Below are 55,537 nucleotides of genomic sequence, written 5' to 3'. Positions count from 1 at the left end.
AGATAGACGAACTCTATTCCTTGAGCCTCTAACTCCGGAATCATCTCGCGGATCGCCCTGGCCGTGTTCGCCCCGGTCGTCCCCACGTGCCCGATAGCCACGGCACTGCCACGCTTTTGCGCAAGCCGCGCCGCCTCCCGGAGCTGCTCCTTAATGTAGCCGATATTGTTTACGTTGTCGAGAAAGTAATCCCGTTTCCCACAAGGGACGCCCAGCTCCGCCGCCACGTCACAAGCCACCGACCGGTCAGTAGTCCTGCTATCCAGGAAAAACATCCCGTGCGCCTTCACCGCGCGCAGTACTGCCCGCATCACCCGCGCGTCGGACGTGGCCCGGGAACCCATATGGTTGTTAATCCCTACCGCCCCCGGAACACTGGCAATCGCCCGGTGCACTCGCTGCTCAATCTCCGCGTCGCTCAAGTGAACGTAGATGGTTCCCGGACCGAGGTGGCTCGCCTTCCCCCTAAATGGCTCCATCGGCAGGTGGACCAGCACCTGATAGCCCTGCCGGACAGCCCGCTGGGCTATAGACGCGGAATCGGGGAAATTGGGCATCACCGCAAAGGTCAGCGGCTTGCCCAGCGCAAAAAAGGCCCGCGTCCCGTTCTTCGTCGCGCCGGCAAAATCGTCGATCACTATCGCCAGTTGCGCCTTGTGCCGTGGCCGAAGGCCCCCGTTGGCGAGCGCGGGCGCCGCCTCCGCCTGGAAGTAGCGGGATATACCCAAAAAAATGGCCCGCGCGAGACGCTCCTGGTAAGCAGTATCGAGCAGGCGGGCCGCTTCACTGGCGCAAGTAAGGTAACCGAGTTCCACCAACACCGCCGGCATTGCGGTCTGGTTGAGAACGTAGTAGGAAGCGGCGCGGCAAGTGCAGCCCTCCCCTCCCGCGATACCGGCCAGCTGCTCCCGGATGGCCGCCGCCAGCAACGCGCCTTTTGCCGAGCCGGGATGGTAAAAGACCTCCGCCCCCCTGCGGCGGGGGTTGGGAAAGCAGTTCGTGTGGATGCTGATGAAGGCGTCCGCTGCGGCGGCATTGGCCAGTGCCGCCCGGCGGCGGAGGCTAAAATAGGGCAGCTTCAAACCGCCGGCGCTGAGCTCCGCCGTTTCCGTGTCGTTATGAGTCAGGAGCGCCATCGCGCCGGCATCCATAAGCATGCGCTGCAGCCGCCTGGCGACGGCAAGGTTAACGTATTTTTCGTGGAGGCCCAGTTCGGGATTAACGCCCCCGGGGTCGTTCCCGCCGTGACCCGGGTCGATAACCACAACCCGCCCGCTCAACGCCGCAGCAGCAGCCCCGGCCGGCAAAGCAAAAATTGGTAGCGCGAGCAGAAGAAGAGCTGCAAGAAGGTTTACCTTACCCCGCAGAAACACAGGACCCACTCCCCTCTGCTCTTTATTGTGGGAGAGCGGGTCCAACCCTAAACAATGTAAAATTTAGTTCCCTCTATCGCCGGCGCCACCAGAAGAAGAGAATTACCCCGCAGATGAGCGCGATCAAGATGGCGAGGTCGAAGCGGTGGAACCACTCCCGGAGGAGCCCCCGGTGTTCGCCCAACTTCACCCCGAGATAGGTAAGGAAAAGACTCCAGGGCAACGATCCCAAAAATGTGTAAAGGACGAAACGCGTGAAGTTCATCCGGGCCACGCCCGCCGGAAAAGAGATGAAGGTCCGCACTACCGGCATCAAGCGGGTAAAAAAGACGGTTGCCTCGCCCCAGCGCGCAAACCAGCGGTCGGCCAGCGCGAGTTCCCGCTCCGAAATCCAGAAGTAGCGCCCGTAGCGCTCGAGAAAAGGACGCCCGCCTTTAAGGCCAATGTAGTAAGAGAGAACGGAACCAGCCGTCCCCCCGATATTCCCGGCGAGGACGGCCAGGAAGAAATTGAGCTTCCCCAAGGAAACCAGGTACCCACCGAAAGGAAGGATTACCTCGCTGGGGAGGGGGATATTGCAACTCTCGATAGCCATGCCGAGGGCGATTCCCCAGTACCCGAGAGAAGCAATATGTTCCGCAAGTTGCGCGGCAAAGGCAATGATCTTTTCGAACATCCCTTAAGAAAGGCCGAGCAGACGGCGCAGGTGGCGGTAATTAGTGGAAAGGGCCGAAACGGAAACGCCGTACTCCGCTGCCAGGCGCTGCTGGCTCAAACGCCGTCCCTCCGTCCTGGCGACCGCATAGACCACCGCCGCGGCCCAAGCCGGCGCCTTCCGCACCACCGGTTCTTCAAGGAGGCAAAACCGGTACCACAATTCGAGAGCCCGGGAAACGGTGTCGCTCCGGCCGCGCTTCTTTAAATCTTTGGCCACCAGGTGCGCCACCTCGGCATATTCCGGGCGCGCCCAGGTGAAGCCTTCGGCTCCTGCCGCCTTCCCGCCGCCCTCGCCAAGCGCAACATCGGGTTCGTTAACGCCGCTCAGAATCCGGCGCAGAAACCCTTTCCAGCCTTCGCGTCTGATCTTGTTGTTTATGAGCTCACGGAGAAGATATTCCTCAAGCAGCATGAGCAGGGCGTCGAACCGGTCACCCCAGACCCCTTCACCCTCGGCGAGGGGGTCACTCTCCCGGCTCGCGCCGAAGGCAGCCGCCCAGGCCATGATCCGGTGCGCCCGCTGCCGCAGGTAGAGCGGCCAGCCCACTTTCTTCCGCCTGCTCATCCGCCTAAAAACCGCAAAATCCTTCTTTAGCCACGAGAGGAGCGGCCCTTTCGCGTGTCCCGGCAAAGAGAGCCCCGCGGTCGAGAACTCAAACTCCTCCCCGACCCGGAGCACGCGGAGGTAAAGGATGTTCCCCACCGCCATATCCGCAGGATTCTGAAAACCACGCACGCAGAAAGTATCGCCCGTTAGAATCTCCTCGACAAGAACAACCTGCTGTCCCAGGGCCTTCACCTCGTAAAAAGTGGTGGGCGTCCTGCACCACCAGTTAAGGAGGGCCCGTTCCCGCTCGTTGAGCTGTTCGGCGGCCACCTGCCCGAAGAGTTCGAGGATCGTTTCCTCCCCGGTCACCGGAAAATCGAAGATGAACCATTCGAAGCAGCGCTCTCCCACAAACTCCTCGTCGAGCGCAAAAAGGCTCCCGCCGATCGCGCTCAGGTAGAGGTGCTGGGCCCAAATCGCCGCTTCGGTAAAAACCGGCTGCTGCGCGAAAGCCCCGAGCTTGCGCTTGAGTTCCCGCGCCGCCGCTCGCCACCGCAACTGGTCGAAGGAGACAACCTTCTGCGCGCAACACTCTTCAAAGTTGCGCCCGCTGCCACAGGGGCACTCGCGGAAAAAAGAATCCTTTATCTGGAAGACCTCCCTGCTACCCTTCGGTTTCGATTTTATAGTATATTCCCTGCCGCACTTATTTTTCCTGCACCGTCACCCATTTTTCTTCAACGTACCCCGAAGGTATTTTGTTTGGAACGCTGAAATAATAGTAGTGGCCATGAAGAACAAAAACGTAGCCCGGCGGTGGAAGGTTGCAGCGGGTAGTCTTGCTTGACGGAAACAGCTTGGCCCACAGAGCTTTTCACGCCATCCCGGCGCTCAGCACCAGAGAAGGTTTGCCCACCAACGCGGCCTACGGCTTCACCGGGATGCTTTTGAAGCTGCTTAAAGAAATCGCGCCCGACAGTGTGGTGGCGGCCTTCGACAAGGGAAGGCTCACTTTCCGTCACGCGGTCGCCGCGTCCTACAAGGCCCACCGGCCCGCAACACCGGAAGACCTCCGCCCCCAATTTCCGCTGATCAAGGAAGTCCTCCAGGCCTTCAGGATTCCGGTCCTCGAAACCGAGGGCTTCGAAGCGGACGACATCATTGGTACTCTCGTCACCCAGGCTGAAAAGGCGGGGTACTCCTGCTTCATCGTCACCGGTGATCTGGATACGCTGCAACTCGTTTCGCCGCAGACCACCGTGCTGGCCACACGCAAAGGGATCAGCGAAATCGTCCCCTACGACGAAAAGGCGGTGGTAGAACGGTACGGCGTCACCCCGCGGCAGCTTCCCGACCTGAAAGGATTAACCGGAGACGCTTCGGATAACATCCCCGGCGTGCCGGGTATCGGTCCGAAAACGGCCGCCGCGCTGCTGCGAAAGTACGGCAGCCTCGAGGAAATCTTCAACCACCTCCCGGAGCTGCCGGCGAACATCCGGAGCAAGTTGCTACCCTACAAAGACCAGGCGCTCCTTTCCAAACAACTGGCAACGATCCAGCGGGTAGTACCGCTCGACACCGACATCACCGCCTTTGCCTGGCCCGGACCAGACATGGACGAGGTTTACCGGGTTTTTCAGCGCCTTGAGTTTCGCTCCCTCCTTAAAAAGCTCCCGGAAATCAGGGGGCAGCGCACCCAAAAGGAAACGCCCGGCGCGGCGCTGCCGGCGGCCACGGAAATCGCCTTCGATCCCGCAGCGCCAGAAGCCCTCCTTGAAAAGTTGGCAGAACGTTCGGTCGCCGCCCTCGCCCTGCGGGGAAACACGCAGGGGCCGCTGGCCTGCGCCCTCTGTTTGGATCCGGAAACCGTTTTCACCGCCGCAGGCAACGCGTCTGTCGCCGCGCTCCTCAAAGTCCTCTTGGCGTTTCCGGAACTGCAGCTCACCGTTCACGACGCCAAGCAGGCCCTGCATCTTCTGCAGCCGTTGGGGCTTGGCCCGGAAAAGGTTTCCTTCGACACCATGATCGCCGCCTACCTGCTCAATCCCGCCGTTCCTAACACCTTAGACGCGGTAGCCTTCGAGCACCTAGGCACAGTCCTGCCCGCACAGAGCGGGCCACCGGAGCAGGCCCTGGCCGTTTTTCTGCTCACGCCCACCCTCGCGGCCAAGCTCCGGCTGGAGGGACAGGACTACCTTTTCCGGGAAGTCGAGCTTCCCCTGGCGGCAGTCCTGCAGGCGATGGAGGCAGCCGGGATAGCTGTCGACCGGCAGGAACTCGAAAAGATCGCGGCGGAGCTGGCCGACCAGATCAGAGAGGTCACCGGGGAGATATTCAAGCTCGCGGGCGAAGAGTTTAACCTCAACTCGCCGAAGCAGTTAGGCCGGATCCTTTTTGAAAAGTTGGGGTTGAAGCCCGTGCGGAAGACCAAAACCGGCTACGCGACGGACGCCGCGGTTCTGGAAAAGCTGTCCGGGCACAAGATCGTGGCCCGGATCCTGCAGTACCGGCAGCTCGCCAAATTCAAGAACACTTACGCCGACGCCCTGCTCCAGCTCATCAACCCGCAGACCGGGCGCCTGCATACCACCTTTTACCAGACCGTCACCGCCACCGGCCGCCTCGCTTCCGCCGAACCCAACCTGCAGAACATACCGGTGCGCGACCCTCTCGGGCGGAGGATCCGCCGCGCCTTCGTAGCCGGCCTGCCGGGGAGCCTCCTCTTAAGCGCCGACTATTCGCAGATCGAACTGAGGATTTTAGCCCACCTTGCCGGCGATGAACTCCTCACCGCTGCCTTCAAGCAGGGTGAGGATATCCACACCAGAACGGCCGCCGAGGTTTTCGGACTTGCCCCGGAAGCCGTAACCCCGGAGCTGCGCGCCCGCGCTAAGGTGGTAAATTTCGGCATCATTTACGGGATGAGCGACTACGGTCTGGCTCAGGAGCTCAAGATCGAACCAAGCGAAGCGCACCGGTACATCGAGCGCTACTTTGCCCGTTACGTAGGGGTAAAGCGCTTTATCGAAAAAACGATCCGGCAGGCGCGCGAAACCGGGTTTGTGACCACGGTGCTTGGCCGGCGGCGCTACATCCCCGAAATCCTAAGTCCCAACCGCATCCAGCGGCAGCTCGGCGAGCGGCTGGCGGTTAACACCACGATTCAGGGGAGTGCCGCCGATTTAATCAAAAAAGCGATGGTCGATATCCACCGGGAGCTGACCCGCGGCGGTTACAGCACGCGGATGGTACTCCAGGTGCACGATGAACTCCTTTTTGAAGTGCCAGCCGGCGAACTTCCCGCCGTCGCGCCGCTGATCAAGGCCAAAATGGAGCAGGCCCTGCCCTTTGCCGTACCCATTACCGTCACCTTGAAGGCAGGTCCCAACTGGCACGATCTCGAAAAAATCGAGGTGTAGCACTTGCCCGAGCTTCCCGAAGTAGAAACGATCAGGAAGCAATTAGCCGCAAAAATTACGGGTTTGACCATCACCGGCGCTACAATATACTTAGAAAAGGTAATCGCCGCGCCCGCACCGGTACGTTTCGGCGAAACGATTCGCGGGCGCGCCATCCTGGGAGTGAACCGGCGCGGCAAGTTTCTGCTCTTCGATTTGTCCGGCGGCTACCGCCTCGTCGTCCACCTCCGGATGAGCGGACAACTCGTCTACGAGACGGCGGATGGCCCGCTGCCGCGCCACACGCACCTGGTATTCCATCTCGACCGGGGACGCCTGCGGCTCACCGACCTCCGCCAGTTCGGCCGGGTCTGGCTGGTGCCGGCGGCCGGAGCAGAGGTAAAGGAACTCCGGAAGTTAGGGCCGGAGCCCTTAAGCAGTGCTTTTACCGAGGAATACTTCTTGGCGCGGCTCCAAAAGTCCCGGCGCCGGATCAAGGCGCTGCTGCTTGACCAAGAGGTAGTCGCCGGCATCGGCAACATTTACGCGGACGAAGCCCTCTACGCGGCAGGAGTCCACCCTGCGCGCCGGGCAAGCGACCTGAGCGTTCGCGAGGGAAAGGCCCTCTACCGCGCCATACGGGACGTACTGCGGGAAGGCATTGCCCACCGCGGCACCAGCATCCGGGATTACGTTGATGCCGTCGGCGAAGAAGGAAGCCACCAGCATTTTTTGAAGGTCCATAACCGGGCCGGTAGGCCCTGCCCGGAGTGCGGGACCAGGATTGAAAAGGTGAAATTAGGCGGCAGGGGAACCTATTTTTGCCCCCGCTGTCAGCCTTTATGAAGTTCAGGAGGCGCAAATGAAGGTTATCGGACTCACCGGAAATGCAGGAACAGGCAAGACAAGCGTGGCCCGCTATCTCAAAAGCCTTGGCGCCGAGGTCCTCGAAGCCGATGCGGTGGCTAAAAAGCTCACCGCCCCGGGCGAGCCGCTGCTGGGCAAGATCGTCGAAGTCTTTGGGCCGGAGTATCTCCTGCCCGACGGCAGCCTCGACCGGAAGAAAATGCGGCGGCTCATCTTTACCGACCCGAACGCCCGGCGTAAACTCGAAGAAATCACCCACCCCGCAATCACTGCCGTGATTGAAAAGTGGCTTGCGGAGTTGCGGGAGCGCCCAACACCGCCGCCGGTAGCCGTCATTGAAGCGGCCCTCCTCTTAGAGGCCGGACTCGAACGGTTAGTGGACGAAGTCTGGGTGGTCATTGCCGACCCCGACAGCGTCATCCGGCGGCTCATGGCCCGGGACGGCATCCCGCCTGAACTCGCCCAGGCCATGATCGCCGCGCAGATGCCTCAGGAGGAAAAGATCCAGCGGGCTAACCGCGTAATCGATAACAGCAGCGGCTTCAACCACACCCGCGACCAGGTGGCCTATTTTTTTAGAAAATTGGTAGAGGAGCAGAGCGAAAAGAATAGGTGACGTTACACAGGGTTTTCTTAAGCGCGGTTCTCTTGCTGCTCGTTTTACTGCTGGCCAACTGGAAGCACTTAGGTAAATATTACTATCCCCTGAAGTACCGGGAGCTTATCTTCCAGCATGCCGCGCAGAACGGACTCGACCCCTTGCTCGTAGCCGCGGTGATCAAGACCGAAAGCAACTACCGCCCCGACGCGGTTTCGGCCCGCGGCGCCGTAGGGTTGATGCAGCTGATGCCGGAAACAGCCCGGTGGGTCGCCCTTCAGGAGCAGGAAAGCTTCACTCCCGCCTGCCTCCTCGACCCGGAAACAAACATTCGCCTGGGCACACGCTACCTTTCCGGTCTATTACGCGAATTCGGCGCTCTCGTTCCCGCCCTCGCCGCCTACAACGGCGGCCGGGGGAATGTCAAGAAGTGGTTGGCCGAAGGAAAATGGACGGGAAGGGCGGCCGACCTCGACCAGATACCCTTCCCGGAAACCAGGCAGTTTATCCGGAAGACCCTCTGGGCCTACCGGGTATACCGCTCGCTTTACCGTTCCACCGCCAGCGCCCTGACAACCGCGGCGCACCGCGCGCAGATGTCCGGGTATTCGGGGCTTGCACCCACCGATTCGCTGTACATCCAGCAACGCGCGCATTTCACGCCCGGCGCTCGTGTTACCCGGACCACAAAGTCGCCGCGAACCACCCCGTCGTCCGGCGGGGAGCCGCCTGGCGCTACGGCCAGGTCTGAAACGATGCAGATCATCTTCAGTTCCGCCACGGCCTTCTGCAAAAACTCCCGCAGCTCATCCCCCGCGTAAAGCTCCACCCGGGCTTCAAGTGAATCCCCAATGCGCTTCTCCTGCCGTGCTCGCTCGAGAGCCTCCAAAACCGCCTCCCGCACCGCCAGCAGCCGTTCCCAGCGGCCCTCTAAAGCCGCATCGAGGTAGTCGTCCCGCAGCGGCGGCAGGTCCAGGAGCTGCACGCTAGGCAGCTTCTCCCCGGCCACCGGCACGTAGCGCCAGATCTCCTCCGTCGTGAAAGCAAGAACCGGCGTGAGAAGCCGCAAAAGGGTATCGAGAATCTCGTAAAGAACCGTTTGGGTAGCGCGCCGCGCGGGCGCGTCCGGGTGCTCGCAGTAAAGCCGGTCCTTAAGGACGTTCAGGTAAAAGGCGCTTAAATCCAGCACGCAGAAGGAGTGAATCGCGTGGTAGACCACGTGAAATTCGTACTCCCGGTAGGCTTGAAGGACCCGCCGCTTGAGCTGCTCAAGCCGGTGCAGGATGTAGCGGTCTATCTCCGGCAGTTGGTTGTAAGCCACCGGCGCCTGCGGGTCGAAATCGTAAAGGTTCCCGAGCAGAAAGCGGAAGGTGTTCCGGATCTTGCGGTAGGCTTCGGCGATCTGCTTGAGGATGTTGTCCGAAGCGGCGAGGTCACCCCGGTAATCGGCCGAGCAGACCCAGAGCCGCAGGATATCCGCCCCTAACTGCTCGATAACCTTCAGGGGATCAACCACGTTGCCGAGCGACTTGGACATCTTCCGGCCCTGCTCATCAACCACAAAGCCGTGCGTGAGCACCGCCCGGTAGGGCGGTTTGCCGGTAACCGCCACCGCGGTGGAAAGTGAAGAGTTAAACCAGCCGCGGTGCTGGTCGCTCCCTTCTAAGTAAAGGTCCGCCGGCCAGTCCTGGTCCGGCCAGGGAGAGGGCTGGCGCAGCACCGCCCAGTGGCTTGAGCCCGAGTCAAACCAGACGTCCATCGTATCGTTTTCCTTCTTAAACACCGTGCCGCCACACGCCGGGCAGACCAGCCCCGGCGGCAGCAGTTCCTCTACCGGTGCGCTGTACCAGACATCGGAACCATGCTGCTGGAAGAGCGCCTTCAAATGCGTAATAGTGGCGTCGTTAATGATGGGCTTGCCACAGCCCTCGCAGTAGAAGATGGGAAGCGGTACGCCCCACAAACGCTGGCGCGAAATGCACCAGTCTCCCCGCGCCGCCACCATGTTGTAAATGCGCTCCTCTCCCCACGCGGGAATCCACTTAACCTCCCGGATGGCCTGAAGCGCCGCCTCCCGAAAGCCGTCAATCGACGCAAACCACTGCTCGGTGGCCCGGTAAAAAACAGGCTTCTTGCAGCGCCAGCAGTGCGGGTACTGGTGGCGCACCCGCCCCGCGCTTAAAAGGGCACCGCGCCTTTTGAGCTCTTCAATAATAAGCGGGTTTGCTTCCCGGTAAAAGACCCCGGCAAAAGGGCCCCCTTCGGCGGTAAAATAGCCGCGGCCGTCGACCGGCGAAAGTACCGGCAGCCCGTAACGTTTGCACGTCACGAAATCCTCTTCGCCGTGCCCCGGCGCGTTATGCACGCAGCCGGTACCCTGCTCCAGTGTGACGTAAGTATCGAGCACCACCAGCGACTCCCGCTCGCAGAAGGGGTGCTTCAAACGCACGCCTTCCAGTTCCTGCCCTTTGTACTCTGCCTCAACCACTCCCGTTTTGCCCAGGACCTTCAAGAAGGCAGGCAGAAGCTCCCGCGCTACTACGTACCGTTCGCCATCCACCCGCACCACCACATAAACAAAATCCGGATGCAGGCATACCGAAACGTTGGCCGGCAGCGTCCACGGTGTCGTCGTCCAGATGACCACGGCGGTGCCGGGCGGCAGGAATCCCTTGCCGTCAACCACGGCAAAGGCGACGTAAATCGAAGGGGATTCAACCTCCGCATATTCTACTTCGGCCTCGGCCAGCGCCGTTTCGCAGGAGGCACACCAGTAAACCGGCTTGAGGCCCTTGTAGATGTAACCCTTCTTCGCCATCTCCCCGAAAACCTCGATCTGCCGCGCCTCGTACTCGGGCAACAAAGTAAGGTAGGGATGCGCCCAGTCGCCCCGGACACCGAGACGCTTGAACTCCTCCCGCTGGATGTCCACAAATTTCAAGGCGTATTCCTTGCAGTGGCGCCGGAACGCCACGGGACCCACCGCGTGGCGGTTAATACCGAGCGCCTTGATCGCCTGCTGCTCAATAGGCAGGCCGTGCGTATCCCAGCCCGGAACGTAAGGAGCGTCGTAGCCGCTCATCGAATAGTATTTGATGATAATATCCTTGAGAACCTTGTTGAGAGCGTGGCCCAAGTGGATGTGTCCGTTCGCGTAAGGCGGGCCGTCGTGGAGGATGAATTTTGGCCGCCCGGCGGTCTTCTGCTGAACCAGGCGGTAAAGGCCGATCTCGTCCCAGAACTTGAGAATTTCTGGCTCCTTGCGGGGCAGATTGGCGCGCATCGGAAAATCCGTCTGCGGCAGGTTAAGCGTCTTACTCCAATCCATCACTTTCCTCCCTCGCGACGTCAAGTTCGCCATCTATAGCTCGAAAGGTGGCGGTTACGCATTTTCAAGGCCTGCATTTTGCCGGTGCAAGCCGCTTCCGACCTCGTATATTAATAGTTATAATACTAAAAACCTCCTGTCGCAAGGGAAGAAAGGAAAAATCAAGACGGCGGGGAAGCAATACCATACCAACAGGGCCCACATTGAAGATAGAAGCAGCGGTGCTACACGCGACCGTAACGGTCTGAGCTCACGATTTGGCTGGCAGGACCCGGGCAACCGCCTCCAGGGCTTCTTCCGGCCTGAGGCCTGCAATCCTGATCGTCTTTTCCCGTCCCCCCTCTCCGTACAGGATTGTTAACCGCCGGACGGGAACCCGGAAAACCTCGCTTAAGTACCGCAGCAGCGCCTCGTTCGCCCTGCCTTCGACAGGCGGCGCTGCGATACGCACCCGCAACACGGTGTCGACTACGCCGCAAATAGCATTTTTTGCCGCCCGGGGCGTTACCCGCACGCGAAAACGCACCCCGTCCCCGTCTGCCTGAAAGAGGTTCGCTAAATCACTCGGCGCCGCCATCCCACATCTTCCGCGTCCTGGCCTGCGCTACGAGGGTCGCTCTCTTTGTCCGTCTGGCGCCTTCGTCCTTGCTCATTTCCCGACTAAGCAAAAACCTGAGCTTCTGGGCCGCCTCCGCTAACATCGCTTCCAGGCGTTCCTCCGCCTCCTTCAGCCGCCGCTCGGTTTCCTCCTGCACTCTGGTCACCAGCTCCCCCAGGCGGGCCTCAGCCTGGAGCATTGCGTCTTCGGCCCGCTGGGCCGCCTGGATAGAAGCCATGTCGATAACTTCCGCCACTTGCCGGCGAAGCGCTTGAACCTTCGCCTCCATCTCCCGGTGCACCTGCTGAACGTCCGGAACGGCCAATGCTTCCTTAAAGCCTGATCCCGGAGCGGCGGCAGGATACCCCCCGTTTTCGTGCTGAGTCTGCGCGCGTAGCTCCTCGATCTCCCGGTAAAGCTCCTTCAGGACGGCGGCCACCTGGTCGAGAAACTCATCTACCTCCTGCTCGTCGTAACCGCGGAAGACCCTCCGAAACTCTTTTTTGTAAATATCGTAAGGCGTCAACACCCACATCACCCCAAGGCCCACCCTGCGCGGCGGGTCGTCGCGCAGCTTTAGAAGAGGCTAATCACACCGACGAGGAGCCGCAAAACGAGCGCCCGGATTAGTTCGAGGACGAAAAAGGCTACAACCGGCGAAAAATCGACAACCCCAACCGGCGGAATAAGACGCCGGAAAATGTTGAGATAGGGGTCGGTCATATCGTAAATAAAACGGATAACCGGGTGGTAAGGATTGTGCCGGATCCAGGAGAGGACCACCCGGACGAGGATAAGGATGGCGTAAACCTCAAAGGCCACATCGACTAGCTTTACCACAAACTCCATCTACGCTATCATCTCCGCACCATTCGCGATTTCATCGGTTTTTCTTTTACCCTGTCTATATCCTATGTAAACTTCGCCCGGCTCAATTCGCGCGACCGCAAAGTAGCTGCTTCCACCGCCCGGATGAGCGCCGCCCTGACCCCCTGCTCCTCAAGAACAAGAAGACCAGCCGCCGTTGTGCCCCCGGGGGTTACAACCCGGTCTTTTAGCTCCGCCGGGTGCGCCCCCTGAGTCAAAACCATGCGGGCCGCCCCCAAAACGGTCTGGGCGGCGAGCGCAAGCGCCACGTCACGCGGTAAACCCATCCGCACCCCACCGTCGGCTAGCGCCTCGATCAAGAGGTAAACGTAGGCCGGTCCGCTCCCGCTCAACCCGGTAACGCTATCAAGTAATTCTTCCCTTACCTGGACCGCGCGACCGACGGCCGAAAAGATCGCTGCAGCGCGCGCCGCATCGCGCGGGCCGGCGTTCCTTCCGAGCGCGTAGGCGCTCGCTCCTTCTCCTACTAAACACGGCGTATTGGGCATGACGCGCACAACCGGAACAGGCTGCGGGATATTTTGTTCGAGAAAGCTTAAAGTGACGCCCGCAGCGATGGAAATAAGCGTCTGTGACGGGCGCAAAAGGGAGCCGATTTGCTGCAAAACCGAAAGAACAACATCCGGCTTTACCGCCAGCAAGACGATATCCGCTTCTTGAGCCAAAAGCCGGTTATCCTGAAGCGTACGCACCTTAAGCTCTTGCTCCAGCCGGCGCAACCGTTCCGGAGCAACGTCGCTCACCAGCATGGCCGCCGGCGGCACCCGGCCGCTTGATACCAGACCGGCGGCCAGCGCTCCACCCATCGCCCCGCCGCCGATCAGTCCGATTTTAAGCCCGCTGAGCGGCACCTGTTCTCAAGCCTCCCTCTGCCCGCGCATCCAGGGAAAGAGGCCCCGCTCGGGCTCCTTCCCCTCCGCCGCGATATCTACGTTATTGGGGGCAAAGAGAAAAATGCCGGCGCCTACTTTCTGAACGCTACCGCCGAGAGCGTAGGCTGCGCCGCTCACAAAGTCAACCACCCGGCGCGCCAGGTCCGTCTCCACCCGTTCCAGATTGACGACCACCGGCCGCCTGTTCCGCAGGTGGTCGACAATCTCCTGCGCATCGTCGAAGGAACGCGGCTCGGTCACAACTACCCGCATCTGCCGCTGGGTGTGAATGCTCACCACCGCCCCTTTCTTCGGGCGTATTAGACCGTCCTGAGCTTCCGCCGGTACTTGCTCTTCCTCCGGTTCCTCCTCGAAACCGATAAAGCCCAGCACTTTGTCAACTAATTTTTTGCTCATTTTCCCCTTCCCCCTCTTTGCGTCGCGGGCCAAAAATAGCGGTGCCAATGCGCAGCAGGTTGGCTCCCTCTTCCACCGCCACCACGTAATCGTCCGACATCCCCATCGATAAAAACTCGAGCGTCGCCCCAGCATAGTGGCGGTAGGCTGCCGCCAGTTCTCGCAGCCGTCTGAAAACGGGTCTTACCTCTTCGGGATCGGGAACAAACGGAGCGATCGTCATCAGCCCCCGGACCCGGATACCCGGCAGCTCTGCAGCCGCCGCCAGGAAATCCGGCAGTTCCTCCTCGTGAAGGCCGTGCTTCGAGGGCTCCCGCGCCACGTTCACCTGGATGAGCACGTCAAACCCCCGGCCTCTTTTCTGTGCCCAGCGATCAAGCGCAACGGCCAGGTCCCAGCGGTCGAGGCTGTGGAGGAGTCTGATCCTGCCCACAAGGTATTTTACCTTATTACGCTGGAGGTAGCCGATAAAGTGCCAGTCAACCGCGTCGCCGATCTCCCCGTACTTTCTTATGAACTCCTGCACCCGGTTTTCCCCGAAAAGCCTCTGCCCCGCCGCCTGCGCCGCACGGATCGCGGCAACCGGTACCCCTTTGGATACGGCGACAACCTGGATTTCACCTGGATCCCGCCCGACCCGGCGCGCCGCGCGCCAGATCTCCTCCCTGACCCGCCTGAGGTTCGCCTTTATAACCTGATCCATCCCTTAAATATTCGACGCAGCACTGGCAACTCCTGCAATGCCCGTTCCCAATAATTATCTAATTGAGCTCCTCCCACTCGCCGGTAACCAGGTAAATCACGTCTTCGCCGATGTTGGTAGCCCGGTCGGCCACCCGCTCCAGGCGCAGGGCGGCAAGGAGTAAATAGACGTAGCAGCGCGTATTCTCAGGCTCTTTTTCGATAAGTGATAGGATGGCGTCGAAAGTTTTGCGGTAAAGATGGTCCACATCGTCGTCGGCGTTGGACATCTGTCGCGCCCGGCTCGTATCGTTCGAAACATAGGCCTCCAGACTTGTTTTGACCATCTGCTGCACCATCCGGGCGATCTGGGTGATACCCTGCAAGACGACGTCCGCAACGGTCGAACTGTAACAGGTAATGAGGTTAAGCGCGTACCTGGCAATGTCCACCGCATGGTCGCCCATTCGCTCCAAATTGGAAATGATCTTGATACCCGTAAAAATAATCCTGAGGTCGCGGGCAAGGGGCTGCTGGGTCGCAACCAACCGGATACACCTGCGCTCGATATCTTTGCAGAGATTATCAACCTCATCATCGCCGGCGATCGCCTTTTTCGCCAGCACCTCGTCCCGGTTGACCAGGGCCTGTATTGCGTCGAAGATGAGCTCCTCAACTAAACTGCCCACCCGCAGGATGTCGTGCTGCAGCTCTGCAAGCTCACGTTCGAAAGAAGCCCGCTGGCTCGTCACCTCTAACCACTCCCAGCACTTTTTAAAAGATTATACCTAATTCTGACAACAAAAGCTTCGATAAACAAGTAGAAATACCAAAAATTAAGATTGAGCAGCCCTTTATCCGAACCGTCCGGTTATGTAATCCTCCGTGCGTCCATCGCGCGGCCGGGTGAAAATGGTTCCCGTTTCGCCGTACTCGATAAGTTCGCCGACCAGGAAAAAAGCCGTGACGTCCGAAACCCGCGCCGCCTGTTGCATATTGTGGGTCACGATGACGATGGTGTACTTTTGCTTCAGCTCCTGGAGCAACTCTTCGATCTTCATCGTTGAAACGGGATCGAGGGCCGAAGTGGGCTCGTCCATCAGCAGGACCTCCGGCTCGACCGCCAGAAGGCGCGCGATACAAAGCCGCTGCTGTTGCCCCCCCGAAAGCCCAAGCGCCGAACGGTGCAGCCGGTCGCGGACCTCCTCCCAAAGAGCGGCGCCGCGCAGGCTCGCTTCCACAATCTCGTCGAGGCGGCGTTTATCCTTCAAGCCGTGAATCCGGGGACCAAAAGCGACGTTGTCGTAAATAGACATTGGGAAAGGGTTCGGCCGCTGGAAAACCATCCCGACCCGTTTCCGCAGTTCCACCACGTCTACCTGCGGGGCGTAGATGTCTTCGCCGTCAAGAAGCACCGTCCCCTCGATACGCACCCCTTCTATCAGGTCGTTCATACGGTTCAAGGTGCGGAGGAACGTCGTCTTCCCGCAGCCGGAAGGCCCGATCAAAGCCGTTATCTGGTTCGCCTTTATTTCGATGCTAATCTCTTTCAGGGCCTGCTCCTGGCCGTAATATAGATTTAGCCGCTCAACTCTTATCTTCGTCGCCATTTCATCTCCCCTTAACCCCGCTTTGCGATGTTTCCGGGCCTTTTTTTAGTATTCTGAGGGGCACCAGCCCCTTCTTAGCCTCTTCTAATAAAAACGACTCTTTTAACAAAAGTTCGCTATAGGACTGCACCGTTCCTTCCGGTTTCCCGCGCGTATAAACCCGGGCCAGTCCGTAAAGGGGGTAGCTACCGTTCGCCACGTTTTCTATCGTGCACTCAATGCCGTTATATTTTAAAGCCTTCACGGACCCGTTAAGGTATGTAGCCCCGAGATAGCCTATCGCCCCTGGAGTGGAGGCCACTTCTTTGCGAACCTCAAAGTCGGAATTAACCAGTCTGGCATTGCCGGTAAATTCGCGCCCGCCAAGAACGAGCCTTTTTATCAGCTGCCGCGAGCCGGACGACTTACCGCGGTTGACGATCACGATGGGGATATCCGGGCCACCTAACTCCGCCCAGTTTTTCACCTGTCCGAGGAAAATCCGGGTCGCGTCGTCTTTAGAAAGATTATCCACCCGCACCGCAGGATGAACGACAAGTACCAACGGCATTACCCCGAGCACCTTCCCCGTTAGTCCCCGGTAGAGCGGCTCACCGGGAGGCGGCTCAACGAGCGAGAGCGCAACGTCGGCCCAGCCGCCAGCCACCTGCTGCAGCCCCGTCAGGGAACCGCCACCGAAGACCTCCACCCCGGCAGCCCGTTTCGTAACGCCCATCAGCTGGGCCGCATCCCGCGCTACAGGCAAAAGGGCGGTGGAACCAACCACCCTGACGGCGGGATGCCGGGAAGTTACTTCCGCCTTGGGAATACAGCCCAGCGCCAGCATCATTGTAACTACACTAAGTAAAAAAAACACCAGGCTTCTTTTTATCTGCCCCGCAAAGACGCATAACCAGCACTTCATCTTTATCGCCTTAACCTTCGGTTATCTACCATTACGGATAGCGGTTTCAGCGACGGAAAATCACGCCCGCCATCCTTCCCGTTTTAACTCCGTCCCGGCGGTAAGAAAAGAAAAGCTCCGGGTGACAACAGGTACAAAGCCTGATTACCGCAATCCGTTCCGGGGGAACGCCCGCGGCGATGAGCGTCTGCCGGTTGGCTTCCCAAAGGTCAACGCGCCACTTATTTCCTCGACGCCAGACAACCTTTTCCCCCCACGGGCGGAAGGCTGCCGCTACCGGCTCATCTACCTCGTAGCAGCAGGGCCCGATGGCCGGCCCGATCGCCGCCACACAGCGCGCCGGAACAACCTGCAAGTTCGCCGCCATAACCTCGAGCGCCCGGCGCACAATCTCTCTGGCCGTGCCCCGCCAGCCGGCATGAACTACCGCCACAACCCGCTTTACCGTATCGGCGAGGAGCACCGGAACGCAATCCGCAAAGAAGGCCAGCAGAGCCAGACCCACCTCACCGGTGGTTAAACCGTCGGTGGCGTCGAGCGCCGTTTCCGGCCCGAACGCACCGGCTCCGGCCTCGCGCATAGTTACGACAGCGACTTTTTCGCCGTGGACCTGCCGGCCGGCAACCGTCCGGGCCGGGTCGTAACCGAGTGCTGCAGCAAGCAACCGCCTGTTGGCCAAAACCCGTTCCGGTACGTCACCGACCGTATAGCCCAAGTTGAGGGTAGCAAAAGGCCCCTCGCTGATGCCCCCCAGGCGCGTGGTGAAGGCGTGTCCGAGCCAAGGCAGGTCCATGACCTCTGCCTGAAAAAGATGCAATCCGTTACGCCGCGTGAGCGTCCATCCGCCGCCGATAACTCATTCCTCCGTAACCATTATAAAACTCAGGGCCTGCCGTGCAAGCCCCGAACCACCGGCACCTCTACCCTATCCGGCCGCCGCTCCTGCGCCGCCGTCCGCAGCAACGGCTTCTATCTGCCGGGTAACCGCCGCGATCGCCGCCGGATCCCCGGCCTGAAGAATCACCCGCAGCCGCTCCCCAAGACGGCGGTACGCCTCGTAGAGCGCCGCCTTATCCGGGTCCACGGTGAGCAACCACGAAGAACTGTAATCGGGAACAACAGCGTTGAAGCCGAGCTTCTCTTCGATCATGAGCCGCAAGGTCTCAGCAGCCTCAGGCTCGCCGTGGACGACAAAAACCTGTCGCGGCGCCTGGTTCATCTTCTTCAGCCAGTTAAGGAGGGCGGGCTGGTCAGCGTGGGCAGAGTAGCCCATCAGCTCAACGATTTCCGCCCGCACCGCCACCTCTTCATCGAAAATCTTCACGCTCTTATCTCCGTCGAGGATGCGCCGGCCAAGCGTGCCCTGCGCTTGGTACCCTACAAAGACCACCGTGCACTCGGGCCGCCAGAGGTTGTGCTTCAGGTGGTGGCGGACCCGTCCCGCCTCACACATCCCGCTGCCGGCAATGATAACCAGCCCGCTTTTGATTTCGTTTAGGGCCCGCGACTCCTCCGGGTTTACGGAAAACTTGACAAACCCGGAGTTGAGCGGATTTTCGCCGCATTTTAGGAGACTACGGGCTTCAGAATCGTAACATTCGCCATGCCGGTTAAAGATGTCCGTCACCGCTACCGCCAGCGGGCTATCGATATAGACGGTGACCGGAGGCATCTTGCCCGCCTGCCAGAGTTTGTTGAGGTCGTAGAGCAGGTCCTGCGTGCGCTCGACGGCAAATGCCGGGATGATAACGTTGCCCCCACGCCGGTAGGTGCGCCACAGGACATCGTGCAGGACCGCAATCTCCTCCACCTGCGGGTGCTGTCTGTTGCCGTAGGTCGATTCGATGACCAGGTAATCCGCATGCTCCACTACCGCCGGATCCTTCACCAGCCGCTGTCCCGGCCGTCCCAGATCCCCGGTAAAGAGCACACTCATAGGCATGCCGGCCTCACCGCTCCGGAGCAGGATCATCGCCGCGCCGAGGATGTGGCCGGCATCAAGAAAGGTGGCGCTTACCCCAGGAGAGAGCGGGATTTCCGTATCGTAAGCGATTTTTTGAAAAAAACGGAGCGCATCGTAAGCGTCCGCTACCGTGTATAACGGTTCGACCGGCGGCTTGCCAGCTCGCTGGGCTTTTCTGCTCTTCCGCTCGGCTTCCATCTCTTGAATGTGGGCGGCATCGGGAAGCAGCACCCCTGCTAGGTCAACCGTTGCCCCTGTCGCTAGAATCTTGCCCTTGAAGCCCTCCCTGCAGAGGCGCGGGATAAGCCCGCAATGATCGATATGGGCATGGGTAAGCAGAACGTAATCAAGCGAGGCCGGCGAAAAAGGAAAGGGTTGAAAGTTCCTTTCTCTAATCTCCCGCGGGCCCTGAAAAAGGCCGCAGTCAATCAGCAGCCGCGTTCCGGAAACCTCTACGTGAAAACAGGCTCCGGTTACTGTCCGGGCAGCACCATAAAAATTCAGCCGCATGCACATTCTCCCCTGATTCTATTCGGATATGCTTCCACTTATTCGCCGCCTACCCGCGAAATCCTGTCGAAATTTACTCTGTCTTCCCGTATCTATTGACAAAGAGGGCCCCTTCCCTTAAGCTTTTAGTTAGTATGGGACCGGCCCTGCCCGCGCAGTCGCGGTCCTATCGCGGTAAAAGGTTATTGCTTGGGAAGGAGATGGACCGTGCCGATTTACGAATTCCGCTGCCCCCGGTGCGGACACCGTTTTGAAAGGCTCTGCCAGCTTGGGGAAACCGGTGCGAACTTGAGTTGCCCCGCCTGTAACTCCCCCAAACCCGAGAGACTCCTCTCCTCTTTCGCCACGCGCGGCGTTGAAGGCGGCAAAGGTTCTTCCTGCACCTCCTGCAAAGCAACAAGCTGTTCCAGCTGTTCCAGCTGCCGGTAAAAGGCCAGCCTTTGGAAGCGCCACGTTTTGTTTTTAACGTAGATATCGGGTATGTTTATAAGGTAAAAAGCCAGGCAATATCTGCCTGGCTTTAATCTTGGTAACGCAGACTTTCCGCTTACGGCAACAGATGCTTCTGATTTATTAGCGCCTGGGGCCGCCAGCGAGCTCGACGGCCTTCAGCCGCGCCAGCGCCCGCATCAGCGCCGCTTCCGCCCGCAGGATGTCAATCTCTGGGGCGCGTGTCCGCAGCCGCTCCTCAGCGCGCTCTTTAGCCCGCCGGGCACGCTCCACGTCTATTTCCTCCGCGAGCTCCGCACTGTCGGCGACGATTACCACCCGGTTATTCTTAACCTCCAGGAAGCCGTTGCTCACCGCCATGTACCGCCACTGCCCGTCCTTCTGAATCCGGACAACGTCGGTCTTTAGGCTGGTGATGAGCGGCGCATGGTCGGGCAAAATACCCAGATCGCCGCCGGCACCGCGGGCGATTACCATCCTGACCTCGTCGGTAAAGGCAACGCGTGACGGCGTAACGACAATTAATTTCTGGAGTTTTTCTGCCAAAGCACTCACTCCTTAAGAGGCCTGCGCGAGGAGCTTCTTGCCCTTTTCGACCGCCTCTTCGATACCGCCCACCATGTAGAAGGCATCCTCCGGCAGGTCGTCGTGCTTGCCCTCCAGAATCTCCTTGAAGCCCCGGATCGTCTCCTTCAGCGGCACGTAAGCTCCCGGCCGCCCGGTAAAGGCTTCCGCTACGTGGAAGGGCTGCGACAGGAACCGCTGCAGCTTCCGCGCCCGGGCCACGATAAGTTTGTCCTCTTCCGAGAGCTCCTCCATACCGAGGATCGCGATGATGTCCTGGAGCTCCTTATACCGTTGGAGCACCTTCTGGACGCCGCGCGCCACCTGGTAGTGCTCCGCGCCCACAACCTTCGGGTCAAGGATACGGGAAACCGAGTCCAGCGGGTCCACCGCCGGGTAGATACCGAGCTCGGCGATCTGCCGCGAAAGAACGACGGTCCCGTCGAGGTGGGCGAAGGTGTTGGCTGGCGCCGGGTCGGTAAGGTCGTCCGCCGGCACGTACACCGCCTGCACCGAGGTGATCGATCCTTTGTTTGTCGAGGTGATCCGCTCTTGCAGCTGACCCATCTCGCTCGCGAGGGTTGGCTGGTAACCCACAGCGGACGGCATCCGGCCCAAGAGCGCCGAAACCTCGGACCCTGCCTGCGAGAAACGGAAGATGTTGTCGATGAAGATCAGCACGTCCGCCCCTTCCTCGTCGCGGAAGTACTCCGCAAGGCAGAGACCGGTCAAGCCCACGCGCAAACGGCAGCCGGGCGGCTCGTTCATCTGCCCGAAAACCATCATCGTTTTCGGCATAACGCCGGCCTCGGTCATTTCCAGGTAGAGGTCGTTGCCCTCACGCGTCCGCTCGCCGACGCCCGCGAAAACCGAGATGCCGCCGTGCTGCTTCGCGATATTGTTGATGAGCTCCATAACGATAACCGTCTTGCCTACGCCAGCACCGCCGAACATCGCGATCTTGCCGCCCTTCATAAACGGAACCAGCAGGTCTACGACCTTGAGGCCCGTCTCGAGCTGCTCGACCTTAGTCGACTGGTCGACCAGCGGCGGCGCCGGGCGGTGAATCGGGTAGTACTTGTCTGACTGGATGGGTCCCTTGCCGTCAATCGCGTTCCCGAGCACGTCGATCAGACGGCCGAGAACCGCTCTGCCCACCGGCACGGAAATCGGGGCTCCGGTGTCGATCACCTTGGTCCCGCGCTTCAGCCCGTCCGTCGTGGACATGGCAACGGTCCGCACCACGTTGTTCCCAAGGTGTTGCTCAACCTCCAACACCAGCTCCTTTTTCTCGCCCGTAAAGGCATCTTCATACTCAAGCTTCAAGGCGTTGTAAATCTCCGGGACCTGTCCCGGGGGGAAGCGCACGTCAACCACAACGCCGATAATCTGGACTACTTCGCCAACATTGGCCATTCTATCCCCTCAACCTCCTTCAAGCCGTTATTCGAGCGCCGCGGCACCGCCCACGATGTCCAGCAACTCTTTCGTGATGCCCTCCTGCCGCACACGGTTCATCTTCAGAGTCAACCGCGCAATCATGTCCTCCGTGTTCTTCGTGGCAGAATCCATTGCGGTCATCCGGGCGCTGTGCTCACCGGCCTTGGATTCGAGTATTGCATGGAAGATAACCGTTTCTACATATTTGGGAAGCAGGTCGTAGAGCACGGCCTCGGCCGAAGGTTCAAAGATGTACAGAGCCTGCGGTCCGTGCTTCTTCTCCTCCTTGCCTGCCTCTTCCTCGTCCGCCGGAGGCTCTATCGGTAAAACCTTAACCACCGTCGGCTGCTGCACGAGGATGTTGACAAATTTTGAATACACCACGTAAACCGCATCGTACTCGCCGGCCGCGTACTTGTCGATAGCGATTTTCGCTATCTGGCGGGCGTGGGCGAACTTAATGTCCTCCCCCAACCCGCCGAACTCGGCCTCCATCGGCATCCGGCGGAAGCGGAAGAAATCACGCCCTTTGCGCCCCACCGGAATCAGGGCCGCGCCGGGGTGCTTTTCCAGCTCCCGCATCACCGTCCGCATGATGTTGCTGTTAAAGCCCCCGCACAACCCGCGGTCAGCGGTGATCACGATATAGCAGACCTTGTTCTCCTCGCGCACCGCTAAAAGGGGGTGTTTCACGTTACCGGCAGCCTGGGAGAGACGCGCCAAGACCTCGTGAATCTGGCGGGCGTACGGACGCGCCGCCATCACCGCTGCCTGCGCCTTGGCCATCTTAGCGGTGGCCACGGCCTTCATGGCTTTACAGATCTTCTGCGTGCTCTGCAGGCTTTTGATTCGCCGTCTAAAGTCGCGTAGTGATGGCACTTATCCTCACCCCCGCGCCTATGCCAACCCGTACTGCATCTTGAAGCCCTTCTTGAACTCCTCGATGGCACTCTTAAGCTTCGCTTCCGTTTCCGGCTTAATCTCCATGTCCTTCTTGATTGCCTCGCCTACGTCCGGCCGCTGCGTCCGCATGAATTTAAGGAACTCCGCCTCGAATTCCCGAACCTTGTCTACCGGCAGATCGTCAAGGTAGCCGTTAACGCCCGTGTAAATCGACATTACCTGCTCCTCAAGGGGCATTGGGCAGTACTGGTCCTGCTTTAAGAGCTCGACCAGCCGTTCACCGCGGTTCAGCCGGGCCAGCGTGGCCTTGTCGAGGTCGGAACCGAACTGCGCAAAGGCGGCCAGCTCACGGTACTGCGCGAGGTCGAGACGCAGCCGGCCGGCGACCTGGCGCATGCACTTCCGCTGCGCTTTACCGCCGACACGGGATACCGAAAGACCGACGTTAATGGCCGGACGAACACCAGCGTAGAAAAGGTCAGGCTCTAAGTAAATCTGTCCGTCCGTAATCGAGATAACGTTGGTCGGGATGTACGCCGAAACGTCACCCTGCTGTGTCTCGATTACCGGCAACGCGGTAATTGAACCGCCGCCGTAATCCGGATGCATCTTCGCCGCCCGCTCCAGTAACCGCGAGTGAAGGTTGAATACGTCACCCGGGTAAGCCTCACGGCCGGGCGGGCGCCGGAGGAGCAAGGAGAGCTCGCGATAGGCGGCTGCCTGTTTGGAGAGGTCGTCGTAAACGATCAGGACGTCTTTGCCCTGCTCCATGAATTCCTCGCCAATGGCGCAGCCGGCAAATGGGGCGATGTAAAGCAGCGGTGCCGGGTCAGAAGCGGTGGCCACAACCACAATCGTGTGGTCCATCGCGCCGTACTCGTGGAACTTCTGGATCACGTTGGCCACCGTAGACGCCTTCTGGCCGACCGCGACGTAAATGCAGATGCAATTCTGGCCCTTCTGGTTAATGATCGCGTCTACCGCGATGGCCGTCTTACCGGTCTGCCGGTCGCCCAAGATAAGCTCGCGCTGGCCGCGCCCGATGGGGATCATGCCGTCGACCGCTTTGATACCCGTCTGCAGCGGCGTGTCCACCGGCTTCCGGTAAATAACGCCGGGGGCAATGCGCTCGATCGGGCGGTATTTGTCAGACTTGATCGGCCCCTTGCCGTCAAGCGGAATACCTACCGGGTTGACCACCCGGCCGATGAGGGCGTCGCCGACCGGTACCGACGCCACGCGGCCGGTCCTTTTAACTACGTCGCCCTCTTTGATGTGGGTATACGGACCGAGAATGACGCACCCGATGTTATCTTCTTCAAGGTTAAGCGCCATCCCGAGTGTGCCCCCCGGAAACTCCAGGAGCTCTGCGTACATGCACTCTTCCAGCCCGTAAACCCGCGCCACGCCGTCACCAATGTAAATTACGGTGCCGACATCCGAGACCTCAACCTGAACCTCATACTTTTCAATCTGCTGGCGGATTATCGAGCTGATTTCCTCGGGTCTCAGCTTCATGTCGTTCTGTCACCCCTATCCTACTCGAATTTGGCGGATCTGCTCTCTCAAGCGCTCGAGCTGCCGCGCCACACTGCTATCGATCACCCGGTTGCCGATCCGGATTACAAGCCCACCAAGGATTTCCGGCTTCTTCTCGTACGCAACCCGGACCTCTTTACCGGTGGCCTTGGCAAGCGCGGCTACCAGCTCATCTTTATAGGCAGCCGGTACCTCCACGGCCGAGGTCACGGTTACCTCGACCACATTCCGCGTCTCATTCACCAGGCGGGTGTATTCTTGAACGATATCCTTGAAAAAGACCTCCCGCCGGGCGTCCAGAAGCACGTTGATAAAATTGAGGGTGTAAGTTTCAACCTGGCCGCCGACCGCCTCTTTCACTATCTCCTTTTTTACAGCGGCAGGAACCTGCGGGTGGTAAAACACCCTTTTAAAATCCGGGGAAGCATCCAGTGCCTCCAGGATCCCGCGCAGCTCCTCCTCGATTTTCTCCATCAGGCCCTTTTCCTGCGCTATGCCGAAGAGTGCCCCGGCATAGCGCTCGGCCACTGCGCCTTTTAGCATGGCAGGTTCTTCACCTCGCTAATGGCATCCTGGATGAGCTTTTCCTGTGCCTCCGCCGTCAAACCTTCCCGGATTACCTTACCGGCAACCAGAATGGCAAGGTTGGCCACCTGATCCTTAAGCTCGGCCAGGGCCTTATCCTTCTCCCGCTGGATATCCGTCATCGCGCTCTCCTTCAGGCGCGCCGCTTCTTCTTTCGCCGCGTCCATGATGGCCTGCGCCTGCTGTTCGCTGGCCTTAGTGGCCCGCTCGATAATCTGCTGGGCCTCCTCACGGGCACGGCGCAACTCGGCCTCCATATCGGCTTTGATCCGTTCGGCCTCCGCCTGTCTCTGCTCCGCCTGCGCGATCCGGTCGGCAACTAACTTTTGCCGTTCTTCCAGGATCCGCATAAGCGGCTTATAAGCCACCAGGCGAAGCAGAACAAGGAGAAGCAGGAAGTGGAATATCTGCGCCAGCAGGGTTGCGTTAAATTTCAGTTCCACCTGCTCGCCTCCTTCCCAAATCTAATGCCAAGGTACCATAGCCGCGACCCAACACTGCCTGCAAGGCGGCCTTCGGCTGGCCGCGCCTGCGTACTTCTTCCACCGTCTCCCAGTGCATGCACAGAGGCTTAACCCATTTTGCCCATGAGAATGAAGGCGATAACGATGGCGATAATCGGCAGCGACTCGATCAAGCCGACGGAAATGAACATGAGCGTCATTAGCTGACCCCGCGCCTCCGGCTGGCGGGCAACGCCCTCAAGCAGCTTACCGGTTACCAGACCGTCACCAACCGCAGCACCCAACGCACCAAGACCAGCAGCAAGACCCATTCCGAGAGCAGCAGCAGCACCGAGTTCCATTGAAAGATCCTCCTCCTTAGGAATTTTAAATTTTTCACTTTGGATTAAGTTTGTTCAATTAATTTTTTAATGAGCTTTTAACTTTCCTTCACGGACTTAATGGTGTTCGTCGGCAACTACCATACCGATGTAAGAGATGGTCAGCATCGTAAAGACGAAGGCCTGAATGAAGGAGACAAAGACACCGAAAGCCAACCAGACCACGGAAGCGGTAAAACCACCGCAGATCTCGGCCCAGCCGGTTATCAATCCGAGCAGGGCGAGGACCATCGTCTCCTTACCTTTCATGTTACCGAAGAGACGGAAGGCCAGGGTAAGCGGCTTCGCGAGATCCTCGATAATCGTGATGGGTAAGAAATACGGGAACGGCTGCAGGAAGTGCTTGAAGTGTCCCCCTACACCCTTATACTTGATTCCCCAGATGTAAGTGAGGGCGTACGTGATCAGCGCGAAGGCGAAGGTGGTCTGGTGGTCGGCGGTGGGAGCCATACAAGTGGGAACAAGTCCGAGCAGGTTACAAACGCTGATGAAGAGGAAGAAGGTTACGATTACGGGGAAGATACCGGCACCTTTCTTGGGGTCCATCGTGTCATTGACTAGGCCCTGTAAGAACTCAAGGACCATTTCGAAGAGGGCCTGCATCTTCGTAGGCCGGCGCACGCTCGCCCCCCGAACCGCAAGCACCCCGAGCAGCAGGGTTAACCCCATCGCCACCCAGGTAAAGATTATCGTCGAAGGGGTAAGCTGCCAGAAACTACCAGGACCGATTTGCCACGGGTGGTGCGGTATACCCCAGACATTAAGCTCATGCTCCACTTTTTCAACGCTGAACCCCTCGGCACAACCGGATGCTAACAAGGCCAAACCACCCAGAAAAAGAGGCAAAACCAGGTAGCGCCTGTACCGTTTCAAGCCCTTATTCACCTCCTTTCCGCATAGAATTTTTATAATGATTGTTTTTGGAGCCCTGTTTATGAATAATCAACCCGCGCAAAGAGCAGGAAATGAATAAGCCTCGCCACCACTAACAGGGGGGGCACAAAATAACCGGCTAGTAAGCCTAAAAGCCCGCACCATCCCGTCCACGCGATATAAACTAAGACGCCGAAAATCAGAAACCACCTGACGATCATTCCGGTGATGTAAAGGACCTGTCCGAACTCCCGACCTTGCCGGAGAACAAAGGCCACCAGCTTTTGGATGCTGTTGGCCAGCAGCCAGTTGTTAATCATGCTTAACGAGGCACCGACGATAAATCCTACGAGTTCGGACCGCCACGGTGCGGCAACCGGAAGCGCGGCAGACGCCAGTAACGTTATTACTGCTGCCCCCTGTAAACTCTGCTTGAATAACGCCTCGAGCTGGATATCACGCACTCAGGTTTCTCTCCCGTAACTTACTTTTTGTTAAGGATATTGAAAACGGTCCGGTACGCACCTAACATCCCCGCCCCAATTCCGGTAAGGAGTCCGGCAAGCATAAGCCAGGGCCGGGTACCAAGCTTGCCATCGAGGTAATTCCCTATCCAGACGCCTACAAAAACACTGGCCGCAAACTGAACAGCAATCGTCGAGGCCAGAGCAAAAGCTTTTAACGGCTTCCCCAGACCACTGTTCTTGCGGCCGTTACTCCCTCCTCCAGCATCACTTGTTCCTAAAATCGCAAACATTTTTAAAAAAGAAGCCTTTCTATCGACTTAGGGCTGAGGATTCACGTAACGCGGCACTTGCAAAAGGTAATTCTACAAAAATCAGGTCTTTCCTGCTGCCGCTCTGAAGATTTTTTTAAAATAATATTACACGACGGCCGGAGTTTGCAAGGACCATTTTCCATAAAATCCGACCTGATCTTTCTGCTCTTACCCGAAAACTCAGGCGGGTTTCCCGCCCAACACCGGCAAGAAAGCAACAAATTTCACACTTCCGCTTTCTTTTAACCACGGGACCTACCAGCTGCAGCCGCAACCGGTCGAAAATCGGCGGGGCGGGCCCCAATGCCGAAGTAAAAGGCTAGCGCCTCCCGAATCCGCCACGCCGCGCGCCCGTCGCCATAAGGATTCACCGCCTGGGCCATCCGCTCGTAGGCCGCCCGGTTCTCTAAGAGGCCGGCCGCAGCCTGAAACACGTCTTCTTCCTCCGTACCTACAAGCCGGACCGTGCCGGCCTCTATCGCCTCCGGCCGCTCCGTCACCTGCCGTAAAACAAGCACCGGCTTCCCTAGAGCCGGCGCCTCCTCCTGTAAGCCTCCCGAATCGGTTAGGACGAGATGGCACCGGGCCATAAGGTTCGCAAACTCCCCGTAAGGAAGCGGCTCGGTGAGATAGAGCCGGGGGCAATCCGCAAACGCCGCCGTAGCCAGCTCCCGGATAAGCGGGTTCTTGTGGACCGGAAAGACTACCGCTACGTCGGGGTAGGCATCGATCACCCGCCGCAGCGCGCGGTAAACATTCGCTAGCGGCTCGCCCCAGTTTTCCCGCCGGTGCGTCGTCACCAAGATGAGCCGGTAACCGCTCGCCACGGCCGCCCTAACCACCGGATCCGCAAAGCGGTATTCCGGACGAACCACCTGGTAAAGGGCGTCGATCACCGTATTGCCCGTGACAAAGATGCGCGCTGCGGGCACCCCTTCTTGGAACAGCGCCTCCCGCGCTCGCTCTGTAGGCGCGAAGTGCAAATCGGCCAGCACAGCGGTCAGGTGCCGGTTCATTTCCTCGGGAAAAGGCGCGTATTTGTCCCTGGTCCGCAACCCTGCTTCGACATGCCCTACAGGTACCCGGTGGTAAAAAGCGGCGAGGGCCGCCGCAAAGGTGGTAGTAGTGTCGCCGTGCACCAGGACCAGTTCCGGACGGGTTTCCTGCAAGACCCGGTCGAGGCCGGTCAAGGCCCGTACGGTTACATCGAAGAGGTCCTGACCCTCGCGCATGATGCCGAGATCGTAATCCGGCGTAATCCCGAAGAGTGTTAGCACCTGGTCCAGCATCTCCCGGTGCTGCGCCGTGACCGCTACCCGGACCCGAAAAAGGTCGGGGCAGTGACGCAACGCCTGAACCACAGGCGCCATCTTGATGGCTTCGGGTCTGGTACCAAAGATAATCAAAACTTCTCTGGGACCATTTTTCATAAAGAGAGGTATCCTTTGGCCATCAGTTTATTTATATGCTGTTCAAGCGCCGCCTCGATGTTAATGCCGTAATCTTCTTCGAGAACAAACATCATCGAAACGGCCGTCTGGGCAACATCTAAGAGCTCCCGGGTCACTTTTTCCATCACTGTCCGGGTATCCTCGGCACAGGCCTCCCCCGATAAGCCCCGGAGCTTCCCGATCGCCTGGGCCAGTTCCCCCGCTTCCTCCATCAGCTTGAGCGCCGTCGACTCGAGGGTAGGGGAAAGTTTATTGAGCCGTGGCAGCGAAATGACCTTATGCTTAACCGTCACCGCCGTTGCCCCTTCCCGGAAAGTCTATTTCCCCCGCAAACCGCTCGACCTTCACCCCGGCCTCAGACAGAATACGCTGCGCCAGCTCGTCGGGGTAATCCCCGCCAAAGACGATCCGTTTGACGCCCGCCTGCACCAGCATCTTCGCACAGAGAACGCACGGGTGGTGCGTTGTATAGACCGTTGCCCCCGCAATACTGGTGCCGTGAACGGCGGCCTGCAGGATGGCGTTCTGCTCCGCATGAAGCCCCCGGCACAGCTCGTGCCGCTCACCGGCCCGAATCCCCTGCTCCTCCCGCAGACAACCGGTATCGAGGCAGTGCCGGAGCCCTGAAGGCGCACCGTTATAACCGGTGGCAAGAATGCGGTTGTCTTTTACCAGCACCGCTCCAACCTGGCGCCGCAGGCAGGTCGACCGGGTCGCAACGACCCTGGCAATAGTCATGAAATAAAGGTCCCAGTCCGGACGCATTTACTCTTGGTAGAGCGGGAATTGACGGCAGAGCTCTTCAGCCATTCCCCGCGCTTTTTGCTGGTAGGCCGTATCGCCGCGGTGGTCGAGCGCGTAATGGATGATCGTCGCGATTTCCTTCATTGCCGCAGTCCCCATCCCCCGGGTGGTGACCGCCGGCGTCCCCAGCCGGATGCCGCTTGTTACCCGGGGCGGCTGGGTATCAAAGGGAACGGCGTTCTTGTTTACCGTTAGGTTGACTTCCTCGAGCAGCCGCTCCGCTTCCAACCCCGTCAATCCCTTGTTACGCAAATCTACCAGAATGAGGTGGTTATCGGTGCCGCCCGAAACAAGCTCAAAACCATAGCCGGCAAGCGCCTCTGCCAGGACCCTGGCGTTTTCTACCACCCGGCGCTGGTAGTCCTTAAATTCGGGCCGCAGCGCCTCGCCGAAAGCCACTGCCTTAGCCGCAATCACGTGCATGAGCGGCCCGCCCTGCGTTCCCGGGAAAACCGCCTTATCGATGGCGGCAGCATATTTTTCCCGGCAGAGGATCAGGCCACCGCGCGGCCCGCGCAGGGTTTTGTGCGTGGTCGAAGTCACCACGTCGGCGCAGGGAACAGGGCTCTGGTGCAGCCCCGCCGCAACCAGCCCCGCAATGTGGGCCATATCTACCATGAGGTAGGCTTCTACTTCCTGCGCAATCTGCTGCATCCGGGCAAAATCGATTTCGCGCGGGTAGGCGCTCGCTCCGGCAATAATCAGGCGCGGCCGGTGCTCCCGCGCGATGGCCGCTACCTCTTCATAGTCGATCCTACCAGTTTCGCGGCTGACACCATAAGGAACGAAGCGGTAGTACTGCCCAGAAACGTTTACCGCGCTTCCGTGGGTCAGGTGTCCGCCGTGGGCCAGGCTCATGCCCATGATCGTATCGCCGGGCCGGAGCAAGGCAAAATAAACCGCAAGATTCGCCTGCGCCCCGGAATGGGGCTGGACATTGGCGTGCTCAGCGCCAAAAAGCTCGCGGACCCGCGCAATCGCGAGCTGTTCCACAATATCGACGTATTCGCAGCCGCCGTAATACCGCCGGTTAGGGTAGCCCTCGGCGTATTTGTTGGTCAGGACAGAGCCCTGGGCTTCCATCACCGCCCGGCTCGCAAAATTCTCCGAAGCGATAAGCTCAATCTTGTTTTGCTGGCGCTTTAATTCCAGCTCAATCGCCCGGAAAACTTCCGGGTCAACCTCGGCCAACGGCCCCATCAATGACAACCTCTTCTCCTCCCCGTAAATTCGCTGCAAACAAGCTGCGTAAAGCTACCGTGCCAGGGCCTCCTGTTCATAAGCCGTAATCTTGTCCACCCGCCGCGCGTGCCGCCCCCCGGCAAACTCCGCCTTAAGCCAGACGCCAACGATCTCGCGTGCCAGACCGAAGCCGATGACGCGTTCGCCAAGCGTCAGGACGTTGGCATCGTTATGCTCGCGGGACATGCGCGCCGAAAAGGTATCGTGGCAAAGCGCGGCCCGGATGCCCGGCACCTTGTTGGCCGCGATCGCCACCCCGATGCCGGTGCCGCAAACAATGATCCCCCGGTCGTATTCGCCACGGGCTACGGCCTGCGCCACGGCGAAAGCAATATCCGGGTAATCACACGCTTCCGGTGTATGGGTACCGAAATCCTGGAACGTAACGCCTTCCTCCACGAGAAACGCAATTATTTCCTGTTTGAGCTTGAAACCGCCGTGGTCCGAGCCGATAGCAACGCGCACCGAAAACCCCCCACCAAGAATTCTTTCTTGTTCGCCGGAGAAACATCCGAACTTAGGATATTCTACACAAAAGCACCATTTCCTATCAAGGTGCCTGCCTTTTTTCGTCTTCGCTGCGAAATCGCGCCAGCGCCACTTGGCAGAGGCGGCGAATTTCTTCGGCATACTGCCGGTAAAAAAAGAGGGGTTTTCCGATAGGATCAGGAATGTCCCCGGCAAAACCGGCATACTCGCTAAGGGTGAAAACCTTATCTTTCGCCTCCGGCACCATCTCCAAAACGGCCATCTTGTGGCGGGCGGTCATTGTTAGGACAAGATCAGCCTCCCGCACCATCTCCGGCGTCAGAAGGCGCGCCTGATGGCCGCTTAAGTCTATCCCCCATTCCGCCAGCGCCTCCACCGCCTCGGGAGAAGCCGGCGCGCCGGTAAGGGCATAGATTCCCGCCGAAGCCACCGCAACGTCCTCTACGCCCTCACGAGCCAGCAAGTCCTTACAGATGCCTTCGGCCATGCTCGAACGACAGGTATTCCCCGTGCAGACAAAAAGAATGCGCCGCATCGCCGCACCTCCTATTTTAAAGGTCAAGATAGGAGGCGTAGCCCCACACATAGAAGGATGACGCCCCCAATGAACTGTGCCCGGTGGCCAACCCAGGCGCCAACGGTTCGCCCAAGCCCCAAGCCGAGTGCAGCCATTAAACCGGCAACCAGGCCGATGGTCAAGATTACAAGCAGGAGGCCGAACCGGTGAACCCCTAATGCGAACCCGACGCTCAACGCGTCAACACTCACGCTCGCGCTAAAACAAAGAAGGCCCAAGCTGCCTGGTAACAAGAAGCAGGCCGCGCCGGGAATGCTTGTCCGGACCGCAGCGTAAATCATGCGCGCGCCGATAATAAAAAGGAGCGCCGCGCCGACAACTCCCGCCACGCGCCCGAGCAGCGCTCCCACCGTTTGCCCGAGCCACCAGCCTGCAAGGGGCATCAGCACGTGGAAGGCAGCCACGCTGCCCACCAGACAAAGGGCCCGCCGGCGGCTGATCCCGCCAAAGCCGATACCCAGGCAAGCCGAAAAGGCGTCCACACCGAGCGCCATCCCCAAAAGCACCATCGCCCAGAGGCTCATAATCCTTCCTCCACCCGGATTACCTGCGCGGCCAGCCGTCGCAGGCGTAAGGCAAAGCCCGTATCTTCAGGCGGACCTTCGAGCAGGATAAGGTCTACAGCCGCCGCTAATTGCCCGATCGCCACGTAAAGGCAGGCGGCAAGTGAACCAACGTCGCCCTCCCTACCACACGGTATAACGGGGCCCGGATAGCACGCCGCGTTTTCCTCCCAAGCGATGACGCCCACCTTTTTGCCCGCCGCGGTGAACCGGGTATACAGCCGCTCAATCTCCGCCCTGACGGCAGCTCCCGCCCCTTCGACCAGGATCAGAGGGATACCGAAACGAAAGAACTCCCCTTTTCCCGCTGCTCCTTCCGGAACCGTCCCGGTGACCGCCGCGATCTCTGCCGCGCCCACCGCTCCGGACCGCAGCACCCGCGGCACCTCGCCCGTCACGTCCAGAACGGTAGACGCAACCCCTAAAGGTGCCGGGCCACCGTCGATTACAGCGTCAATCCGCCCGCCCAGATCCGCCAGCACCGCCGCAGCCGTAACCGGGCTCGGCCGCCCCGAAAGGTTAGCGCTCGGCGCCACCACCGGCACACCTGCCGCCCGGATCAGCCCCAGCGCGACCGGGTGCGCCGGAACCCTGACGGCCAACGTAGGAAGCCCCCCCGTAACCGCCGCCGGCAACCTGCCCGAACTCTTAAAGACGAGGGTAAGCGGCCCCGGCCAGAAAGCCTCGATCAGCCTTGCGGCTAACGGGGAAACTTCCCTAACGTAAGGCCAGAGCTCTTCCCGCGCCGCTATGTGGAGAATCAGCGCCTTCTCCGGCGGCCGCCCTTTCGCCGCAAAAAGGGCGGCTACCGCCGCCGCGTCGCCAGCGTGCGCCCCCAAGCCGTAAACCGTCTCCGTAGGGAAAGCCACCAGCCCCCCCCGGCGAATAACCTCCCCGGCTTCGGCGAGCACGCCGGCATCGGGACATAATGCGTCCACCCGCCACCTTAAGGTTTCTTTGGCCATTGCTGTACCCGTCTTGTAAAGTAGTATATCACGGCGCGGGAAACCAAAGACTCTAGTTTCCTATCTGCTACGGCAAGCAATCACCAGTCGCTCCCTGCCGGCCAGATCAGGCTCAACCCGGGCCTCCCACATAGGCGGCGGCACAAGCAAAAGTGCGTTTTTCCCCTGCCCCGGGCCAATTTCCATTAACAGGTAACCACCGGGCTTTAAAAGTCGCCCGGCCTGGGGCACCAGACGCCGGTAGAGCGTCAGGCCGTCCGCACCCCCATCGAGAGCCACCGCCGGCTCCCGCCGGACCTCGCGGGGGAGGCTATGCATTGCCCCGGCAGGGATGTACGGCAGGTTAGCCGCCACCAGGTCCAGGACAAGCTCGCCTGCCGGCAGAAGCGGTTCGAGAAGATCCCCTGCAAAAAAAGCTATTCTTCCGGCCACCCCTTGGCGCACGGCGTTTTCCCTGGCGACCGCGAGCGCCGCCGGCGAAACATCCGTCGCGAATATTCGCGCCGCCGGCAGGCTAACAGCCAAGCTCACCGCAATCGCCCCGCAGCCAGTCCCCACATCCGCCACCACAGGTGCAGCCACACCCCGCAAAAGCGCCAGCGCCGTCTCCACCAGCAACTCCGTCTCGGGACGCGGGATCAAAACCGCCGGCGTCACTTTGAAGCGCAACCCCATAAACTCTTTTTCGCCGGTCAGGTAGGCGACCGGCTCCCCGCCCGCCCGGCGGGATAGGAGCGCGCGAAAGGCGGCGGCTTCCTGGTCAGTCACCTGCCGCGCCGGCTCCCGGTACAACGCCAACCGGTCGCAGCCGAGCACGGCACTCAGGAGCACCTCCGCATCGAGCCGTGGCGAAGCGCAACCTGCGGCTTTGAGTTCCACTGTCGCCGCGCGCAAGAGTTCATCTGCCCGCATCGACTGCCACGCTCTATCTTGGGCCACAGTCCCGGCCGCAAACTCAGCTGATCTGGCGGAGGCGCTCAGCCTGGTGGTGCGTAACCAGCGCGGTAATCAGCTCATCCAGATCCCCGTCCAAAACCTCACCGAGCCGGTAAAGCGTGAGCCCCACCCGGTGGTCAGTGACCCGGTTCTGCGGGAAATTATACGTTCTGATTCGCTCGCTGCGGTCACCGGTTCCAACCTGCGACCGCCGGGCCGCCGCGATCTTTTCCTGCTGCTCCCGCTGCATTTTGTCCAAAAGCCGCGCCCGCAACACCTTCATCGCCTTATCCCGGTTCTTGTGCTGGGACTTTTCGTCCTGGCACGTGACCACTATCCCCGTGGGCAGGTGGGTGATCCGGACCGCAGACTGGGTAGTGTTCACCGACTGCCCGCCCGGACCGGTTGAACAGAAGACGTCGATCCTGAGGTCCTTAGGGTCAATCGCCACGTCAACCTCCTCCGCCTCGGGTAAAACGGCCACGGTCGCCGCCGAAGTATGGATCCGCCCGCTCGCCTCCGTCTCGGGGACGCGCTGGACCCGGTGCACCCCACTCTCAAACTTCAACTGGCTGTAAGCGCCGCGCCCCTCAATGAGGACGATGGCCTCCTTGAACCCGCCGAGATCGGTCGGGCTGCTGCTCATCATCTCGCTGCGCCAGCCGCGCCGCTCCGCAAACTTGAGGTACATCCGCAAAAGGTCGGCCGCAAAGAGCGCCGCCTCCTCACCCCCGGTTCCGGCGCGGATTTCGAGGATTACGTTTTTCTCGTCGTTCGGGTCTTTAGGCAGGAGGAGAACCTTGAGCCGCTCGGTCAACTCTTCTTTCCGTTCCTTCAGCAGCTCAAGCTCCTCAGCGGCCAAATCCCGGAGTTCCGGATCGTTCTCTTCCCGCAGCAGCATCTCGGCATTTTCTATATCCCGGCTGACCTTCTTGTACTCGCGGTAAGTATGAACCACTTCCTCCATCTCGGCGTGGGCTTTAACATATTCCCGCCACCGGCTGTAATCCGCGATTACCTCCGGGTCCGCGATCTTCCTGCTTAATTCCTCGTAACGTTCTTCAATCTTGTCCAACTTTTCCAGCACCCGGATCACCTTCCTTCACCAGCACTGCATCAAGCGCGGCCAGGGCCACCGCCACCTGGGCGTCGTCCGGCTCGCGCGTCGTCAGGCGCTGGAGCCACAGGCCCGGTGCAACCAGGAACTGACAGAAGGCATTCCCCTGCTTCCTGGCCGCCAGTTTGATAAACTCGTAACTGATCCCCGCAATCAGCGGCAGAAAGAGCACCCTTGATAACAGGCGCCACCATAAAGGTTCCTGACCTAAAAAGGAAAAAATTAGAATACTTAAAAGCAGCACGACCAGGATGAAACTCGTCCCGCAGCGGGGATGCAACACCGGATACCCTCGCACCCCCTCTATGGTTAGCGCCGCGCCCGCCTCGTAAGCGTTGATCACCCGGTGCTCCGCCCCGTGATAGGCAAAAACCCGCCGGATGTCGGGAATCAGACCTACCAGAACAATGTAAAGCAGGAAAACGCCCAGCCGTACCAGCCCTTCGAGAAGGTTCTGGCCGGCCCCTGAAGAAACAGCGCCCCTTGCCAGGTAGGCCAGGCCCGCCGGAATAATGGCGAAAAGAAAAACCGCCAGCACGATCCCTAAAAAGACGGTGGCCGCAATCTCCCAGCGGCCAACCGGACGTTCTTCTTCTCCCACTGCCTGCTCGGCAGAGTAGCTGAGCGCCTGAATCCCGATCACCAGCGCCTCGTAAAGGACCGCCATCCCGCGGAAAAGCGGGCGACGCCAGATCCCGGAACTGCTCAAAGCGCGCAGCGGCTCCCGCCGCACGACTATTGAGTTATCGGGACGCCGCACCGCCACCGCCCACGCCTCGGGACCGCGCATCATCACCCCTTCAATGACCGCCTGCCCCCCGTAGGTAACCTCCGGTTTTCCCAACAGGATCACCCTGCTGTCAAGACGCCCCGGAGTAAACTTAAAGGCCGTACTTCTTCCGGAAGCGCTCCGCGCGGCCGCGCCGCTCTACCACACTCTGGCGCTGTCCGGTAAAGAAGGGGTGGCACTTGGAGCATACCTCTACCCGCAGCTCCTTTTTCGTTGAACCAGTCTCAAAAGTCGCCCCGCAAGCGCAGATCACCCGCGCCGGACCGTAATTCGGGTGAATGCCCTTCTTCATAAAGAATCCGCTCCTCTCTTTACACAATACCCCAGCTATTTAAAGACCAAATGGTATTATAACACAGGCGCCACCTGCCCGCAACGTCCGGTAGCACCAAGGTCGCAGAGGCGATAAAAAGGGCAACCTTATGATAAAGGTCGCCCCTTAAATAACTCCCACGTAACCACCGCAGCCTTACTTGATCTCCACGGTGGCGCCGGCCTCGACCAATTTAGCCTTGATCGCTTCGGCCTCCTCCTTGCTGACCTTCTCCTTGACCGGCTTCGGTGCGTTATCTACGAGGTCCTTCGCCTCTTTCAGGCCGAGACCCGTTATCTCCCGGACCACCTTGATAACGTTGATCTTCTTGTCCCCTGCCGCGGCTAAGATGACGTCGAACTCGGTTTTCTCCTCTTCCGCCGGTGCCGCCGCCGCTCCCGGCGCCGCTGCCGGAACCGCAGCCATGGCCACCGGCGCTGCAGCCGTCACCCCGAACTCTTCCTCAAGGGCCTTTACCAGATCGGCAAGCTCAACCACCGTAAGCCCCTTAATCGCCTCCATGATTTCCGCTATCTTAGACATTCTTTTGAACCCTCCTAAGATTTTTAATTTCGAAAAACAAAAGTTTGCGGCTGCGTTACGAAGCCGCCTTCTTTTCTTCTATCGCCTTAAGCACGTACACAAGATTCCGGATCGGCCCGCTAAGCACACCAACCAGGCCGTAGAGCGGCGCTTTGATCCCGCCGACAACCCGCGCGATCATCACCTCGTACGGCGGCAGCTCGGCCAAAGCCTTGACCTGATCGCTTGTTAGCGGCCGCCCCTGAAGGAGGCCCCCCTTAATCTCCAGCATCTTGAACTCGCGCGTAAACTCGTTCAGCACCTTGGCGGCACTTGCGGGATCACCAAAACTGAAGGTCAAGGCTACCTGTCCCTCAAGCATGGGAACCAGATCCGCCACGCCGGCTTCGTGCGCCGCGATCCTCGTTAAAGTGTTCTTACTCACCCTGAAGGAACTTTCTGCAGCCCGCAACCGGCGCCGCAACTCTGTCAACTGGGCTACCGGGATACCTTTGTAGTCGGTCACAAATACCGCCCGGGCCTCTTTCAACTTTTGCGTAAGCTCCTCTACTACCGCCTTTTTCTCCTCGCGAACCGGCAACATTTTCACCTCCTTTCACCCGCGCCACAAAAAGAAACGGGATCCGTAGACAAGGAGGATCCCGTCGGGTTGACCTCAAGCCTCGGCCGGCGGCGGTAAAACCCGCCATTAAGCCTTTTTTAGGACACCAGGCTGTCTACGGCTTTCTTAAACTCTCTTTGACCGCCGAAAAGCGGTGTTTTAAACTAAACTTTCGCGCTCCCTACGAAACTAACTTAGAAATATTCACTTTGACGCCCGGCCCCATCGTGGAGGAAATGCTCACCCCTTTGATATACTGGCCCTTGGCCGCCGGCGGCTTAGCCCGGATTAAAGCTTCGATTAAGGTCCGGAGATTTTCGACCAGTTTCTCGGCGTCAAAAGAAACCTTGCCGATAGGCGCGTGGATGATTCCCGCCTTATCGACCCGGTACTCGATCTTACCTGCTTTGACTTCCCCTACAGCGCGGGCGATATCGAAAGTAACCGTCCCGGTCTTCGGGTTCGGCATCAACCCCCGGGGGCCCAGAATCCGCCCGACCTTACCAACCATGCCCATAACGTCGGGAGTAGCGATGGCCACGTCAAAATCGAGCCACCCTTCCTGAATCTTCGCGATCATGTCCTCCGCCCCGACGTAGTCGGCACCCGCAGCCTCCGCCTCTTTAGCCTTCTCCCCGCGGGCAAAAACCAGCACCCGCCGGGTCTTACCCGTCCCGTGCGGGAGGACCACCGCACCGCGCACCTGCTGGTCAGCGTGCCGCGGGTCAACGCCTAACTTCACGGCGACCTCTACCGTCTCGTCAAACTTAGCCGGCGCGACCTTTTTCACCAGCTCTACCGCCTGCAAAGGCTCGTAGAGAACTGTCCGGTCGATCTGTTTGCGCGCTTCCTGGTACTTTTTCCCGTGTCTTGCCAACTTTATTCCCCCTTGTGGTCTTACGGAGATAACTCCTCCCACTTTTCACTATCAGAGCAGAGTCTCAACCTTCCACGATCTCAATGCCCATGCTCCGGGCCGTTCCTTCGATCATCCGGATGGCCGCCTCAAGCGAAGCCGCGTTCAGATCGGGCATCTTTAGCTCCGCGATCTCCCGGACCTTGGACCGGGGAACCTTCCCGACCTTTTTCTTGTTGGGCTCACCGGATGCCGTCTCGATGCCGGCGGCCTTCTTTAAAAGCACCGCCGCGGGCGGCGTCTTGCAAACGAAGCTAAAGGAACGGTCCTCGTAGACGGTAATCTCAACCGGGATGATCAAACCGGCCTGCGCCGCCGTCCGCTCGTTGTATTCTTTCACAAAGGCCATGATGTTTACGCCGTGCTGGCCCAGAGCCGGACCGACGGGCGGTGCCGGCGTAGCCTTTCCTGCGGGTATCTGGAGCTTGATTACCGCCGCAACCTTCTTTGCCAATTACTTCACCTCCCGTCACACGATCTTTTCTATCTGCGAATAATCCAGTTCTATCGGCACTTCCCGGCCAAACATCGAGATTAATACCTTCAGCTTTGCCTTCTCGGCATTAACCTCCTCAACCACACCGATAAAGTTCTGAAAGGGGCCGGAAGTTACCCTGATCTTCTCGCCGGGCGTGACGTCGAGGCGGATCCGCGGCGACTCGCCTTCCATCCGCTTCAGAATCTCTTCCGCCTCCGCCTGCGTCAGTGGCAGCGGCTTGTTACCGCTACCGACGAAACCCGTCACTCCAGGCGTGTTACGCACCACGTACCAGGACTCATCGGTCAGGATCATTTCCACGAGTACGTAACCTGGAAATATCCGCCGTTTCAGAACCTGTTTTTTGCCACCTTTGATTTCGATTTCGTCTTCTTCCGGCACGATGATGCGGAAAATCTTGTCGCCCATGTTCATCGAGGCGATCCGCTTCTCCAAGTTCGCCTTAACCTTGTTTTCGTAGCCGGAATAGGTATGGATGACGTACCACTGCTTGCTCACGGCAGGGAGGTAACCCCTCCCTCACCTCCCAAAAAACGAATGCGTTACTTGATGATCAGGCGCAGGATCTGGCTGTAAACGGAGTCGGCAATCCAGATGATGAGCATCACAATCGTTACTACCACCAGGACTACACCGGTATAGATAATTACCTCACGCCGTGACGGCCAGTGCACCTTCTTGAGCTCCTGCCAGACCCCCGTAAAAAACTGCCGGGCGTTAGCAATGAACTCCCCTAACTGGAAACGTTTCTTCGGGACTTCGCGCTGGGCACCCTCCCGGCGCAACGGCTTGACCACGGATTCCCGCGCCGCCGGAACCTCTTTCTTCGCTTTCGCCTTGGTCTCCAGCGGCACTACCGGCTTCTCCGCAGGGGGCTGCGTTTTCCCCGCCTTTTTCCCCGTCTTCGTCGGAGCCATAGTCTTATCCTCGCTCAAAACTATTTGGTTTCCTTATGAACGGTATGGGTTCCACACCACCGGCAGTACTTCTTGAGCTCGAGCCGACCCGGATCGTTTTTCTTGTTTTTGGTGGTCGCGTAATTCCGCCGCTTACACTGGGTACACGCAAGGGTGATAATAACCCGCATTCGCGCCAACACCTGCCTCGCAAAAAAGTAAAAAAAAGAAGCGTCCCCGGTCTCACAAACCACGCCTTAAGTAATTTAGCACATGGACCACGCGCTGTCAACTCTTTTCAGTGACTTTTACGCCTGTGTTTTATGCCTGCGCCTCTGTCCCCCGGATAGGCAGCCATTGACACAAGGACCGCTACGCGATACGCTTTAAGTGGCCCAACCAATTAAGGAGGAAGCGACATGCCGCACGCGACGAGTTTCCCTCAGGCCGGGCGTCAGGAAATCGAGCTTAACGACCGGTTCACCTTTGAATGCAGCGAAAAATGCATGGGCAACTGCTGCCGCCTGATTACTATTCTCCTTGACCCGTGGGACATCGAGGTAATGTCCCGTTATCTCAAGCTACCCGGCACCGAGTTCCTCGATCTTTTCTGCAGCTACGACTTCGGCACCACCTCCCACTGGCCCTTCGTCTGGCTAAAACACGCCGAAAAAGGCTGCTGCGCCTTCATGCTTCCGGACGGAAAGTGTAGCATCTACCCGGCCCGCCCCCGCAACTGCCGCACCTATCCCGTGGGACGGGCCGTAAAAATCGAAGCCGCCGGCGAAGTCCCCCGGCTCACCGAGCGCCTCTTCCTCATGGTGGAAAAGAACAGGCCGTGTCTCGGCCATGATGGAGAACGCGTCTGGACCGTTAAAGAATGGCTCGCCGCCGCGGACGCTTTTAAGTACTATGAGCTTTCCGACCTCTACCTTGCACTCGTTCACTACGCCAGCGAGACGCTCAACTGCCGGGCATGGCTCACCCCTAACACCGCCCGCATCCTGATGCCGCTCCTCTTCACCCCCGACCTCCTTCGCAAAAAGCTCGGCATCGGCGAAGAGGTGATGGACCACGAAACCTTCTACCGCCGGCGCCTCAAAGCCACACGGGTGATTCTCACCGAGATGGCGGCCTCCTTTGGCTTCGGGCCCCTTGCCGGCCAGGATAGCGCTGACCAGGAAATGTCGCTTGCCACGCGCCTCCGGCAGCTTATCCTACCGGACGCATAGCCGGTCCTGCGGCTGGCGGCAAAAGTGCGCCGGCCGGAAATAAAATGCCCGCCAGAAGTATCGCCCCCAACGCCTTTTAAACTAAAAACGGCTTTCCGGCCAAACCCGGAAAGCCGCTTATTTCTTAAATGGAGCGGAAGACGGGATTCGAACCCGCGACCCTCGCCTTGGCAAGGCGATGCTCTACCGCTGAGCCACTTCCGCATAATAGATATCGGCTGCACGAAACCAGACGCAGGAGCCCACTTGCCGGAACCGGCCTTGCCGGTTTCCTCTTTATTTCCGACCTCTGACCGCCTGTCTCCTGCTTCTGACTTCTAACCTCCGGCCCCCAACCTCCAAAATGGTGCCGCGGGGCGGAATCGAACCACCGACACGAGGATTTTCAGTCCTCTGCTCTACCAACTGAGCTACCGCGGCAGGTAGGGTCCTGGCGGAGCCGACGGGATTTGAACCCGCGCTCTCTGGCTTGACAGGCCAGTGTGTTGAAACCTGGCTACACCACGGCTCCGCAAAACCAAACTTAGTATAACTAAAATCCCGGCCCGAAGTCAAGAGGGGACAAGTTACTTTTTAGCCGCGCCGAGAACCGGTAGTTGAACCGTGTACTTGTACCATTCCTCAACCGCCGGCACAGCCTCCCTGCCCTTCTTCATATACTCTTCCTTCAGGGACATACGGCCCTGCTTTTCGCTTGCCAATGCCAGCCACAAACAGCCTTCCGCGTACATCTCCTTCTCCTGATCGGCCACGCCCTCACGCTCCACCTCTTTGAGCGCGTTCTGCAATATTTCCGCAGCCTCCGGAAAGCGCCCGAGGAAATAGAGCGCGCCACCCGCGCTGATATTCACCGCCGGGGTAGGTTCCATCAGCGGCGCGACGACCCAGAGTTTGCGTTCCTGCGGCGTCACCGTCGCCATCCGGCGCTTGATCTCCCCGGGTACCGCCGCTGCCTGTTCGAAAAAGGCGCGGGCTTTTTCCTGCTGCCGGGCGCGTAGCTCTAAATAGCCGGCGTTTAAGGCCGTCCGGGCCAGGTTTTCGTACCACTGAACCTGGAAAGGCGCCATCGCCACCGCTTGGCGTGCCTCGGCTACAGCTGCCTCGTACCGGCCCGCATTCATGTACGCCGTCCCTAGCTCCGCGTGCTTTACAGCGCTGTACCGGCTCTTGGCGAGTGCAGCTTCCGCCGCCCTGATAGCCGCCGCTGCATCGCCCTGGCTCATGTAGATGCGGCCCAGCAGGGCATCACAATCGGCGTCAAAGGGGTTAAACACCCGCGCGCGCTCTAACTTCTTCTGGGCACCGGCGATATCGTTCTTCGCTAGCGCCATGTTTGCTTCCAGGGCATAATCCCCAGCCAGGGCCAGACTAAAGCTGCCGGCCACCAAGAGGACGGCGGCAGTGGTCACGGCTATGAGCGGCGCCGTGTTTACCGGCTCCTGGACCTTCTTCGGGCGCTTGGCCACCACAACTTTTTCCTCCGGCCGCGCGAGTCCCGCAACCATACCGAAAATCGCGAAAAGAACGAGGGCCAGGGCGGAAAGGGAAAGGTTAAAGTCGATGGCCGCGTGCAGCCCCACACCTAAAGCGCCCACCGTCAGCACCCAGACCAAGAAACGGCGCTCCTCGTTCCCCCGCGCGCCGTGGTAAAGGCGGTGGGCCGAAAGCAGGAAGGTGAGCCAGATGCCGCCGATAACGATGAGGCCGATGATGCCTGTCTCGACCCCAATCTGGAAGTAGTAGCCGTGAACCTGCGTGGAGTTATAAAGGTAGTCCTGGTAGGCCCGGTAGGCCTCCTGCCAGCCGCCACCCCCCCAGCCGAGCAAAGGCCGTGCCGCAATCATCTCGAGCGCGTCCCGGTAAAAGTAAAAGCGCTCGACCGCGTTCCGGAAGTGGATGAGCGATAAGACCTTATGCCCAAAATCCGGGCGCACCAGAAAAACAGCCGCCACACCGGCAATCAGGACTCCGGCCGCGGCCGGCAGGCTCCAGCGCGGTAGGCGGACTTTTTTCACTCCTTTGGGCCGGATAACCAGGTCGTAGAAGACCTGCGCCCCGACCGCTACCACCAGGCCTGCGAAAACCAGGAGCCAGGCAAGGTCGTAGTTTTTAGCCGTGGCCTCCTTAACGAACGGGAGTGCGACCAAAAGGCCGGGGATGCCTACCTGCACAGCGTGTAAGACAAGCGCCGCCCGCTTCTCCACTGGTACGCCCAAAAGCAACAGCGGCGCGATGACGAGCAGAGTAAGTATACCGCCATTCGACTTTGCGCCCCAGAAAACGGTGGCGATCAGGAAATTACCCGCCGCAAAGAGATAGGAGTCTGGGCGAAGACGGTCCACCCAGGCCGGGCGGGACGGCCAGACGTTTTTAAACCCCGCCTCGTGCCCCAGCGCCCAAGCCCAGAGATAAGCGCCCAGGATGAGGACACAGAGCAGGTAACTGGCCAGCGCGTTGGGGTACTGGAAAGAAGAGTAGATCCTGCCGCCCAAGAAACCGTCCCGGATAAAGATGATTTCGGTGGCCGTAGCCAAGCCCGCCAGAGCAACCAGGACGCCGCTGGCCCAGATTACTTTCAGGAGCCGGCGGATATCCGCCTCCCCGGTCACCAGCCGGGAAACCGTCCAGAAAACCACGAAGTAGAGTGCGGCCTTGACGATCTCATTTACCGCCAGGCCACGGTTCACAGCCCAAAAAGCACTCAACACGTAAACTACCGGTAGCCCGAGGACCCAGAAATCGAGCGGGTGTTCGAAAAATCTTGTTTTCCGCCGTAACCACCGGCCAAAGTAGAGAAGCCAGAAGGATAACGCCCCCACAATTAGCGCCCTTTCCTGTTCCGGCGGGAAGAAAAGGCCACGGAAAAAGGGGGTGAAAAATAAAAGCCCCGCTATCCCCCAGAAGGCTATCGCAGATGACAGCGGAAGCGGCGCGGCTTCTGTTACCGGAACTCCTTGTCTCTGGATCTCCGCTTTAACCCCCATCCTCCTACCACCTTACCAAAAAGGCGCCCCTCGGCACCCCGTAATATCTTCATCTATATTAAATGGGACATCCTTTTGCTGTCAATCTATAAATTATTCCCGGTATTTCACCTGTTTCCGGCAAGATACTGCAAGCGTTCCTGCGGGGTCACGATACTGGTGATCTGGACACCGAAATTCTCGTTTACCACCACCACCTCCCCTTTGGCCACCAGGGTTCCGTTGACCAAAACCTCCACCGGCTCGTTAGCCAGCGCAGCAAGTTCTACGATGCTCCCCGGCCCGAGAGAAAGGATTTCTTTGATGGGCCGCTTGGTTCGGCCCAGCACCACCGTAACTTTCAGAGGGATATCCAAGATCAGCTCTAATTTCCGCTGGTCCACCGAAAGGGATGAAGAAACCGGCGGGCCCTCCTGAAGCACCGGTGTGCGGGCCGGCTCGGGCGGGGGCACAACCGGGCCCGCATCTGTTGCCGGGGCCTCATCCTGTTTTTCTGACGCGGTGGCAGTAGCCGCAGGCGATTCGGGGAAGAAATTCTGCCACAAAAGCGCCGCCTGTTCCCGCGCCGTCTCAATCCCGAGAACCTGCATAATCTCGGTATCCAGAAGGTCGTTCACCGTCATCCGGAAATAGATGACGACGATCTCCTCACCAAGCCCTAACGCAAATTCCTTTTGCTCCGCCGAATCGAAAACCGAAACCTCCGGTGGGGCAATATTTACGGTACGCTTAAAGATGTCGGCCATCGCGGTAGCCGCCGAGCCCATCATCTGGTTCATCGCTTCGGCGACCGCGCTTATTTCAAGTTCTCCCAGCGTGGCGGGCGGGTTCTGCCCGTTCCCTCCCATCATCAGGTCCGCAATCACGGCCACATCGGCAGTCTTAATCACCAAGAGGCTTAACCCCGCCAGCCCCTCGGTATACCTTACCTTAATGATCATGTAGGGGACCGTGAAATTACTGACCAGCGCCTCCTCAGTGGTAACCTCTACCCGCGGGCTGGTAATTACCACTTTTTGATTTAACAACTCCGAAAGGGTGGTGGCCGCCGAGCCCATCGAAATGTTGCCGATCTCCCCGAGGGCGTCTTTCTCCTTCTCGGTAAGCGCGCCCCCTGTCCCGGTAGCGGCGTTATTAAGCGCCGGCGCCTCCTGTAAGTCGGGCCCGGTTATCTCAGGCGGATTTCCGCTCAAGAGCGCATCGATCTCCTCCTGCTTCAGTAACCGGTCAGCCAACCAGTTCACCCCCCTCCGCGAAAGAAGTTATCTGCACCGCCAGGTACTGCCCGACCGTTCCCGCCTGAGCCTTGTACCGCAACTGGCGCCCCACATATACGTCCATGTCCTGGTTAACACCCCGGTTGAGAGGCACCACATCGCCTACCTGGAGATTCAGGAACTCCCGGACCGTGATCTCGGTTTCTCCGGTAACCACCGTTATCTCGAGCGGCATCCGGTTGATCCAGTAAAGGAGCTCCTCCCTGGCCGTTCCTTCCTGTGATTCGCCGGGGCGGACGTGATAATAGCTTTGCAGCTGGGCCAGCAGCGGCTCAAGGGTGGCCTGGGAGAAACAGAGGTTTACCACCCCGCCAGAACTGTTTCCGACGATGGTACTGAAGGTAATAACCGCCACCACTTCGCTCGGCGAAATCACCTGCTGAAACCGCGGGTTGGTTTCCACCGACTCGATCTCCGGCTCCACCTTGAAAACGTCTGACCAAGCAAAACTCAGGTTCTCTAAGATCTTGGCGCTGAGTTTTTTCGCTACCGAGACTTCAATATCGGTAAGCTCCCTAATCTTCTTCGGCATCTCCCCCGGACCGCCGAAAAGAAGGTCGATAACCGGAAAAAGAAAATGGAGGTTAGTCTCCATCACCGCCACGCCTTTTAGCGGCTTCAGACTAAAGATCGTCAGAAGCGTAGGCATAGGCAACGACCGGATGAAATCGTCAAAAGTAAACTGCTCAACAGAACTGACCGTCATACTGATGTTGGTCCGGAGATAGCCGGATAGAAAGCCAGACAGGATCCGGGCCAGGTTTTCGTGCAGGATCTGCAGGGTGCGCAATTGGTCCTTGGAAAACTTGTTCGGCCGGCGGAAATCATACTTCTTTACCCCGGAAATAGCAGTCTGAACCGGTGCTTCTTCCGGCTTAATTTGCCCTGTAGAAAGAGCCGCTAACAACGCGTCTATTTCGGCCTGTGACAGAATGTCCGGCACTTATATCCCCTTCTCGTCACCGCAGTTTTAGTCCGCTCTCGCTAAAACCCGCTCCATCGCCTGCAGGATGCGTTCCTGTTGGAAAGGCTTCACGATGAAGTCTTTAGCCCCGGCCTGGATTGCCTCCATCACCATCGCCTGCTGTCCCATCGCGCTGACCATAATGATCTTGGCGTTCGGGTCAACGGCCCTTATCGCTTTGACGCCAGCGATACCGTCCATTTCGGGCATGGTGATATCCATCGTTACCAGATCGGGTTTGAGCTGCTTGTAAAGCTCTACCGCAGCCATTCCGTTCTCCGCCTCACCGACAACCTCGTAACCGTTCTTGGTGAGGATGTTCTTGATCATCATCCGCATGAAGGCGGCATCGTCAACAATCAGGACCCTCTTCCCCATTAAGTCACCCTCCTTACAGACTTTCTAACTGGACCTGAAGAGAATTGAGCAACGAGTTGAGCGTGCCCACGTCAAAGAAGAACAAGAGGTTACCGGTAACTTCATCCCCCTCCTGCGCCAGTTTGGTTTCGATAAGAAGAACCTGATCTTCCATCATTCCCGTGCCCAAAAGGGAGCTCGAAATGATCGAACCCAGCATATCGAAGGTAAAGAGGGGCACCGCAGGAATAATGGTAAGATTAGACATCATACTGATGGCGTTCAAGAAAGAGCCGGTAAGGATATTCCCGACCTCCATCAGGACCGACTCCCCCATCCCGCCAATCTCCTCCAGCGAACCGATCGGCTGGCCGAGCAACTGCGAAATTAGCTTAAGCACGCTCCCTTCGGAGAAGACAAAGAGGACGGTGCCGCTAAGATCCCCTTCCACACGGAGCAGCACGGCCGCTACGATTTCCTCCACACCACCAATGTGGTCAAAGACTTCTTCCACTGGCACCAAACTCGCCCGCGGTACCGTGACGTTAACCTTAGCATTTAAGAACTCCGCTAGGGCCGTCGCAGCGTTCCCAATACCAATGTTACCGACTTCCTGTAAGATATCGACCACATCGTCGTTCAACCAAATAGCCCCCTTCAAAGCGCCAGGGATTTTTGGGCTCCTTGCATTTTACGTCTTTCTTAACCCCAAGCCGTATTTACGCTCCTCATAGTTAATTAATCGGCTTAAACCTTACGATAAAAAGAGGGGTGACTCTTTTCTAAGCCAAAGTCCCGGTAGTTAAAGATCGTTTCGCTGGCCCCGATAAAGAGATAGCCTCCCGGACTTAATGCTTCACTGAACTGCTTGATCAGCCTGTTTTGCGCCTCCTTTGTAAAGTAGATCTGCACGTTTCTACAAATGATTAGATCATATCCTTTGCCGTAAGGGTCTTTTAACAAATCGTGGTATTTAAAAGCCACCCGGCGTTTGAACTCTTCGCGAAAAACAAACTGATCGCCCTCTTTGCGGAAGTATTTCGCCAACCGGGCGGGAGAGACGTTCTTCAACAGCTCGGCGGGGTAAGCGCCCTTTATCGCCGCGGCAAGGATTTTTCGGTCGATATCCGTAGCCTCAATCCGGTAGAGGCCACCCGGCCGCAGATCCTCAAGAATCATCACCACAGAATAAGGCTCCGCGCCGTTGGAACAGGCGGCACTCCAGATTTTGAGCAGCGACCGTTTCGTCCAGAGTTCCGGAATTACCTTTTCTTCGAGAATCCTAAACATGGCCGGATCCCGGAAGAATTCCGTAACGTTTATCGTCAGGTAATCCAGAAACTCCTGCAGGGCTTCCCGGTCGTTTTTGAGCAAATTAAAGTAGGCGGCGTAATCACCTATCCCGCGCCTGGCCATGAGGTTGCCCGTCCGGCGCTTGAGCTGCGTCTCTTTATAGCTGGTCAGATCAATGCCGAAAGCCGTGTGCATCTTCTGCCTGAAAGTGTCGAAGTTCATCTCAGATCTCCTTTATCTGGCTCCCAAGCGTCTTGATCATAACGCGTCCGGTTGCCGTATCCAAGACCATGGTCCGGCCCCTGTTACCGCCCACATCCTCGGCAACCACCTTTATCCCGAGGTTCCGCAAGACCTCCCGGGCAACCTCCACGTTGCGTTCACCGATGTCAAAACGGAACTTGTTATCGGCGCCGGTAAACATCTGAGCGCCCCCGGCCATCTTGGCTTCAAGTAGCCGCCGGTTCGCCCCCAACCGTAAAACCTCTTCGAGAAGAAGGGGTATCCCAGTGTCGGCAAACTTCGCCGGCTTTCCGCTCCCCTTCGAAAAATCGGCCATCCGGGGAAGCATCACGTGGACGAGGCCCCCAATCTTATGGACCGGATCGTAAAGCGTAATGCCAACACAGGAGCCAAGTCCGAGCGTGATCAAGATAACGGGTTCCTTCCCGACTTTCCAATCGGCTATGCCCACCTGAACTTCGGGTGTGCCGCTCGGGATAACCGCTTTTGCTACTTCCTGCAACTTGAATCCTCCTAAGCACGGCCCCGGGTTTTGGAACCGATCCGTGAGGTGTTATGTAGCTGTTACCGGACCTTACCTACCTGGTTCACCGCCTTGGCCAGGAGCTCATCGTGCGTCCGTAAAGCCCGCTGGCTAAGCTGGTAAGCCCGCAATCCTTCAATCAGCACAGTCATCTCCCGGGTCAAGTCCACGTTGGCGGCTTCCAGGTAACCCTGTAAGACTTCGGTTCCCGTAGCGGTTTCCGGTAAGCTCCCTGCCGCCCGAAAATAACCGTTTCCTTCTTTTATTAAGGCTCCTTTGTCCTGGAAGTCAACTACCAGCAGCCTGTCTACAGGGTTTTCGCCCGCCAAAACCGTGCCGTCGGGTGCTATTTTATAATCGCTGCTGCCGACCTGCACCGGCCCACCCTCGCCTAAAACCCGGTCACCGTTAGCCGTTACCAGGTATCCCTCACCGTCAACGAAAATGGTACCACCCCTGAAGTAACGTTCGCCGGCCCCGGTTTGCACCACCAGAAAACCTTCCCCGCGAAGGGCCACGTCCCGCAGATTCCCCGTATTCTCAAGCGGACCCTGCGTATAATCGGTGGTAACCGCCGCCACTTCTGCTCCGTAACCGGTTGAACCAACCGGCTGCACCTTCCTTTCTGGCTCCACGCGCAGCAGCAAAAGTTCCGGAAAGCTCGCGGCACTTAAACGGTCACTCTTGAAGCCGGTTGTCGAAACGTTGGCCATGTTATTCGCGACAAGGTCAATCGCCACCTGCTGCAAATTGAGTCCCGTAGCGGCAGTGTAGATGCCGCGCAGCATGCTACCCCTCCTTTCGCATCCGTCTGAGGTTGAGAATCAGCTCGATTTCGCCCTTGCTGCGTCCGAATTCCTGGGCCAGTTCGGTCACCATTTTGCCGGTGTCGAAGGCCCTGTATACGGCCTCGTAAGCGCTCAACTGCCCTTTTGCCCGGGTCTGGCGGCTTAAGATAACCCCTACCTGCTGTTCCAACCACTGAAGATGCCCTTTCAGTTCGAGACAGATGCTGGTAAGGTTTTCGAGCCGGTTTTCAATGTTTACCAGGCGACTCTCAAGGTCTAATTCCGCCGCAGTCACCGCTTCCTCAAACCTGCTCCGGAAATCCTGTTGCTTTTTGAAGCGGATCAGGAACCAGAAAAATCCCCCGCAGCAAGCAAGCAACAGGAGCAAAAAGGTTGCGAGCAGAACGGCAAGCATTAACGAACGCCCCCTGCCTCACTCATGGCGAGAATCTTCTCCCGCAGCTTCTTAATCGCCTTGGCGTGCAGCTGGCAGACCCGCGATTCTGAAACGTTAAGCACCCTCCCGATTTCTTTTAAGGTGAGCCCTTCCTGGTAGTAAAGCGCCAGGACCAGCTTCAACTTCTCGTCGAGGCTCGCCACGGCCTCGGCAAGAAGTGATTGGTCGTCACCCTGACAGAGCAATTCGAGCGGGTCGGGGCTCTCCGGGTCCTCCACCAAATCCCCCCAGCAAACCCGGTTCCCGTTACCGGCGTTGACGACCTCTTCAAGGGACACAGGGCAGGCCGCCTGAAAGTAAAAGGTTACTTTGGCCAGTTCTCCTGCTGTTATTCCTAAAATCCTGGCCAACTCCTCATCTGAAGGCCGCTGCCCGCGCTTTTTTTCCAACTCCTCCCGCACCTGGTTCACCTCCTGCATGCGCTGCCAGAGGCTCCGCGGCAACCAAGTAAGCCGCCGAATCTCGTCGAGCATCGCTCCCCGGATCCGCAGGTAGGCGTAGGCCTCGAATTCCGTCCCATGGTTGGGATCAAACCGGTCGATGGCCGACATCAATCCGAAAATGCCCGCGCTTTCGAGATCTTCCTGGCTGACCCAAGGAGGCAGCCGCACCGCAAGCCGCGCGGCCAATTGCTTAACAAGCGGCAGGTACTTGAGAATCAGTTCCTCCCGGGCACTATCTTTGCCGTTGGTCTTGTACTCCTGCCAGGCCTCCGTCAACGCCAAGACACCCCCCTCCCCCCTCTTGAGCAGGGCTACCGGAGCCGGGCCTGCTCCATCATCTTCCAGAAGATGTAGCTAAAAATTTTGTCCCTGTGGTTTTGCGGCATGTCGAGAAATTTAACGCCTGAATGATATAACCGCCTTTTCTCGAGGGCTACCGGCTCCGTGCGCACCACCTCCGCCTTAGTTACGGTTTCAAAAAAGCTGCCGCGCAACGGCAACCGGAACTTAACCAACAACACCGTCCCTGGCGGGTATTCCTTCTCACAAACCAGCCGCATCCCGCCGGCGCTGATGTCGAGGGCCTGACCCGGTTTGAAAACCGGCGCCGCATCGCCTTCCGGAACCTCGGCGTACTGAACATCAAGCATAACACAGAGCCGAACGTCACGCCGGCGTTGAATCCGTTTGATTTCCTCCGGAAAAGCCAGGCCGTAGAGCAGGATCCTGTCTTCCCGCCGCGAAGTAACCGTCGTGTTGAAGGCAAAACATTCGTTCTCCCCCGTAAACTGCACGGTTACCCGGTCACCGCGGGAAAGGACCAGCGGTACCTGGCGCCGGTAAGGAACAGCGATGAACACTGCATCGGCCGTGATGTCTTCCACTGAGGAGACGTAATACTCGTCGCTTCCTTCCAGGGCCACCAGCACCCGCTGGTTAACAGCCAAGCCGATCTGTTCCTTCGTTAACAACACCTGACCCTCCCTTTAACCAAAGAGCTTTAGTAACCGGTCAAGGAACCGCTCCGCCGCTTTCGGCGTGGGCTCTTTTCCGTCCACCAGGCAACGAGCAATCCTGCCGATACTCTTCGCGGCCACCGAATAGGGCTGCGACAGGACTAACGGGCGCTGCTCTTTTACTGCCTGTCCGACAACGGCATCTTCGAGGATTTCCCCCAAGTAGCTGAGATTAAACCCGAGAAACTTGCTGCAAACCGTCTGGAGCCGCTGCGCGGCCTGGTGCGCCTCTTTTTCGCTGCGGGCCCGGTTTACCACCAGGCGCGCCTCGGCGTGCACCTTAAACCGCGCCAGTACCTTAATCAGCCCGTAAGCGTCCGTGAGCGAAGTCGGCTCGGGCGTGATAACCACAACCACCTCTTCCGCAGCAGCCACAAAACCCAGCACATTGCGCGAGATACCCGCCCCGGTATCAACCAGAACAAAGTCGGTCCGGGTCCGCAGGTAGGGCAGAAGGTCGAGCAGGCGCTGCCGCTGGATACTGTCAAGATTGGCCAGTTCCTGCATCCCGGAACCGCCGGAGATAACCTGTAACCCGTACGGGCCGGTGCACAATATCTCTTCGATGCTTTTGTTGCCGTAAAGGAACTCGTATAGCGTGTAGGTCGGCGTCAGGCCAAGTAGTACCTCAATGTTGGCCAGACCTAGATCGCCGTCGAAAAGCAGCACGCGCCTCCCCCAGCGCGCCAGAACCAGCCCCAGATTAACTACGAGACTGGTCTTGCCAACGCCGCCCTTCCCGCTCGTTACGGTAATAATGCGCGGTCCGGTCTCCCGGCGCCGCGGAACAGCAGGCGGCAGATCATTAACGAGGGTCCGCAGTTTATGCGCCTGATCCAGCACCCTGCTCCCCTCCCTTCAGCACCAGCTTCGCTACCTTTTTCGGGTAAAGCGTATCGATATCGTCCGGGACACTCTGCCCGTTAGTTACGTAAACAGCCGGAAGCCCCAAATGCTTTATCAGGTTAAGGACCACACCCGGGCTTTCCGTCTCGTCAAGCTTCGTAAAGATCAGCTTGTTATAGTTAAGCCGGCTAAAATCCTCCGCCACCCGTAGCAGGTCCCGGTACTTCGTGTTGCAACTCAGGACCAGGTAGATATCCCGCGGTTCGGGGATCGCTTCCAGAAAGGTTTTCAGTTCCAGAACCTGCTCGAGATTCTTTGAAGGTCGCCCTGCCGTATCGATAAGGATATGGTCGGCCTGCGCATGACTCTCTAAGGCCTGCCGCATCTCCTGAGGTGTCAACACCACCTCTAGGGGCACGCCGATGATTTCCGCGTAGGACCTGAGCTGTTCTACCGCCCCGATGCGGTAAGTATCGATGGTGACCAGCGCGATGTTTTTCTGGTAAAAAAGGCGGTACTGGGCGGCTAATTTGGCCAGGGTGGTCGTCTTGCCAACACCGGTAGGGCCGATGAAAGCGATCACCCGCCCCGCCCCGTTATTCTGGTAGCACGGTTCAACCATCTGCGTAATCCGGTTAAGCAGTGCTACCTCGACAATTTCGCTTTGCTCCGGTCCTCCCTCCGGCACCTCCTTTTCTACCGCCGCGAGCAATTCGTCGATAATTTCGGCTTCAACTTCCATTTCGGCAAGAACCCGCCGCCACTTTAACAACGGCTCTTTTTCCTGGGTTCCGGAACCCTGCCGGCTATCGGCCAGACGATGCAGCACGCTCTTCACTTCCGCTAACTCCCGCCGTAGCGCAAGATCAGTCACCGCAGCACCGCCGGAAAAACTGGGCGCAGGCTGTCCGCCCGCAACAATGTTTCCGCCGCTTAAAGCGGCAGGCGGATGCCCGCCGGTCCCGATAGAACCGGCCGCTACCGCCGATTGGGCCACCGCGTTTTCAACCCGCCGTTCGTCGAGGGCCGCCGTTACCTCTAACTGGCGTACGAAAAAACCCCAAAGTCCCCGTCCCCGAACCCGGCGACAGGAGATGATGATCGCTTCCGGCCCCATGTCCTGCTTGATAAGGGCTACCGCCTCTTGCATATCACGGGCAAGGTAGCGTTTAATCCTCATCCCACATCACCGTCCCCACGGCCTCAACCTCCACGTCCGGCCAGATCTCGTTAAGCGATAGGACCGCTAAATGCGGAAACTGGCGCTCCGTCAGCCGCCGCAAGGGGAGGCGTGCTCCAGGCGAACAGAGAATGACGGGCAGCATCCCCTGACGGGCGATCTTTTCCACCGCTTCCTTCACCCTTTCCACGATCCGCTGGACCTTACGCGGTTCGAGCACCGGGTAACCGCCCTCTGCCTTCTCCGCGGCTTCCACCAGGAGCTGTTCCAGGCGCGGGTGAACCGTAAGCACCGAGAGGCGTCCGTCTACCGCGTACTGCTGGGTGATCGTCCGCGCCAGCGCAGCGCGGGCCCGTTCCGTCAGGAAGCTCGGGTCCCGGCTTAAAACCGCGGCATCCGCTACCGCCTCGAGAATGCCCACGAGGTCCCGGATGGGCACCCGCTCCCGCAGGAGATTCTGCAGCACCTTCTGGACCTCGCCCAGGCTCAACAGACCGGGCACCAGCTCGTCGATCAGAGCGGCATTTTTCTCCTTTACGGTATCGAGCAGCTCCTTAGTTTCCTGGCGGCCGAGCAGCTCTGCCGCATTGCGCTTGATAAACTCCGAAAGATGGGTAGCCAGCACCGCCGTAGCGTCCACCACGGTATAGCCGGCCTTCTCCGCAGCCTCTTTCTCGACCGCCGTTATCCACCAAGCTTCGAGCCCGAAGGCCGGCTCACGGGTCGGTATGCCCTTAATCTTCGCTTCGCCGCCGGCAGGATTCATCGCCAGGTAGTAGCCGGGCATTAGCTCCCCGCGCGCCGCTTCCACTCCCCGCAACCGGAAAACGTAGGCGTTGGGTTTGAGCTGCAGGTTGTCCCGAATCCGAATCGGCCGCACGTAAATCCCGAGTTCGGCCGCGCACTGGCGGCGCACAGCGGCGACCCGCGTCAGGAGATCGCCGCCCTGTTCCTCCTGGGTGAGGGGCACCAGGCTGTAGCCGATTTCGATCTCGAGCGGGTCGACCTGAAAATAGGTAAGCACATTCTCGGGTTCGCGCCGGGTCTCTTTCACGCGGCGGGTCTGCGTTTCTTGCTCTTCCAACTTGCGCCGCTTCTCTTCCTGCACCAGACTGTACCCCAAGAACCCTGTGGCCCCCGCCATACTCAGAAAGAGAAGGTTCGGCATCGCCGGCACCAGGCCTAACACCCCAAAAATGGCCGCGGCCACAAAAAGCACCCGCGGGTAGGAACTCATTTGCCGCGAAATCTCCCGCCCGAAGCTCGCCGCGGCACTCGAGCGCGTCACCAGCACGCCGGTCGCCGTCGAAACGAGGAGCGCTGGGATCTGGGTGACAAGACCATCGCCGATCGTCAGCATCGTGTAGGTCCGCAGGGCGTCGAGCAATCCCATCCGCATGATCACCAGGCCGATAACCAAACCACCGATGATGTTGATTCCGGTAATGACCAAGCCGGCAATCGCGTCGCCGCGGATGAACTTGGTAGCGCCGTCCATGGCGCCGAAGAAATCCGCCTCCCGCTGGAGCCGCCGGCGCCGCTCTTTGGCCTCCGCCTCGGTAATGAGACCCGCGTTGAAATCGCCGTCAATGGCCATCTGTTTGCCCGGCATGGCGTCGAGCGTGAAGCGGGCGGCCACCTCGGCCACGCGGTTGGCGCCGTTCGTAATCACCACAAACTGGATGACCGTGATGATGAGAAAGACAATGAAACCGACAATGTAACTGCCACCCACTACAAAGCTCCCGAAGGCAGCGATTACCTTTCCGGCCGCCGCCTGCCCGAGAATGAGCCGGGTGGAAGAGATATTAAGTGCCAGGCGGTAAAGCGTGAGGATCAGCAGCAGCGTCGGGAAAGACGAAAACTCCAGGACATCCATGGTAAAAAGGGTGATGAGGAGCACCAGCAGGGACACGCCAAGGCTCACCACCAGCAGAATATCAAGCATTGCTGGCGGTACCGGAATGACAATCAGCAGGACAATC

63 protein-coding genes, 3 tRNA genes and 2 pseudogenes (2 of these 68 running past the window's edge) are annotated in these 55,537 nt (G+C 59.0%); 6 read left to right on the top strand and 62 right to left on the bottom strand.

The features are described 5' to 3' along the window. The 4 genes and pseudogenes from EDD75_RS10380 to EDD75_RS11595 all read right to left on the bottom strand — a co-directional run. A protein-coding gene (locus tag EDD75_RS10380) for a divergent polysaccharide deacetylase family protein (protein ID WP_123931781.1) crosses the window boundary here: on the bottom strand, positions 1 to 1,373 show its 5' portion. Its footprint begins 49 nt before the window's first position; only the first 1,373 of its 1,422 coding nucleotides appear in the window; it begins with the start codon at positions 1,371 to 1,373; the stop codon falls past the left edge of the window. 73 nt (positions 1,374 to 1,446) lie between these two features. After that, a complete protein-coding gene (locus EDD75_RS10375; RefSeq protein WP_123931779.1) occupies positions 1,447 to 2,049 on the bottom strand; it encodes a DedA family protein in 603 nt (200 codons plus the stop codon). Between the two features lie 3 nt (positions 2,050 to 2,052). After that, complete coding sequence (locus tag EDD75_RS10370) at positions 2,053 to 3,195, bottom strand: hypothetical protein (RefSeq protein ID WP_245963148.1); 1,143 nt, start codon at positions 3,193 to 3,195, stop codon at positions 2,053 to 2,055. Positions 3,196 to 3,219: 24 nt separating this feature from the next. Then, positions 3,220 to 3,285, bottom strand: a pseudogene (locus tag EDD75_RS11595) (SEC-C metal-binding domain-containing protein); the annotation flags it as partial. A gap of 176 nt (positions 3,286 to 3,461) precedes the next feature. Here EDD75_RS11595 and polA point away from each other — a divergent pair. The 4 genes and pseudogenes from polA to EDD75_RS11475 form a co-directional block, all read left to right on the top strand. Further along, on the top strand, positions 3,462 to 6,056 hold the full coding sequence (gene polA / locus EDD75_RS10365) for a DNA polymerase I (RefSeq protein WP_123931777.1): 2,595 nt from the start codon (positions 3,462 to 3,464) through the stop codon (positions 6,054 to 6,056). 3 nt (positions 6,057 to 6,059) lie between these two features. Then, positions 6,060 to 6,881 (top strand): DNA-formamidopyrimidine glycosylase, encoded by an 822-nt coding sequence (gene mutM / locus EDD75_RS10360; RefSeq protein WP_123931775.1) that lies wholly within the window; start codon positions 6,060 to 6,062, stop codon positions 6,879 to 6,881. A gap of 16 nt (positions 6,882 to 6,897) precedes the next feature. Further along, positions 6,898 to 7,518, top strand: a complete 621-nt coding sequence (gene coaE / locus EDD75_RS10355) for a dephospho-CoA kinase (RefSeq protein ID WP_123931773.1) — start codon at positions 6,898 to 6,900, stop codon at positions 7,516 to 7,518. Then, positions 7,515 to 7,949, top strand: a pseudogene (locus EDD75_RS11475) (lytic transglycosylase domain-containing protein); the annotation flags it as partial. The gene coaE and the pseudogene EDD75_RS11475, both read left to right, overlap by 4 nt. A 98-nt stretch (positions 7,950 to 8,047) precedes the next feature. Here the strand turns inward: EDD75_RS11475 and ileS are convergent. The 12 genes from ileS to EDD75_RS10290 all read right to left on the bottom strand — a co-directional run bounded on the left by ileS (position 8,048) and on the right by EDD75_RS10290 (position 19,271). After that, positions 8,048 to 10,828: an isoleucine--tRNA ligase gene (gene ileS, locus EDD75_RS10345; RefSeq protein WP_123931771.1), complete on the bottom strand. Its 2,781-nt coding sequence runs from the start codon at positions 10,826 to 10,828 to the stop codon at positions 8,048 to 8,050. Positions 10,829 to 11,078: 250 nt separating this feature from the next. Continuing rightward, positions 11,079 to 11,405, bottom strand: coding sequence for a DUF167 domain-containing protein (locus tag EDD75_RS10340; RefSeq protein WP_123931769.1), 327 nt, complete (start codon positions 11,403 to 11,405; stop codon positions 11,079 to 11,081). Next, positions 11,389 to 11,961, bottom strand: coding sequence for a DivIVA domain-containing protein (locus tag EDD75_RS11470; protein ID WP_281277604.1), 573 nt, complete (start codon positions 11,959 to 11,961; stop codon positions 11,389 to 11,391). The genes EDD75_RS10340 and EDD75_RS11470 overlap by 17 nt, the downstream gene beginning before the upstream one ends. A 41-nt stretch (positions 11,962 to 12,002) precedes the next feature. Then, positions 12,003 to 12,275, bottom strand: coding sequence for a YggT family protein (locus EDD75_RS10330; protein ID WP_123931764.1), 273 nt, complete (start codon positions 12,273 to 12,275; stop codon positions 12,003 to 12,005). A gap of 62 nt (positions 12,276 to 12,337) precedes the next feature. After that, positions 12,338 to 13,165, bottom strand: a complete 828-nt coding sequence (proC, locus tag EDD75_RS10325) for a pyrroline-5-carboxylate reductase (protein ID WP_123931762.1) — start codon at positions 13,163 to 13,165, stop codon at positions 12,338 to 12,340. Positions 13,166 to 13,171: 6 nt separating this feature from the next. Next, positions 13,172 to 13,603, bottom strand: a complete 432-nt coding sequence (locus EDD75_RS10320; protein WP_123931760.1) for a cell division protein SepF — start codon at positions 13,601 to 13,603, stop codon at positions 13,172 to 13,174. Beyond that, positions 13,584 to 14,306 (bottom strand): YggS family pyridoxal phosphate-dependent enzyme, encoded by a 723-nt coding sequence (locus EDD75_RS10315; protein WP_123931758.1) that lies wholly within the window; start codon positions 14,304 to 14,306, stop codon positions 13,584 to 13,586. The genes EDD75_RS10320 and EDD75_RS10315 overlap by 20 nt, the downstream gene beginning before the upstream one ends. Before the next feature lie 58 nt (positions 14,307 to 14,364). Beyond that, on the bottom strand, positions 14,365 to 15,036 hold the full coding sequence (gene phoU / locus EDD75_RS10310) for a phosphate signaling complex protein PhoU (RefSeq protein WP_123931756.1): 672 nt from the start codon (positions 15,034 to 15,036) through the stop codon (positions 14,365 to 14,367). A gap of 102 nt (positions 15,037 to 15,138) precedes the next feature. Continuing rightward, positions 15,139 to 15,894: a phosphate ABC transporter ATP-binding protein PstB gene (gene pstB / locus EDD75_RS10305; RefSeq protein ID WP_123931754.1), complete on the bottom strand. Its 756-nt coding sequence runs from the start codon at positions 15,892 to 15,894 to the stop codon at positions 15,139 to 15,141. 1 nt (position 15,895) lies between these two features. Continuing rightward, positions 15,896 to 16,798, bottom strand: coding sequence for a substrate-binding domain-containing protein (locus EDD75_RS10300; protein WP_123931752.1), 903 nt, complete (start codon positions 16,796 to 16,798; stop codon positions 15,896 to 15,898). Between the two features lie 46 nt (positions 16,799 to 16,844). Then, positions 16,845 to 17,615 (bottom strand): peptidoglycan editing factor PgeF, encoded by a 771-nt coding sequence (pgeF, locus tag EDD75_RS10295; RefSeq protein WP_123931750.1) that lies wholly within the window; start codon positions 17,613 to 17,615, stop codon positions 16,845 to 16,847. A gap of 108 nt (positions 17,616 to 17,723) precedes the next feature. Then, complete coding sequence (locus EDD75_RS10290; RefSeq protein ID WP_170157803.1) at positions 17,724 to 19,271, bottom strand: MBL fold metallo-hydrolase RNA specificity domain-containing protein; 1,548 nt, start codon at positions 19,269 to 19,271, stop codon at positions 17,724 to 17,726. A gap of 207 nt (positions 19,272 to 19,478) precedes the next feature. On the opposite strand from EDD75_RS10290, the gene EDD75_RS10285 reads away from it, so the two are divergent. After that, on the top strand, positions 19,479 to 19,700 hold the full coding sequence (locus tag EDD75_RS10285) for an FmdB family zinc ribbon protein (protein ID WP_123931746.1): 222 nt from the start codon (positions 19,479 to 19,481) through the stop codon (positions 19,698 to 19,700). A 144-nt stretch (positions 19,701 to 19,844) separates the two neighbouring features. On the opposite strand, the gene EDD75_RS10280 is transcribed toward EDD75_RS10285, so the two are convergent. The 29 genes from EDD75_RS10280 to rpmG form a co-directional block, all read right to left on the bottom strand. Beyond that, positions 19,845 to 20,267 (bottom strand): F0F1 ATP synthase subunit epsilon, encoded by a 423-nt coding sequence (locus EDD75_RS10280; protein WP_123931744.1) that lies wholly within the window; start codon positions 20,265 to 20,267, stop codon positions 19,845 to 19,847. A 12-nt stretch (positions 20,268 to 20,279) separates the two neighbouring features. After that, entirely contained in the window at positions 20,280 to 21,701 is a 1,422-nt protein-coding gene (atpD, locus tag EDD75_RS10275) for a F0F1 ATP synthase subunit beta (protein ID WP_123931742.1), read from the bottom strand. Positions 21,702 to 21,728: 27 nt separating this feature from the next. Next, on the bottom strand, positions 21,729 to 22,604 hold the full coding sequence (gene atpG, locus EDD75_RS10270; RefSeq protein ID WP_123931740.1) for an ATP synthase F1 subunit gamma: 876 nt from the start codon (positions 22,602 to 22,604) through the stop codon (positions 21,729 to 21,731). 18 nt (positions 22,605 to 22,622) lie between these two features. Then, on the bottom strand, positions 22,623 to 24,146 hold the full coding sequence (gene atpA / locus EDD75_RS10265; RefSeq protein WP_123931739.1) for a F0F1 ATP synthase subunit alpha: 1,524 nt from the start codon (positions 24,144 to 24,146) through the stop codon (positions 22,623 to 22,625). A 15-nt stretch (positions 24,147 to 24,161) separates the two neighbouring features. Further along, entirely contained in the window at positions 24,162 to 24,710 is a 549-nt protein-coding gene (gene atpH / locus EDD75_RS10260) for an ATP synthase F1 subunit delta (RefSeq protein WP_123931737.1), read from the bottom strand. After that, complete coding sequence (gene atpF, locus EDD75_RS10255) at positions 24,704 to 25,195, bottom strand: F0F1 ATP synthase subunit B (RefSeq protein ID WP_123931735.1); 492 nt, start codon at positions 25,193 to 25,195, stop codon at positions 24,704 to 24,706. Before atpF ends, atpH begins: the two co-directional genes overlap by 7 nt. Positions 25,196 to 25,323: 128 nt before the next feature. Further along, the gene (gene atpE / locus EDD75_RS10250; RefSeq protein WP_123931733.1) at positions 25,324 to 25,557 is read right to left on the bottom strand and encodes a F0F1 ATP synthase subunit C; all 234 of its coding nucleotides are present in this window, start codon (positions 25,555 to 25,557) and stop codon (positions 25,324 to 25,326) included. Between the two features lie 96 nt (positions 25,558 to 25,653). Beyond that, a complete protein-coding gene (gene atpB / locus EDD75_RS10245; RefSeq protein ID WP_123931731.1) occupies positions 25,654 to 26,469 on the bottom strand; it encodes a F0F1 ATP synthase subunit A in 816 nt (271 codons plus the stop codon). A 59-nt stretch (positions 26,470 to 26,528) separates the two neighbouring features. Then, positions 26,529 to 26,933: an ATP synthase subunit I gene (locus EDD75_RS10240; RefSeq protein WP_123931729.1), complete on the bottom strand. Its 405-nt coding sequence runs from the start codon at positions 26,931 to 26,933 to the stop codon at positions 26,529 to 26,531. Positions 26,934 to 26,953: 20 nt separating this feature from the next. Continuing rightward, positions 26,954 to 27,226, bottom strand: coding sequence for an AtpZ/AtpI family protein (locus EDD75_RS10235; protein WP_123931727.1), 273 nt, complete (start codon positions 27,224 to 27,226; stop codon positions 26,954 to 26,956). A 263-nt stretch (positions 27,227 to 27,489) separates the two neighbouring features. After that, positions 27,490 to 28,677 (bottom strand): non-hydrolyzing UDP-N-acetylglucosamine 2-epimerase, encoded by a 1,188-nt coding sequence (gene wecB, locus EDD75_RS10230; protein ID WP_123931725.1) that lies wholly within the window; start codon positions 28,675 to 28,677, stop codon positions 27,490 to 27,492. Beyond that, a complete protein-coding gene (locus EDD75_RS10225) occupies positions 28,674 to 28,991 on the bottom strand; it encodes a MazG-like family protein (protein WP_123931723.1) in 318 nt (105 codons plus the stop codon). The genes wecB and EDD75_RS10225 overlap by 4 nt, the downstream gene beginning before the upstream one ends. Next, complete coding sequence (locus tag EDD75_RS10220) at positions 28,981 to 29,463, bottom strand: deoxycytidylate deaminase (protein ID WP_123931721.1); 483 nt, start codon at positions 29,461 to 29,463, stop codon at positions 28,981 to 28,983. Before EDD75_RS10220 ends, EDD75_RS10225 begins: the two co-directional genes overlap by 11 nt. Continuing rightward, positions 29,464 to 30,702 (bottom strand): serine hydroxymethyltransferase, encoded by a 1,239-nt coding sequence (locus EDD75_RS10215; protein ID WP_123932020.1) that lies wholly within the window; start codon positions 30,700 to 30,702, stop codon positions 29,464 to 29,466. Between the two features lie 54 nt (positions 30,703 to 30,756). Continuing rightward, positions 30,757 to 31,209 carry a ribose 5-phosphate isomerase B gene (gene rpiB / locus EDD75_RS10210; protein ID WP_123931719.1) on the bottom strand — a complete coding sequence of 151 codons (453 nt, stop codon included), beginning with the start codon at positions 31,207 to 31,209 and terminating at the stop codon, positions 30,757 to 30,759. Positions 31,210 to 31,294: 85 nt separating this feature from the next. Then, positions 31,295 to 31,768, bottom strand: coding sequence for a low molecular weight protein arginine phosphatase (locus tag EDD75_RS10205; protein ID WP_123931717.1), 474 nt, complete (start codon positions 31,766 to 31,768; stop codon positions 31,295 to 31,297). A 23-nt stretch (positions 31,769 to 31,791) separates the two neighbouring features. Beyond that, positions 31,792 to 32,334 (bottom strand): manganese efflux pump MntP, encoded by a 543-nt coding sequence (locus EDD75_RS10200; RefSeq protein ID WP_123931715.1) that lies wholly within the window; start codon positions 32,332 to 32,334, stop codon positions 31,792 to 31,794. After that, the gene (locus tag EDD75_RS10195) at positions 32,331 to 33,338 is read right to left on the bottom strand and encodes an L-threonylcarbamoyladenylate synthase (protein WP_123931713.1); all 1,008 of its coding nucleotides are present in this window, start codon (positions 33,336 to 33,338) and stop codon (positions 32,331 to 32,333) included. Before EDD75_RS10195 ends, EDD75_RS10200 begins: the two co-directional genes overlap by 4 nt. Before the next feature lie 60 nt (positions 33,339 to 33,398). Continuing rightward, complete coding sequence (prmC, locus tag EDD75_RS10190) at positions 33,399 to 34,250, bottom strand: peptide chain release factor N(5)-glutamine methyltransferase (RefSeq protein ID WP_123931711.1); 852 nt, start codon at positions 34,248 to 34,250, stop codon at positions 33,399 to 33,401. A 43-nt stretch (positions 34,251 to 34,293) separates the two neighbouring features. Beyond that, entirely contained in the window at positions 34,294 to 35,361 is a 1,068-nt protein-coding gene (gene prfA, locus EDD75_RS10185; RefSeq protein ID WP_123931709.1) for a peptide chain release factor 1, read from the bottom strand. Further along, positions 35,336 to 36,244, bottom strand: a complete 909-nt coding sequence (locus EDD75_RS10180; RefSeq protein WP_425451662.1) for a DUF1385 domain-containing protein — start codon at positions 36,242 to 36,244, stop codon at positions 35,336 to 35,338. Before EDD75_RS10180 ends, prfA begins: the two co-directional genes overlap by 26 nt. A gap of 28 nt (positions 36,245 to 36,272) precedes the next feature. Continuing rightward, positions 36,273 to 36,473 carry a 50S ribosomal protein L31 gene (gene rpmE / locus EDD75_RS10175; RefSeq protein ID WP_123931706.1) on the bottom strand — a complete coding sequence of 67 codons (201 nt, stop codon included), beginning with the start codon at positions 36,471 to 36,473 and terminating at the stop codon, positions 36,273 to 36,275. Between the two features lie 177 nt (positions 36,474 to 36,650). Then, the gene (rplL, locus tag EDD75_RS10170) at positions 36,651 to 37,037 is read right to left on the bottom strand and encodes a 50S ribosomal protein L7/L12 (RefSeq protein ID WP_123931704.1); all 387 of its coding nucleotides are present in this window, start codon (positions 37,035 to 37,037) and stop codon (positions 36,651 to 36,653) included. Between the two features lie 55 nt (positions 37,038 to 37,092). Beyond that, positions 37,093 to 37,620, bottom strand: coding sequence for a 50S ribosomal protein L10 (gene rplJ, locus EDD75_RS10165; RefSeq protein ID WP_123931702.1), 528 nt, complete (start codon positions 37,618 to 37,620; stop codon positions 37,093 to 37,095). Between the two features lie 199 nt (positions 37,621 to 37,819). Continuing rightward, a complete protein-coding gene (gene rplA / locus EDD75_RS10160) occupies positions 37,820 to 38,515 on the bottom strand; it encodes a 50S ribosomal protein L1 (protein ID WP_123931700.1) in 696 nt (231 codons plus the stop codon). Positions 38,516 to 38,579: 64 nt separating this feature from the next. Next, on the bottom strand, positions 38,580 to 39,008 hold the full coding sequence (gene rplK / locus EDD75_RS10155; RefSeq protein WP_123931697.1) for a 50S ribosomal protein L11: 429 nt from the start codon (positions 39,006 to 39,008) through the stop codon (positions 38,580 to 38,582). A gap of 15 nt (positions 39,009 to 39,023) precedes the next feature. Continuing rightward, positions 39,024 to 39,551: a transcription termination/antitermination protein NusG gene (gene nusG, locus EDD75_RS10150; RefSeq protein WP_123931695.1), complete on the bottom strand. Its 528-nt coding sequence runs from the start codon at positions 39,549 to 39,551 to the stop codon at positions 39,024 to 39,026. Between the two features lie 44 nt (positions 39,552 to 39,595). After that, entirely contained in the window at positions 39,596 to 39,970 is a 375-nt protein-coding gene (gene secE / locus EDD75_RS10145; protein ID WP_123931693.1) for a preprotein translocase subunit SecE, read from the bottom strand. Between the two features lie 20 nt (positions 39,971 to 39,990). Beyond that, positions 39,991 to 40,140, bottom strand: a complete 150-nt coding sequence (rpmG, locus tag EDD75_RS10140) for a 50S ribosomal protein L33 (RefSeq protein ID WP_123931691.1) — start codon at positions 40,138 to 40,140, stop codon at positions 39,991 to 39,993. Positions 40,141 to 40,368: 228 nt separating this feature from the next. On the opposite strand from rpmG, the gene EDD75_RS10135 reads away from it, so the two are divergent. Further along, the gene (locus EDD75_RS10135) at positions 40,369 to 41,181 is read left to right on the top strand and encodes a YkgJ family cysteine cluster protein (RefSeq protein WP_123931689.1); all 813 of its coding nucleotides are present in this window, start codon (positions 40,369 to 40,371) and stop codon (positions 41,179 to 41,181) included. A gap of 129 nt (positions 41,182 to 41,310) precedes the next feature. Here the strand turns inward: EDD75_RS10135 and EDD75_RS10130 are convergent. From EDD75_RS10130 to flhA, 17 genes are all read right to left on the bottom strand, one after another. Continuing rightward, positions 41,311 to 41,385, bottom strand: a tRNA-Gly gene (locus tag EDD75_RS10130). Positions 41,386 to 41,525: 140 nt separating this feature from the next. Further along, positions 41,526 to 41,601: transfer RNA gene (locus EDD75_RS10125), tRNA-Phe, on the bottom strand. 11 nt (positions 41,602 to 41,612) lie between these two features. After that, positions 41,613 to 41,692: transfer RNA gene (locus EDD75_RS10120), tRNA-Asp, on the bottom strand. Between the two features lie 55 nt (positions 41,693 to 41,747). Then, positions 41,748 to 44,165 carry an O-antigen ligase family protein gene (locus EDD75_RS10115; protein ID WP_123931687.1) on the bottom strand — a complete coding sequence of 806 codons (2,418 nt, stop codon included), beginning with the start codon at positions 44,163 to 44,165 and terminating at the stop codon, positions 41,748 to 41,750. Between the two features lie 107 nt (positions 44,166 to 44,272). After that, entirely contained in the window at positions 44,273 to 45,400 is a 1,128-nt protein-coding gene (gene fliY, locus EDD75_RS10110) for a flagellar motor switch phosphatase FliY (RefSeq protein WP_123931685.1), read from the bottom strand. Continuing rightward, positions 45,393 to 46,385, bottom strand: coding sequence for a flagellar motor switch protein FliM (gene fliM, locus EDD75_RS10105; RefSeq protein WP_123931683.1), 993 nt, complete (start codon positions 46,383 to 46,385; stop codon positions 45,393 to 45,395). Before fliM ends, fliY begins: the two co-directional genes overlap by 8 nt. 27 nt (positions 46,386 to 46,412) lie before the next feature. Further along, positions 46,413 to 46,784: a response regulator gene (locus tag EDD75_RS10100; protein WP_123931681.1), complete on the bottom strand. Its 372-nt coding sequence runs from the start codon at positions 46,782 to 46,784 to the stop codon at positions 46,413 to 46,415. A 13-nt stretch (positions 46,785 to 46,797) separates the two neighbouring features. Further along, positions 46,798 to 47,406, bottom strand: a complete 609-nt coding sequence (locus EDD75_RS10095; RefSeq protein WP_123931679.1) for a chemotaxis protein CheC — start codon at positions 47,404 to 47,406, stop codon at positions 46,798 to 46,800. Positions 47,407 to 47,510: 104 nt separating this feature from the next. Next, positions 47,511 to 48,278, bottom strand: coding sequence for a CheR family methyltransferase (locus EDD75_RS10090; protein ID WP_123931677.1), 768 nt, complete (start codon positions 48,276 to 48,278; stop codon positions 47,511 to 47,513). A gap of 1 nt (position 48,279) precedes the next feature. Next, a complete protein-coding gene (locus tag EDD75_RS10085; RefSeq protein ID WP_123931675.1) occupies positions 48,280 to 48,801 on the bottom strand; it encodes a chemotaxis protein CheD in 522 nt (173 codons plus the stop codon). A 62-nt stretch (positions 48,802 to 48,863) separates the two neighbouring features. Continuing rightward, positions 48,864 to 49,610, bottom strand: a complete 747-nt coding sequence (locus tag EDD75_RS10080) for a flagellar hook-basal body protein (protein ID WP_123931673.1) — start codon at positions 49,608 to 49,610, stop codon at positions 48,864 to 48,866. A 1-nt stretch (position 49,611) separates the two neighbouring features. Beyond that, on the bottom strand, positions 49,612 to 50,025 hold the full coding sequence (locus EDD75_RS10075) for a hypothetical protein (protein ID WP_123931671.1): 414 nt from the start codon (positions 50,023 to 50,025) through the stop codon (positions 49,612 to 49,614). Further along, positions 50,025 to 50,792 (bottom strand): sigma-70 family RNA polymerase sigma factor, encoded by a 768-nt coding sequence (locus EDD75_RS10070; RefSeq protein WP_123931669.1) that lies wholly within the window; start codon positions 50,790 to 50,792, stop codon positions 50,025 to 50,027. The genes EDD75_RS10075 and EDD75_RS10070 overlap by 1 nt, the downstream gene beginning before the upstream one ends. 29 nt (positions 50,793 to 50,821) lie before the next feature. After that, positions 50,822 to 51,481, bottom strand: a complete 660-nt coding sequence (locus EDD75_RS10065; RefSeq protein ID WP_170157802.1) for a flagellar brake protein — start codon at positions 51,479 to 51,481, stop codon at positions 50,822 to 50,824. 15 nt (positions 51,482 to 51,496) lie between these two features. Then, complete coding sequence (locus EDD75_RS10060) at positions 51,497 to 52,369, bottom strand: MinD/ParA family protein (RefSeq protein ID WP_123931665.1); 873 nt, start codon at positions 52,367 to 52,369, stop codon at positions 51,497 to 51,499. Then, entirely contained in the window at positions 52,350 to 53,552 is a 1,203-nt protein-coding gene (flhF, locus tag EDD75_RS10055) for a flagellar biosynthesis GTPase FlhF (RefSeq protein ID WP_123931663.1), read from the bottom strand. Before flhF ends, EDD75_RS10060 begins: the two co-directional genes overlap by 20 nt. Next, on the bottom strand, positions 53,542 to 55,537 hold the 3' portion of the coding sequence (flhA, locus tag EDD75_RS10050; RefSeq protein WP_123931661.1) for a flagellar biosynthesis protein FlhA. It continues 74 nt past the right edge of the window; 1,996 of the gene's 2,070 nt are visible here — the last part of the coding sequence; the start codon falls outside the window, past its right edge — the gene reads right to left on this strand; it ends in the stop codon at positions 53,542 to 53,544. Before flhA ends, flhF begins: the two co-directional genes overlap by 11 nt.

It is taken from the genome of Thermodesulfitimonas autotrophica (assembly GCF_003815015.1).
Classification (GTDB): Bacteria; Bacillota; Desulfotomaculia; order Desulfotomaculales; family Ammonificaceae; genus Thermodesulfitimonas; species Thermodesulfitimonas autotrophica.
This window is presented reverse-complemented; position numbering and strand designations above follow the sequence as displayed.

Coding starts and splice junctions, on each gene's coding strand:
- EDD75_RS10375 (WP_123931779.1), bottom strand. CDS start 2,049: ATGTTCGAAAAGATCATTGCCTTTGCCGCGCAACTTGCGGAACATATT.
- coaE (WP_123931773.1), top strand. CDS start 6,898: ATGAAGGTTATCGGACTCACCGGAAATGCAGGAACAGGCAAGACAAGC.
- ileS (WP_123931771.1), bottom strand. CDS start 10,828: ATGGATTGGAGTAAGACGCTTAACCTGCCGCAGACGGATTTTCCGATG.
- EDD75_RS10340 (WP_123931769.1), bottom strand. CDS start 11,405: ATGGCGGCGCCGAGTGATTTAGCGAACCTCTTTCAGGCAGACGGGGAC.
- EDD75_RS11470 (WP_281277604.1), bottom strand. CDS start 11,961: ATGTGGGTGTTGACGCCTTACGATATTTACAAAAAAGAGTTTCGGAGG.
- EDD75_RS10330 (WP_123931764.1), bottom strand. CDS start 12,275: ATGGAGTTTGTGGTAAAGCTAGTCGATGTGGCCTTTGAGGTTTACGCC.
- EDD75_RS10320 (WP_123931760.1), bottom strand. CDS start 13,603: ATGAGCAAAAAATTAGTTGACAAAGTGCTGGGCTTTATCGGTTTCGAG.
- EDD75_RS10315 (WP_123931758.1), bottom strand. CDS start 14,306: ATGGATCAGGTTATAAAGGCGAACCTCAGGCGGGTCAGGGAGGAGATC.
- pstB (WP_123931754.1), bottom strand. CDS start 15,894: ATGGCGACGAAGATAAGAGTTGAGCGGCTAAATCTATATTACGGCCAG.
- EDD75_RS10300 (WP_123931752.1), bottom strand. CDS start 16,798: ATGAAGTGCTGGTTATGCGTCTTTGCGGGGCAGATAAAAAGAAGCCTG.
- EDD75_RS10290 (WP_170157803.1), bottom strand. CDS start 19,271: ATGCGGCTGAATTTTTATGGTGCTGCCCGGACAGTAACCGGAGCCTGT.
- atpD (WP_123931742.1), bottom strand. CDS start 21,701: ATGGCCAATGTTGGCGAAGTAGTCCAGATTATCGGCGTTGTGGTTGAC.
- atpA (WP_123931739.1), bottom strand. CDS start 24,146: ATGAAGCTGAGACCCGAGGAAATCAGCTCGATAATCCGCCAGCAGATT.
- atpH (WP_123931737.1), bottom strand. CDS start 24,710: ATGCTAAAAGGCGCAGTGGCCGAGCGCTATGCCGGGGCACTCTTCGGC.
- atpE (WP_123931733.1), bottom strand. CDS start 25,557: ATGGAACTCGGTGCTGCTGCTGCTCTCGGAATGGGTCTTGCTGCTGGT.
- EDD75_RS10235 (WP_123931727.1), bottom strand. CDS start 27,226: ATGTTTGCGATTTTAGGAACAAGTGATGCTGGAGGAGGGAGTAACGGC.
- wecB (WP_123931725.1), bottom strand. CDS start 28,677: ATGAAAAATGGTCCCAGAGAAGTTTTGATTATCTTTGGTACCAGACCC.
- EDD75_RS10220 (WP_123931721.1), bottom strand. CDS start 29,463: ATGCGTCCGGACTGGGACCTTTATTTCATGACTATTGCCAGGGTCGTT.
- EDD75_RS10215 (WP_123932020.1), bottom strand. CDS start 30,702: ATGGGGCCGTTGGCCGAGGTTGACCCGGAAGTTTTCCGGGCGATTGAG.
- EDD75_RS10205 (WP_123931717.1), bottom strand. CDS start 31,768: ATGCGGCGCATTCTTTTTGTCTGCACGGGGAATACCTGTCGTTCGAGC.
- EDD75_RS10200 (WP_123931715.1), bottom strand. CDS start 32,334: ATGAGCCTCTGGGCGATGGTGCTTTTGGGGATGGCGCTCGGTGTGGAC.
- EDD75_RS10195 (WP_123931713.1), bottom strand. CDS start 33,338: ATGGCCAAAGAAACCTTAAGGTGGCGGGTGGACGCATTATGTCCCGAT.
- prmC (WP_123931711.1), bottom strand. CDS start 34,250: ATGCGGGCAGATGAACTCTTGCGCGCGGCGACAGTGGAACTCAAAGCC.
- rpmE (WP_123931706.1), bottom strand. CDS start 36,473: ATGAAGAAGGGCATTCACCCGAATTACGGTCCGGCGCGGGTGATCTGC.
- rplL (WP_123931704.1), bottom strand. CDS start 37,037: ATGTCTAAGATAGCGGAAATCATGGAGGCGATTAAGGGGCTTACGGTG.
- rplJ (WP_123931702.1), bottom strand. CDS start 37,620: ATGTTGCCGGTTCGCGAGGAGAAAAAGGCGGTAGTAGAGGAGCTTACG.
- secE (WP_123931693.1), bottom strand. CDS start 39,970: ATGGCTCCGACGAAGACGGGGAAAAAGGCGGGGAAAACGCAGCCCCCT.
- rpmG (WP_123931691.1), bottom strand. CDS start 40,140: ATGCGGGTTATTATCACCCTTGCGTGTACCCAGTGTAAGCGGCGGAAT.
- EDD75_RS10135 (WP_123931689.1), top strand. CDS start 40,369: ATGCCGCACGCGACGAGTTTCCCTCAGGCCGGGCGTCAGGAAATCGAG.
- EDD75_RS10115 (WP_123931687.1), bottom strand. CDS start 44,165: ATGGGGGTTAAAGCGGAGATCCAGAGACAAGGAGTTCCGGTAACAGAA.
- EDD75_RS10100 (WP_123931681.1), bottom strand. CDS start 46,784: ATGGGGAAGAGGGTCCTGATTGTTGACGATGCCGCCTTCATGCGGATG.
- EDD75_RS10090 (WP_123931677.1), bottom strand. CDS start 48,278: ATGAACTTCGACACTTTCAGGCAGAAGATGCACACGGCTTTCGGCATT.
- EDD75_RS10080 (WP_123931673.1), bottom strand. CDS start 49,610: ATGCTGCGCGGCATCTACACTGCCGCTACGGGACTCAATTTGCAGCAG.
- EDD75_RS10075 (WP_123931671.1), bottom strand. CDS start 50,025: ATGCTTGCCGTTCTGCTCGCAACCTTTTTGCTCCTGTTGCTTGCTTGC.
- flhF (WP_123931663.1), bottom strand. CDS start 53,552: ATGAGGATTAAACGCTACCTTGCCCGTGATATGCAAGAGGCGGTAGCC.